Below are 57671 nucleotides of genomic sequence, written 5' to 3'. Positions count from 1 at the left end.
CGACAAAAGAAGAAGTGTTCAAGCGTATCATGCACGAACGTGCTGTGGAGATGGCCGGTGAAGGGGTGCGTTTCAGTGACCTGCGCCGGTGGGATTTACTGAAGCAACTGCTCGACGGAAAATGGGAAACTGGCTTCACAGGCGCTAAATACTATAAACGTGTCGTACGTGATCGTGACTTCCTCTGGCCGATCCCGATAGAAGAAATCGACAAGAACGACAAGTTGATACAGAACCCCGGATGGTAATTCTATCTTCCCGGACAGCCATATCAGGCCTATTCTGCCGCAAGACAGTGCTTACCCGTTACAGGAAAGCCTGTTCTGCGGCAGATAAGGCCGCAACTTTCCCGACAGCGTAGAACGTCGGTAATGAATCTCTTCCGACCGAAGAGAAGATGCGATTTATTTCTTATATTTGTGTGCAAAACAAAACCAATCGAACAAAATGAAGACAAATTATGAGCTGCGTTATGCAGCGCATCCCGAAGATGCGAAGGCGTATGATACGCAACGACTGAGAAGAGATTTTTTGATAGAAACGTTATTTGTTCCCAACGAGGTGAATATGGTATATTCGATGTATGACCGGATGGTCGTAGGCGGAGCGATGCCCGTAGGGGAAACCCTTCGACTCGAGGCGATCGACCCGTTGAAACAGCCGGTGTTTCTGATGAGACGTGAGTTGGGGATTTACAATGTCGGAGGCAAAGGATCTGTGAAAGTCGGTGATGATGTTTTTGAACTCGACTATAAAGAAGCACTCTATTTAGGTTCAGGTGATCGGGAAGTGTATTTCGAGAGCTTGGACGAGAGTCGGCCGGCTAAATTTTATTTCAACTCGGCCACGGCACACCGAAACTATCCGGACAAGAAGGTGACGAAAGCGAATGCGATCGTGATGGAACTTGGCTCGCTTGAGTCCTCGAACCATCGTAAGATTAATAAAATGATTGTCAATGAAGTGTTGCCTACCTGTCAGTTGCAGATGGGGATGACGGAGCTTGCCGTGGGAAGCGTATGGAACACGATGCCCGCGCATGTGCACAGCCGTCGTATGGAAGCGTATTTCTATTTCGAGGTACCGGAAGATCAGGCTGTCTGCCATTTCATGGGTGAACCGAACGAAACGAGACACATTTGGATGAGAGGAGATCAGGCCGTGCTTTCACCCGAGTGGTCTATCCATTCGGGCGCCGCAACAAGCAATTATACGTTTATCTGGGGAATGGCCGGAGAAAATCTTGATTACAGCGATCAGGATTTTTCAAAAATTACCGAACTTCAATAATGACAGGTCGAAGATGAAATATTCCTTTTTCCTTGCCTTCTGTGGCCTGTTTGCCGTAGTAGCCTGTACAAAGACGCAGGAAACGATACGGGTAACGGTCGAGAATCCTGCGACATTCGATCGTAACCACGAAATGGTCGAAATAGCGTGGGCTACTGTTTGCGAGAAACTCTCGTTGCACGATGGACAAACCGTCGTGGTGTATAATAACGCTTCGGAAGAAATCCCCAGCCAGCTTATCACCGGAGGAAACGAAATTCCTGTGAGCCTTATCTTCCCTGTAAGCCTTTCCGGAAACGGGAAAGCCGAATACCGCATAACTGCCGGTGAACCGGCCCATGTGGAGCCGATGACGTACGGCCGTTTTGTACCTGAACGGAAAGATGACTTTACATGGGAGAACAACCGTAGCGCTTTCCGGGTGTACGGACCGGCATTAGAAGCTACCGGCGAAATCAGTAACGGAATGGATTTCTGGGCTAAACGTACCGAGGCGCTTGTTATCGACCGGTGGTATAAGGACGATCTGTCCGGTGTTCGCTCTTATCACGAAGATCATGGCGAGGGGTTGGATTTCTATAAAGTAGGACGTACGCTTGGGCTGGGAATGACGGCTCCTTACGTCGACGACAGTTTGTGGCTCGGAAATAATTTTACGGAATACAGGATGCTTGATCAAGGGCCTTTACGCATAGCATTCGAGCTTCGTTACAAACCGTATAACGTGCAGGGCACGGAAGTGAATGAGACGCGTCGAATCTCACTCGATGCGTATAGCTATTTCAACCGGATTGAGCAGTTATTCGAGGCCGATACGGCCGAGATGACACTGGCTACCGGGATCGTGTTGCATGCACAAACGACTGAAGATGTTCTTTCTGATGCGGAAGGGGGGATCATGGCTTGTAAAACGCCTACCGACTCGCTTAACGGAACGATCTACGCCGGCGTAATCCGCCCGGAACCGTTCCGTGAAATCAAAACCGACGCCGGTCATTTGTTAGGTATCGCTCCTTATCGCACAAAAACGAATTATGTATATTATGTCGGTGCCGGATGGAGTAAGGCAGGGTTCGAACATTTTGCCGCGTGGATCGATTTCCTGCAACAGGAAGCCTTGAAAATCAAACAACCTCTCAAAATAAACGTTGAATGAAAGCCTCTAAGCTGTCTTGTTTGGGACTTATGGGGGTCATTCCGGCTTGCATGCATGCACAGGAATATCGTGCCGGCGACACCTTACGTCCCAACGTTGTCTATGTTTTCCCCGACCAGATGCGCAACAGCGCGATGGGCTTCTGGAATGATCCGGCTTTTGCTCCGCATCTGCAAGGTCAGGCAGATCCGGTCGAAACGCCGAATCTCAACCGTTTTGCCAAAGAGTCGGTCGTTTTCTCTTCGGCCATGAGCAACTGTCCCTTAAGCAGTCCGCATCGTGCGTCGCTGCTTACGGGCATGTATCCTCACCGGAGCGGCGTGCCGCTCAACGTAAACAGCAGGCGCCCTTTCAGCTCACTGCGCGACGATGCCACAACAGTAAGCGACGTCTTTAGCCGGAACGGTTACGACTGTGCTTATATCGGTAAGTACCATCTGGATACCCCTATGCCGAATGATCCGGAAAATCCGGGAAGCTACGTTGAGCACCGCGATCCCGTTTGGGATGCTTACACTCCTCCCGAAAAACGACATGGTTTCAACTTCTGGTATTCGTACGGCACATTCGATGTACATAAGAATCCGCATTACTGGGATACGGACGGTAAACGCCATGACATTAACCAATGGTCGCCTTCGCACGAAACCGATATGGCCATCAGCTACTTGAAAAATGAATCCGGGCGGCGTGACGCATCCAAGCCGTTCTTTCTGATGATCAGCATGAACCCGCCGCATCACCCGTATCACTCGTTAGACGACTGTATGGAGGATGATTACAATTTGTATAAAGATCGACCGTTGAGTCAGCTCCTGCTACGTCTCAATGTCGACACAATGATGGAGAAGGCTTCTTCAGCCGCATATTATTTTGCCCAGATCAGCGGAGTAGACCGGGAGTTCGGCCGTTTGCTCGATACGCTGGATGAATTAGGATTGTCGAAGAATACCATCGTCGTCTTTTCGTCCGATCACGGTGAAACGATGTGCAGCCATGGCTTGCAAGACGCCAAAAACTCTCCTTACTTTGAATCGATGAATGTTCCCTTGCTGGTACGTTACCCCGATCGACTCAAACCGCGCATCGTCGACTATTTGCTCTCCAGTCCGGATATTATGCCAACCCTTCTTGGACTGAGTAATTTGAGCCAACAGATTCCGAATGAGGTACAAGGTACCGACTTCTCACAAGCGATGTTGACCAATCAACCTGACAAGTCGTTGCCCGATGGTGCGTTATATATCCGCAATATGGATGGTCCTCCAGATCAGGACGGTAAGGTGAGAACGTATGTCCCGGTAGCGCGTGGTATTAAAACGCATCGTTACACGCTCTCGCTTACAATCGATAAGGAGAATAAGCAACTGAAAGAAGTCCTGTTGTTTGATGATCTCGATGATCCGTATCAGATGCATCACATCGATTGGAATACCCGGCCTGAGCTGAAACGACAATTATTGAAGCAGTTGGGACAGTTACTCAAAAAACACGATGATCCGTGGTATAAAGATGGTATTCTGAAAGATTTGATTACGTATGAATAAATACACGTCATTCCCTAAATAATGAAGATATAAAAATGAAGAAATTAGTTCTTTTTCTTATCATATTCGTCTCGTCGGCTGGCATGCTGTTTGCCTATACCGAAAAGAACTTGTTGCAACGGAAAATTTCGGAGGAGAAGCTAAAGGATTGGCTCGTCTTGCGTCAACAATGGGTCGTTTACCCTGATTATACGGATCGCAAAGGGTGGGATGATTTGTTCGGCGAATTCAAAGATTTCTATATCCAACGTGGAGAAAAAGCGTTGGATTATCGCTGGCAGGTTATTCAAGCAACGGACTATCTGGAATACGAACGAAGCGGATCACGGAAGATCATGGAAAATCCGTATAACGAAAACGCCCAGACCCTGACCGATCTTTTTCTGGCTGAACTTGCCGAAGGGAAAGGACGCTTCATTGAACCTTTGGCTAACGGTGTCTTTTATTTCTGCGAGATGACCTCATGGACTCTCTCGGCTCATGTGCGGATGCAACACGACAAACGGACGCTTCCGAGCCATAAGGAGCATGTGATTGCCCTTGCCTCGGGCGAAATCGGTGCCGAACTTTCGTGGATTCATTACTTTTTCGGTAAGGAACTGGATAAAATCAATCCCCTCATATCCGAGCGGTTGCGTGATGAGATCGAGAAACGAATCCTGAAAACGTATCTCGACAGCGATCATTTCTGGTGGATGGCCATAAATTATAAGCCGGGAGATATGGTGAACAACTGGAATCCGTGGTGTAACTTTAGCGTGCTCCAGTGTTTCATGCTGCTCGAAAAAGATACCGACAGACTGGCCGAAGCGGTCTACAAAACGATACGATCGGTCGATCATTTCATCAACTACAGCAATGCCGACGGAGCCTGCGAGGAGGGACCATCCTATTGGGGACACGCAGCAGGGAAACTGTACGATTACTTACAGCTTCTTAGCGATGCTACCGGTGGACAACTTTCCCTCTTCGACGATCCTTTGATCCGCCGCATGGGCGAATATATCTCTCGCTCGTACGTTGGCAACGGCTGGGTTGTCAATTTCGCCGATGCTACGGCCCGACTTGATCCCGATGCCGATCTGATCTATCGGTACGGAAAAGCGGTAAACAGCACCGAGATGATGGCTTTTGCCGCCTTTCTCAGAAAGAATGTGCAGGCACCGCAAGCTCCGAATAACCGCCGGGACGTATATCGGACATTCGAAACACTACGCTATCGTCATGCGCTGAGCATGGTGACGCTACCTTATTCTACCCCGTCTACTACGTGGTATCCCGAAACCCAGTTCTGTTACATGAGAACGCGTGGCGGACTCTTCTTTGCCGGTAAGGGCGGGCATAACAACGAAAGCCATAATCACAACGATGTGGGTACCTTTTCGTTGTATATCGATGAGACCCCCGTACTGATCGATGCAGGCGTAGGTACTTATACTCGGCAGACATTCAGCAATGAACGATATACCATCTGGACGATGCAAAGTCTTTACCACAATCTGCCGGAAATCAACGGAACCCAGCAGGCATTCGGGGCGAAATATAAAGCGGAGCAGATGGAGTTCACACCGGCAAGCCGGACCTTATCGCTCGAACTGAAACAGGCCTATCCTCAGGAAACCTCCTCCATACATTCATGGAACAGAGTTTACCGGCTACGGGATAAACGACTCGAAATAGATGACCGTTTTTCGCTTAGATCGCCCGAAAAAAGGAACAGACTTCATTTCCTGACATGGGGGAAAGTGGATCGGAGTATGGATGGACAGATCGATATCGAAGTACAGGGGAAAAAAGCGCGTCTGTCGTACGATAAGAATGTGTTTGCCGCTTCTGTCGAGACGGTTACGTTAACTGATCCGCGTTTGTCGAATGTGTGGGGGAAAGAGTTGTACAGGATTACGCTTGAAGCTAAAGAGACGCCTCTAAGCGGTCATTATCGTATCGTCATATCGAGGAAATAATTTTTTCATTCGTCACAATACAAGATAGATATATTCAGTATGCAAAAGAAAGTCATCACCTTCGGAGAAATCATGCTTCGTTTAGCGACTCCGAATTATTTGCGGTTTATCCAGTCTACCGCTCTCGGGGCCACATTCGGTGGAGGCGAAGCCAATGTCGCCGTGTCACTCGCTAATTACGGCATCCCCGTTGAGTTCATTACACGTCTACCTCAAAATGAGATTGCCGAATGGTGCATCTCCGAACTGCGAAAATGCAATGTGGGGGTACGGCACATCCTTCGAGGGGGTAATCGCGTAGGTATCTATTTTCTGGAAACGGGAGCGGTAGCACGGCCTTCGAAAGTCGTGTACGACCGTGCCGGATCTGCCATGGCCGAGATTACGCCGGGAATGATCGACTGGAAAGAAGTGCTGAAGGATGCACAGTGGTTTCATTGGACAGGTATTACGCCGGCCCTCTCGCAGGGCGCGGCCGACGCATGCCTCGAAGCGATACGGACGGCCAATGAGATGGGCGTTACCGTTTCGTGTGACTTGAATTACCGGAAGAATTTATGGAAATACGGGAAAAAAGCTTCAGAAGTCATGCCCGCGCTTGTGGAAGGCTGTGATGTCATTCTCGGAAACGAGGAAGATGCCGAGAAAGTTTTCGGCATCCAGCCGGACGGTTTTCAGGCCGAGTATACCGGAGGTCAACTGGAGGCCGGAGAGTTCGAGTCCGTCTGTCGGCAGTTGATGCGGAGATTTCCGCGTGCCCGGAAGGTCATTATCACTCTGCGCGGATCGATCAACGCCAACCACAATACGTGGGGAGGATGTTTATATTCGGACAAACTGTATGCATCGCGTCGATACGACATTACGCATATCGTAGATCGAGTAGGAGGGGGCGACTCTTTTATGGGCGGACTGATCTACGGCTTGATCACCTACCCGAACGACGATCAGCAGGCGCTCGATTTTGCCGTGGCGGCGTCGTGTCTGAAGCATACCGTTTACGGAGATTTTAACCTCGTGTCGGTCGCTGAGGTGGAGCAGTTGATGAAAGGTGACGGTTCGGGCAGAGTCATAAGATAATATATCCAAATAACAAAAAATAAAACGATATGGAACAGTTTACATTAGAAGGTAAGGTTGCGCTCGTAACAGGAGCATCTTACGGTATCGGTTTCGCGATAGCGTCGGCATTAGCCGGAGCGGGAGCGACCATCGTCTTTAACGATCTGAAACAGGAGTTTGTCGACAAAGGATTAAAAGCGTATCAAGAAGCCGGGATAGAGGCTAAAGGATACATCTGCGATGTGACCGACGAAAAGGCGGTCAACGCGATGGTGGCACAAATAGAGAAGGAAGTGGGAACGATCGACATCCTGGTCAACAACGCCGGTATCATCAAACGCATCCCGATGCATGAGATGAGCGCCGAAGAGTTTCGACAAGTGATCGACATCGATCTGAATGCTCCGTTTATTGTGGCCAAGGCGGTTATTCCGGCCATGATCAAAAAAGGACACGGAAAGATTATCAATATCTGCTCGATGATGAGTGAATTGGGACGTGAAACCGTATCGGCTTATGCTGCCGCCAAAGGAGGACTGAAAATGCTGACACGGAATATTGCCTCGGAATATGGACAGTATAATATTCAATGTAACGGCATCGGGCCGGGCTACATCGCCACACCGCAAACGGCGCCGCTGCGTGAACTACAGCCCGACGGTTCGCGCCATCCGTTCGATTCTTTCATCATTGCCAAGACGCCGGCCGCACGATGGGGAACACCCGACGATTTGGCCGGGCCTGCTGTCTTTTTGGCTTCCAACGCTTCGGACTTCGTGAACGGCCACATCCTCTATGTCGACGGAGGCATCCTTGCTTACATCGGCAAGCAGCCTTAAGTAACAAGCGTTTTATGGTAATAGTATGGCACGATTCGATAAGGAAGAAACGATACGGACTATGACAGACACGGGGCTCGTACCCGTGTTTTGCAGTCGTGAGGTTGAAGTAGCCAAGCAGGTTATCCGTGCGTGCTACAAGGGGGGCATACGGGTTTTCGAGTTTACGAACAGAGAAGAGGCAGCTCACGAAGTGTTTGGAGCAGTGAGTCGGTGGGTCGTTGAGGCTTGTCCCGAGATGATTCTGGGGGTCGGTTCTATTGTGGACGCTCCAACCGCTTCTTTATACTTGCAACTGGGAGCTAATTTTGTTGTAGGCCCATTAACGAACCCCGATATTGCGAAGGTCTGTAATCGCAGGCTCGTTCCTTATATCCCGGGTTGTGGCTCAGTCTCGGAAGTGGGATATGCGCAGGAGTTGGGTTGCGATATCTGTAAGGTCTTTCCCGGCGATGTGCTGGGCCCCGGTTTCGTCAAAGCGCTTAAAGCGCCGATGCCGTGGTCGCAAGTGATGGTGACGGGAGGTGTCAAACCCGAAGAAGCGAATCTGAAAGCCTGGTTCGATGCGGGAGCGACATGTGTCGGGATGGGTTCCAACTTGTTTCCGTCCGAAGCCATAACTTCCGGTGACTGGGAAAAGATTACGGATATCTGTGCGCAGGCTTTAGGTGTTATCCGTGGAGTCTGGAAAGAGTAAAAAAGAGTAGGATAGTTAAAGTAGTAAAAGGTAGTAAAGGAGTAGAATATGAACATGAGAAACGAACAAAAGACAAATTACAGGTGGGTGATCTGCGCGTTGCTTTTCTTTGCAACGACGATCAATTACTTAGACCGGCAAGTGTTGTCGCTCACATGGGATGAATTTATCAAGCCCGAATTTCATTGGAACGAAGATCATTACGGAACGATCACAGGGCTGTTCTCGCTCGTCTATGCCGTCTCGATGCTTTTTGCCGGCCGGTTTGTCGACTGGCTGGGAAGTAAGAAAGGCTTCTTGTGGGCTATTGGCGTCTGGTCGGCAGGAGCGTGTATTCATGCGTTGTGCGGCATCGTTACCGAGCAATACACCGGACTCGCCTCAGCAGCCGAATTGGCACAGGCTACAGGCGATATCGCTGTCGTTATCGCTACGGTGAGCATGTACGCTTTTATCATCGCACGTTGTGTGTTGGCGATCGGTGAGGCCGGCAACTTCCCCGCAGCCATCAAAGTGACGGCCGAATATTTTCCGAAGAAAGACCGCGCCTATGCCACGAGCATCTTTAACGCCGGTGCGTCGATCGGCGCGTTGATCGCTCCGCTGTCTATTCCTCCTCTGGCCAAAGCGTTCGGCTGGGAAATGGCTTTTATCATCATCGGAGCATTGGGGTTCGTATGGATGGGATTCTGGGTTTTTATGTATGAAAAACCGGAGAAGAACGCGCGTGTCAATCAGGCCGAACTCGACTATATTCTTTCGGATAAAGAAACGGACAGTCAGTCCGCCGATGTGTCGGAAGAGAAAAGCTCGTTTGCCCGTTGTTTTATGCACCGACAGACGTGGGCTTTCGCGTTCGGTAAGTTTATGACCGATGGCGTGTGGTGGTTCTTCCTCTTCTGGATTCCGTCTTATCTGAACACGCAATTCGGTATCAAAACGACCGACGGACTCGGTATGGCGCTTATCTTTACGCTCTATGCTATTACGATGCTCTCGGTTTATGGGGGTAAACTGCCGACTATCATTATCGACAAGACCGGGAAGAATCCGTATGCCGCGAGAATGCAGGCCATGCTTATCTTTGCCTTCATACCTCTGATTGTGCTGATGGCACAACCGTTAGGTACGATCTCCCCATGGTTCCCCGTTATCTTGATCGGACTTGGAGGGGCGGCACATCAATCGTGGTCGGCCAATATTTTTTCGACCATCGGCGATATGTTTCCCAAGTCGGCCATCGCATCCGTGACTGGTATCGGTGGTATGGCAGGAGGCATCGGCTCGCTGATCCTTCAGAAGTCGGCCGGTAAACTTTTCGTGTATGCCGGTGAGACGAATCTGCAATGCTTCGGCTTCGAAGGTAAACCGGCCGGTTATTTTATCATCTTCTGTGTTTGCGCCGTAGCCTATCTGATTGGTTGGGTGGTGATGAAAAGCCTTGTACCGAAATATCGACCGATTGAAAAACTGTAGAGAAATCGCAGAAACATCAAAATTACGATATCGATAGATTCGTAATGAGTGGAAATATTTTAAATCAAAAATTCACAACATATACTAATTTAATAATGTGTGTTGTGAGTTTTTGATAATAATAAGCGTTACGAGTTAAAAATTAGAGTGTAAGATAGAGTTATTTCTCTTTTTTTCTTATCTTTCGTGCGATAAAATATGATTTTAATATCGATTATTATGGGAACTTCTATTTATTATGTTTTTTGTGCATTGTTTTTGCTTATAGCAATCCACTTTATTGTATATAAGGGTTTTAAGAGGTTCAAATGCTTTGTTGCTGAAAAAAGTGAGATGAAATCATTTTTGGAAACATCCATGGGAATAGTTTGTTTCTTGGGGTTGTATTTTGTTATAAAATATGTGGAAAATGCGATTCTAATCATTGCTTTATCTATTTTGTGGATGGGTATGTTATTATGGATAGATATACTGTTTTTTAAAACGAATATGCTTGTATTTAAAACGAATGAAATTGTTTGTCCATTTCGTTGGAAACTTAGTTGGGAAAATATTGAAGCATGGAGCATTGATAAAGAAAAACGTACATTGTTATTATCATCACAAAAAGGCAAATGCTTACATCGTTTTGATCATATAAGAAAGGAAGACATAGAAGCTTTGTATAATGAAATAGAAAGAAATAAGCTTATTTGTGAAAGTTGATAAATGTACTTAAGCTTTTTTTGGGGGGGGTAGGTTTCTATAGTTTTATTGGCGTTGTTAAACATATATAGTTATTTCATTGTTTAGCTTTAGAAAAAGAAGTTTTAGGGATATTTCTATTATGTGTTTCGCTTTGCTATAACACTTTCCTTTTCGTTTGAACCTTGCTAAATAATGCCTTATTCTACTATTGTAATCTTCGACTGTATAAGTTTCTGTCTTTGTTCGAATATGTTTTGCATGAGGGAGAAATCTTTATAACTAGTTCAATTGTCAGAATAATACACTAATGCAGGAATGTTTTTTATCTTCTTCCAAAGCTTTACTCCCGTATCTGTGCTTCTGTCTCCACAGACAAAAGAGATAAATCGTTTTCCAAATCGATCAACAGCAATTCATACCCGGCAGTAGTTTTTTTTGAACCGATATATGTGTGCATCTCATCTAATTCAATAACTGAAACGGGCTCCTCTTTTTGTGGTAAAGCAACCCTCAATGCAATCTTTACGATGATTTATGCTTCCACATCTTGGACAATCGATAGTTTTTTTAGTAAAGATGGTAGTGTTATATAAATTTGACAATGTTTTGCCAAAATTAATCTTGAAAAGTGGCTTAACGAACCTTTCACACCGCCTCCGGATGACAACAATTAAGAGCCAAGGGGGATTAAAACTCTTATTTTTTTCGTTGGGCTTTATACCTTAACGGGGTACCCCTCGCTCATAATTTATTTAGGACAACATTGCATCACGTGATGTTTTTTGTAAAAAAACAAGAGGCTGGGTAAGTCGTTGGGTGAACAAAGAGCAAGATTATATATTGTAATAAGGAATACAACATAAATTCTCTTTTCAATTCTCTGACTCCAGTCGAAAACATGTTATATAGCATGTGTGGTTGTTATTTTATTTTTAAAAAGAAATGAATATCTTTGTCGACTCTAAAAAAAACAGCTTGAAATAAAAGTGAATCGTACGAAGTAAGAGACGATGCTGATACGTAGAAATAGATACTTTTGCACATCATGGAAGTGCTTCACGAAGTCTTCATCTCAATTAATATTTGCAAATATTAACGGGGGGGGGGTAACCTTATTTAACCTTTTGGTCGGTTTTTCAACCGACGTTTCCGCTTTATTTTCTGAACCGAATTTCTTTTTTCTGATATCGCGCAGACCGAATTTTTCTGTACTGTCTGATGCGATAGTCCCTTCTTTTTTGTTTGGTCGAGAAAGGAGAGGCCGGTTGATGCGCCAAACATCGAATTTACCTGTCATATTATTTGAACAACAACATAGTATTTATTAAAAACAATGAAAGAATGAAACGTAAACATTCAATTTGTAAATGGAAAGGAATACTGTTTGCCTTGCTGTGGACAGTATCGTTGGGTGCGTTTGCTCAGACCATTACCGTACGTGGTACGGTGATGGACGATACGGGTTTAACCGTTATCGGAGCATCCGTTGTGGTAGAGAATAACCGCACGATCGGTACGATTACCGATATCGACGGGAAGTATGTATTGGAGAATGTGCCTTCCCAAGGCAAACTTACGTTCAGCTATATGGGGATGCAAACCCAAACTGTGGCGGTGGCCGGACGGACAACGATCGACGTGACGATGAAGTCTGACGACAAGGTGCTGGACGAAGTCGTAGTCGTAGGGTATGGTGTACAGAAGAAGGCGAACTTAACGGGTTCCGTTGCCTCGCTTCAGGCCGAAGCGCTTGAAGCGCGTCCGGTGGCGAGTGTTTCTGCCGCATTGGCCGGAACGATGCCCGGAGTAACGACGATTCAGAATTCCGGTGCGCCGGGAGCCCAGACGGGAACGATCACCATCCGCGGTAAGAACTCGATTAATGCGGCCAGTCCGCTGGTGATTGTCGACGGTGTGCCGGGAAGCATGAACTCAATCGATCCGCAGGATATCGAGTCGATTTCTGTTTTGAAAGATGCGGCTTCATCGGCTATCTATGGTGTGCAGGCAGCCAATGGGGTCATCTTGATCACCACCAAGAAGGGAAAGACCGGAGAGCGAGCACGTGTGAATTACTCCGGGTTGGTGTCGTGGGCAAGTCCTACGGCCCGTCTCAATTTCCTCGGAGCGGCCGACTATGCCGTCTTGTACAACGAAGCCACACGCAACGAAAATCCGAACGCTCCGCTTCCGTTCTCGGACGATGATATCCGGAAATTCCGCGATGGTTCCGATCCGATCGGTCATCCCGATACCGACTGGTACAATGCGGTGATGAAAAAGAGTGCGATGGAAACTCAACATAACGTATCCATCAGCGGCGGATCCGAAAGTACGACGTATATGGCCTCGTTGGCTTATCTCTTTCAGGACGGATTGTCGCAGGAAAAAAGCTACGACCGGTATAACGGACGTATCAATCTCGATTCGAAGATCAACAAGTGGGTAAGCGTAGGAATGAATGCTTCGGCCTATCGCGGAACCGATCAGGACGAATTTGAAGGATTCGCGTCGTTACTGCAATACGTGAACCGTATTCCCCCCACGTTAGGGATTTATGACAAAGACGGGAAATTCAGTTATAACAACCTGAATAATCCGGTTGCTCATCAGGGACGAACAGGGCTTTACCGTCAGATAGATCAACAACTGAATGCAACGGCTTACCTTACGCTGACTCCGATCGGAGGCTTGAGTATCAAAGGACTTTTCTCGTTGCGTCACGACGCTCGCGATCAACGCAAATTCAAGAGACACTGGAGTTACGGAACATTCGATTCGGGCAAGCGTGAAGGACATCACAACTATTATAATTGGAACTGGTACACGTCGCAGTTGCTGGCCAACTATAATAAAACGTTCGGCAAGCATACGATTGGCCTTTTGGCAGGTGCCGAACAGGTGGAATATACGTATCGATACACCGAAACGAGCCGCTCCGGCGGCGGAAGCGATGATCTTCCCGAATCGCTTAACACGCTCGATGCTTCGTCACAGAAAAATCTCGATGGCGGATATGAAACGGCACGTCTTTCGTATTTCGGACGCGTTCAGTATGACTACGAGAACAAATACCTGTTCGAAGCCAATATGCGTGCCGACGCTTCGTCGCGCTTCCCGAAGGACAATCGTTGGGGGCTATTCCCTGCTTTCTCGGCCGGATGGAGACTGTCAGAAGAAGCATTTATCAAAGACCGCTTGGATTGGCTGAGCAACCTTAAGTTGCGTCTGGGATGGGGTAGAACCGGTAACGAAGAATTGAAAAATAACGATATCTATCCGGCTGTTCCCACGTATGCTTATAATGATAAGGATCACTTGACAATGTTCGGCAATACGCTTTACTCGACGGTGCATGAGTCACGCTACGTGAATCCGAACCTGAAATGGGCGACCGTAACCAACTACGAGTTGGGACTTGAAGCCGCATTCCTTAACAACATGATCGGTTTCGAACTGTCGCTTTACAAAAAACGTACGAACGACATGTTGCTTTATCTGCCTATTCAGGGAGTAGTTGGGATGAATCCTCCGGCACAGAATGCCGGAAATGTGGAGAACACCGGATTCGATTTGAGCATTTTCCACAACAATCGGATTAACAAAGATTTTAGATATACCGTTAATTTCAATGTGGCTTACGTGAAGAACGAGATTACCGATATGTTCGGTACCGAAGGTGAAGACCCGGATAACAAAAAGATCTGGCGTCTGGAAGGACATCCCATCGGCTCGTTCTACGGATTCGTGGCCGACGGCTATTTCAATACCGAAGAAGAGTTGAAGAATCATCCTAAACGTTTGGGACGTGAAAAGCTCGGAGACATTAAATACGAAGACCTGAATAGAGACGGAAAAATCACGGCCGGTGACGACCGCAGGGTGATCGGTAAAAACTTCCCGAGCTGGACCGGCGGATTAAACGTGGGCCTCTATTATAAAGATTTTGACTTCTCGATGCTTTGGCAAGGGGCATTCGACGTCGATGCGTATTATACGATGGAAGCAGCCTATTCTTTTTTCAACAGTGGAAAAGTACTCAAAAGACACCTCGACCGCTGGACACCGGAGAATCACAATGCTTCGTATCCGCGTATCACCAGAAACTCACAGACGAACTATGCTGTGTCGTCATTCTGGCTGCAAGACGCTTCGTATGTCCGTCTGAAAAATATCTCATTCGGATATACGCTTCCCAAGCAGTTGCTTAGCAAAGCAGGTATCGACAGATTGAAAGTTTTTGTGTCGGGTGAGAATTTGCTGACTTTCTCCGGACTGGACGGATTAGACCCCGAATCACCCTCCGATACGCGAGGCGCTTTTTATTCGAACGTGAAAAAAGTTTCACTGGGACTGAAAATGACATTCTAATTAAAAAAACGATAAAATAATGAAAATAAAACATATATATATGGTCGTTACGATGGCCGTGTTGGGTATGACTTCTTGTGTAGATCTGGATCGTTATCCGCTCGAAGAGCTGTCGGACAATAGTTTCTGGAAGAGTCCCGATGATGCCGAAAAAGCGGTCTCGAACCTGTATACTTCACTTCCTTACTGGGACGTGGACGGTGCGATTAATTCGGACGATGCGGTGCACGGTATCAAATGGGCGGCCGGCAATATCTCGAAAGGGGTGTATGATCCGCAGGATTTCGGATGGAAAGGAAATTACGAAGTGATTCGTAAGGCTAATGTGGTGTTGAGCAAGATAGACCTTATTCCCAACTATGAAGCGGAAAAGAAAAATCGTGTGCTCGGACAGGCTTATTTCTTCCGCGGATTCCAGTATTTCGATCTGATACGCAGTTTTGGCGATGTGCCTTATATCGACAAGCCGTTATCGTTAAGCGATCAGGAAGGTATCGTGCGTACTCCCCGCGAAGAGGTGTATGGAAAGGTGATGCAAGACTTCGACAAAGCCATTGAATATTTGCCGAAATCGTGGAAAGCGTCGGAATATGGCCGAGTAACCAAAGGTGCGGCGCTGGCCATGAAAGCTCGTGCGGCATTGTATTACGGCAAGTGGGATGTGGCTGCCGAGAGTGCGAAGAAGGTTATGGAGCTGAATGAATACTCGTTGTATGATGAGGAGAATACCGGAAAGTATCAGGAACTGTTTTGGGAGAAAGCCGACGGATGCAAGGAGTTTATTCTGGTTAAACAATTCAAGGAGGCCGAAAATTCGTGGTATCTGATCGGTTGGGAAGCATTCCCGACGAAAGGATGGGGCGGTATCAACCCGACACAGAGCTTGGTCGATGCTTTTGAAGATATCGAGGGCGCTCCGATTGCCAAGTCGAAGCTCTACGATCCGAAAAAACCGTTCGAAAATCGTGACCCGCGCTTGGAAGTAAATGTGTTGCATCATGGGGAAACCATGTACGGCGTTACGATTAACGTGGCTCCGTTGAAATCGGCAGCTCCGACCGGTATCGGTCAGCACGGAGATGCTACGGCTACCGGTTATTATCAGCAGAAATGGCTTGATCCGTCTATCGATCCTTCATCGAAAGGCTGGGATATGGGGAAAGACGCCGTGGTGATTCGTTACGCAGAAGTGTTGCTGACGTATGCTGAGGCTAAGAATGAGTTGTCGCCGTTGGACGATGAAGCCTTCAAGGCAGTGAACGCCGTACGTAAACGTGTGGGCATGCCCGAACTGCAAAAGACCGATGCCGGTAAACCGACGTATTGTGCGACACAGGACGATTTGCGCCAACGTATCCGTAATGAATGGCGTGTGGAGTTTGCGCTCGAAGGAGGCAAACGTCAATGGGACATTCGTCGCTGGGGCATTGCCAAGAAAGTGCTCAACGAACCGTTCTTGGGGCTGAAGTACAAGTTGGTCGATTCGCCCGATGCGAAAAAGGAAGACGGAGGAAAGATTTGTATTCTCTACGAAGGAGAGAATGTCAAATTGACCGGCAGCAAGTACGAAGATCATAACTATCTCTATCCGGTTCCGCAGGAAGAGCGTGATTTGAACAAGGCTTTGACGCAAAATCCGGGCTACCCGAATTAAAGCGTTCGAGCCCATATAAAAAGGCTGTCCTTCAATTTTTTTTGTAGGGCAGCCTTATTCACTTTTTTATCATGCAATGAAATATTTGAAATACGTTCTGTTCGGCCTGCTTTTCCTCGTTTATTTTACGGTATATCGGGGCGCGTTGTCACACGTGATTACGTATCATGAGCAACATCACCTGTTTCTTTTCTCCGCCTCGTATTGGCGGCAGACCCTTGCCTCCGAAGGCTGGCTGGAATATGTCACGAACTTTGTCATCCAATTCTTTTACTATCCGGTAGCAGGAAGCGCTGTATTGGCATTTATGCTTGCTTCCGTTTATTTTTTAACAGACCGCATCATCCGAAGATTCGTAGCAGGGGAGGATCCGTTGCAACTGGCCGTTGTGCCTTCGCTTTGCCTTTTCTTTTATACCATGCCTGTCGATCATTCCCTCAAAACGGTCGTGGGTGTGTTCCTACTTTTGTTCGTGATCAATCTACTGCTGCTATTTGTGAAACCAAAACGAAAAATCGTCCGTTGGCCGCAGCCGTTCGGCCGTCACGGACGCATTTGGCTGACTGTAATTCTCCTAACCGTATACGCGGCAGCTGGCTATGTGTTCTTTTTGAAATCGTATTCCGTAGGTGAGCGTATCATGCTCAAGGCCGAGCAGGCAGCCAAGGCCGGAGATTGGGAGAAGGTACTGGAATATACCGGAAATTATCTCGGTCGGGGAAGGAGCAATCAACTGATCGCTTATTTTCACAATCTGGCATTATACCATACCGGCACATTGCCTGATCGCTTGTTCGACTATCCGCAGGCATTGGGAGTCAAGAGCCTGTATTTTCCATGGGATGGGAATAGTCGTGAGAGTGAATACGGATACTTGCTTTATGAGAAATTGGGCTACCTCAACGAGGCGCATCGCTGGGAGTTCGAGGCGATGGTCGTGTGGGGAGAGACGGCTCCGCACCTGCTTAATCTGGCGCGTTATAACCTCTCGAACGGTCGTCCGCGCGTCGCGCAGCGTTTTATCAATCTGCTTAAGCAATCGCTCTTCTACCGCGACGAAGCACTCCGACTTGAACAGCAGACAGGGAATCCCGATCATGCGCTGCCCCGAAATGCGCTGAGAAATACGGAAGATGTACCGGCACGTTTTGCGAATGTACTGAATCTCGGCCCCGAACTGCAATATTTGTGCGAAAAAGATTCTACCAATCGTATGGCCTTCGAATATCTGATGAGCCATTTACTGCTGAGTAATCACGTGGAGCGGTTTGCTCGAAATCTCCCACTCATGCGCCGTTTTGCTTATCCTCGCTTACCACAGGCTTACGAGGAAGCTCTTTATATTTACGAATTGGGCGTAGGTCGGGAGAAGGTGTTTGAGATGACCGGCCTTACCGTCAGTGAAGATACGAAACGCCGTTTCGAACGTTACTATCGTCTGGCAGAAGCCCGGCAGATGGAGACTTTACAAGCCGAGTTCGGGAAAACGTACTGGTTTTACCTCAATTATATCAGTCCTTATGGTCCTAAAGTGATCCGTGATTAAAAAAACAAATTTAAAAACAATCGATATGAACACTCGATCTATTCCATACTTTCTGTTGCTAACCGCCTTCATGTTTGTCGGATGCGTTTCCTATCGTGCTCCCGAAGCACATTGTGAAGCACAACCCCGAATATATCCCGATTATGCCGGCGTTACTTTTCCCATCAATATAGCTCCGCCCAATTTCATCATCCGTGATACGGCGGAGGCTTATCAGACAGAGATTGGTTATGCGGAAACCGTGGCGATCCTCATTCGTAGCAAAGATCGGACGGTGCATATCCCCGAAAAGAAATGGAATACTTTGCTGAAAGAGGCACAGGGAAAGGACATTTTCTTTCGTATCAGTTTGCTGAAAGAAGAAAAGTGGATACGTTATGCGGATATTATCAACACGGTTTCCGAGCGTCCCATAGACCCTTATCTCGTTTATCGCCTGCTGTATCCCGGGTATGAATTGTGGAACGAAATGGGAATCTATCAGCGAGATTTGACGTCGTATGAGGAGACTCCGCTGCTGGAAAACCGCGACTTCGGCAAACAGTGTGTGAACTGCCATTCGTTTACTCTCAACTCACCGGAGACCATGATGCTGCATATCCGTGGAAAGCAGGGAGGAACACTGATCCGTCGCAACGGGCAGACGGAGAAAGTGAATCTCAAACCGGAAGAATATAAAAACGGTGCGACGTATCCGGCTTGGCATCCGCAAGGACGTTACATCGCTTTTTCGATGAATGAGATCCAGCAGTTCTTTCACGCTTCGGGCAAGAAACCGATCGAAGTCTCCGACCTCGATGCCGACCTTGTGATTTATGATACGCAAACTCGAAAGATGTTCACCGACTCGCTCGTTTATACACGAGACTATATGGAGACTTTTCCCGCATGGTCGCCCGACGGAACGACGCTTTATTTTTGTCGTGCGGAAGCTTATGCACCCGGAATGCCGCTCGACAGCATCCGGTACGACTTGTATCGTATTCGTTTCGACGAAAAAGAGGAACGTCTGCATGATCTTGAATGCGTCTATCAGGCGTCTGCAGTCGGTCGATCCGTTTCTTTCCCGCGTGTCTCGCCCGACGGACGATATTTGATGTTTACGCAGTTCGATTATGGGAACTTCTCGATCTGGCATCCTGAAAGTGACTTGTATCTGATGGATTTGCAAAGCGGAACGATTCGTGTGCTTGACGAAGTGAACAGCAACGATGTGGACAGTTATCATACGTGGGCTTCGTCGGGTGATTGGTTTGTCTTTAGCAGTAAACGTATGGACGGACTTTGGGCACGTCCTTATCTGGCCGCTTTCGACCGTCGTACCGGACGTGCCGGAAAGCCTTTTCTGCTTCCGCAGAAAGATCCGGAGTTTTACGATTCGTTTACGTACACGTATAATGTCCCGGAATTGATTAAAGCACCGGTAGAGAATAACAAAGACTTTTTGGAAGCTATCGGTCGGACAGCGCTCCGAACGACTCGTTGAGATGGCTGAAAATAGAGAGAAATAGCGCCTTTGACGCCTCCGGGAAGTTTCCGTACGATTTATTACGCTCTCTTCCGATGCCGGGAAGTCTCCGTAGAGTTTATTAGGCTCTCCACTGATGCAGGGAAGTCTCCGTAAGGTTTATTACGCTCTCTGCCGATGCCGGGAAATCTCCGTAGAGTTTATTAGGCTCTCCGCCGATGCCGGAAAATCTCCATAGAGTTTATTAGGCTCTCTGCTGATGCCGGGAAGTCTCCGTAGGATTTATTATGATCTCTTCCGATGCCGGGAAATCTCCGTAGAGTTTATTAGGCTCTCCGTTGATGCTGGAAAGTTTCCGTAAGGTTTATTATGATCTCTGCCGATGCCGGGAAATCTCCATAAGGTTTATTATGATATCCGCCGATGCCGGAAGTCTCCGCGACGCATCAGGGGTAGCTCTCATTATACCGTCCTCAATTGGGTTTTGATGCGTCAGCTCCCGAAAAATCCGGGTTAGATGAAAGTTTGATGATAAAAATAATTACCTTTGCCCCCGAATTTATATAACAGGGGTGCCTTACTTTTACAGGCTGAGATCATACCCTTACACCTGATCCGGGTAATGCCGGCGTAGGAAGATGTAGGTTTTTTGTCTCTTTTTTTACTGTATATTTCGTAGCTCCCCATTTTATTTAATAATGATAAAGAAAATGAGGAAGATTTTTTATGGAGTGGCCGGCTTATTGCTGTCCGGCGTATCGGTGATGGCTCAGGAAAGGGTCGATTCGACAAGTGTGTATGAACTCAACGAGGTGGTTGTTTCGGCCGTGCAGGCGCGGAGAGAGACGCCTGTCGCGTTTCGTAACGTATCGGCGGCAGAACTGAAGGCTAACAATATGGGGCAGTCTTTGCCCTATTTATTTATGCAAACACCATCGGTCGTTGTCACTTCCGACGGTGGAAATGGCATAGGCTACGCATCCATGCGCGTGCGTGGTACGGATGCGAACCGGATCAATTTTACGGTCGACGGTGTACCTGTCAACGATTCGGAGAGTCATGGTGTTTTTTGGGTCAATATGCCCGATTTCGCTTCGTCGGTCGAAAATATTCAGATTCAACGCGGGGCAGGGACTTCGACCAACGGTGCGGCCGCTTTCGGAGCGACTGTCTCGATGCAGACTCAACGTCCATCGCTCAAACCGTACCTCGAAGTCGTTTCGTCGGCCGGTAGTTTCGGTACATTCACGAACACGTTCCGTGGCGGGACAGGACTGCTTTGGGATCATTTCGTGTTCGATGCGCGCTATTCGAACGTGCAGACGGATGGGTATATCGAACGTGCCCGGGCGGACATGAATTCGTATTACGGCTCGGCTGCTTATTACAACGGCGGAACAATGATCAAGTTCCAGACTTTCGGAAGCAGCGAAGTAACTTATCAGGCATGGAACGGGGTTGATTCGGCCAAACTCAAAACAAACCGTCGCTATAACAGTTGCGGAGCTTATAAGGAGAACGGCGAAACAAAATTCTACGATAACCAGACGGATAACTATTGGCAGCATCATTATCATTTACTCGCTACACAACGTCTCAGCGACCGGCTGAACCTGAACGTAACGCTGCACTATACCGATGGGAAAGGATATTACGAAGACTACAAGGCCGGTGCGAAGTACGCATCATATAAATTGGACAATTATGTGGACAACAAGGGTAAGATTCACAAGAAAACTGACCTCGTGCGTCGCAAATGGTTGAGAAACGACTTCTACGGCGCCTTGTTCCGGATGAATTATACGCACGATCGGTTGCAGGCTTCTTTCGGCGCATCGGCCAATAATTACATCGGCGATCACTTCGGACGTGTGATGTGGGTTAAGACATCGGCCGGACTGCCGAAACCCAACTACGAGTATTACCGCAACCGTGGCGAAAAACTCGATTATAACGCTTACGTGAAAGCTACGTATCGTTTCTTGCCTTCGCTGAGTGCCTACGCCGACCTGCAATATCGCGGCATCAATTACCAAATCGACGGAAGCGATGATAAAGCCGGCGATAATGTGCATGTAAAGAAAACCTTCTCGTTCTTCAACCCGAAAGCCGGTCTTTCGTTCGAGCGAAACGGACATCATGCTTATGCTTCGTTCGCTGTGGCACACCGCGAGCCGAACCGCGATAACTTCACCGAAAACGGTCCTTCGGCACAGCCTACGTACGAAACGCTTTACGACTACGAAGCCGGCTATCAGTACACGGGAAGCATCTTCCGTGCCGGTCTCAACTTATACTATATGGATTATGACAATCAGTTAATTCTTACCGGCAAAATCAGTGAAATCGGAGAGCAGCTGACCTCGAACATCAAAGACAGCTACCGGATGGGTGCCGAGCTGAGTGGAGGCGTAAAGGTCGCATCGTGGCTCGATTGGAACGGACACTTGACGTTGAGCAGTAATAAAATCCGCAATTTTACGGAGTATGTCGATACGTACGATGCGAACTGGAATGACTTGCCTCAAACTTCGAAAAATCTCGGCACGACCGATATCGCTTTTTCTCCGAACCTCACGTTTGGAAGCACCTTTGCCTTCCATTGGAAGGGCTTTTCGGCAGCCTTCATGTCGTCGTACGTCGGTCGCCAGTATCTCGACAACACCTCGTCGCGTTTGCGCAGTTTGGATCCGTATTTTGTCAATGATTTGCGCATCGGGTACACGTTCCGTCCCCGTTTCATGAAAGAGATCGGACTCGACTTGAATATCCGCAACCTCTTTAACGAAATGTACGAAACGAACGGCTGGACATACAGTTATATCCTCGATGGGAAACGTATGACAGATTCCGGATACTTCGCACAGGCCGGAACGAATATGATGGCGCGTGTAACGCTGAAATTTTAAGCGAATAACCTGCTTTTCCACCATCCGGACGCCGCATGGCTAAGAACATAGAAACTTATTTAACGTAACAACATGGGATACGAACTGATGATTGAAATCGTCGCAGCCGCCATCATGCTGATATACCTGTGGCTCGAATATAAAGCCAGCATCTGGCTGTGGCCGGTAGGGGTCGTGATCCCTCTTTTCTATATCTATATCTATTTTGTCAATAAGTTCTATGCCGACATGGGAATCAACATGTACTACCTCGTGGCAAGTGCTTACGGCTGGTTCCGGTGGTGGAAAAGCGAATCTCTCCTCAAACAGGAACGCCTTGAGTCGGGTGAGACGGCAGTCTTGGGAGTGACCATACGGTATACACCCAAGACTTACTGGCCGAAGCTGTTGGCTGTTTTCTGTGCGCTATTCGCCCTGATCGCATGGGTGCTGATTCGGTTTACCGACAGCCCTGTGCCTTTCGGCGATGCGTTCACGACGGCTCTTAGCATCGTAGCCATGTGGATGCTCGCGCAGAAATATATTGAACAATGGTGGTTTTGGCTCATCGTGAATGCTGTCTCCGCCACCCTTTATTTCTGGAAAGGAATGATCCCGACAGCCGTCATATACCTCGTCTATTCTATTGTTCCTGTCTTCGGTTACCGCCAATGGCAGAAGATGATGACTTCTGCTGCGACGGAAAGCCCGACGAACCGTCATTCGCGATAGTAAATTCTCTTGACGCGCGGCGAGATGGATGTCAGAATCTCGTAAGGAATCGTGTCCAGCTTGTCGGCGATTTCGGTTACCGGAAGTTGAGGGCCGAAGATAATCGCCGTGTCGCCTTCCTGCGCGTTAGTGTCCGTAACGTCGACCATGCAAATATCCATACAGATATTTCCGACAATCGGGCAGCGCATCCCGTTGATAACGACTTCGCCCACACCGTTGCTCAGATGACGGTCGAGACCGTCGGCGTAGCCGATGGGGAGAATCGCCACCCGTAAATCGCGTTGGGCGTATGTCTTGCGGCTGTAACCGATCGAATCGCCTGCCGGTACGTCACGGATTTGCAGAATCGTAGTTTTGAGTGAACTGACCGGTTGTAACTTCTTCGCCTCACTGACCGATGCACTGATGCCGTAAAGCGAGATGCCGAGGCGTACCATATCCATCTGATGTCCGGTGAAACGTTCGATACCGGCCGAATTGAGAATATGTTTGAGTACCGGATAGCCTAATCCTGCTTCCAAAGCCTCGGCCGATTGTGTGAAAAGGCGGATTTGTCCACGCGTAAATTCATCGTGCTCGGGCGAATCGCTTCCGACCAGATGTGAAAAAACAGAGCGCACCACGAGTGAACTTTGTTGCTCCAGCCGTTGGCAAATCTCCGGCACATCCGACGGACGAAAGCCCAACCGGTGCATGCCCGTATCGATTTTAATGTGAATAGGGTAGGAGGTGATCCCCCGGCGTCCGGCTTCTTTCATCAGGGCATCCAGCAGGCGGAAGCTGTACACTTCCGGTTCCAATTGACGCTCGAACAGAATATTAAAACTGCTGAATTCCGGATCCATCACCATGATCGGAATGGAGATTCCTTCTTTGCGCAGTGCCTCGCCCTCGTCGGCCACCGCCACGGCCAGATAGTCGCAACGATGTTCCTGCAATGTCTTCGCTACTTCATACGAACCGGCTCCATATCCGAAGGCTTTGACCATGCAAACCATTTTTGTGTCGCGATGTAGCTTTGAACGGAAATGGTTGAAGTTATGCACTACGGCATCCAAATTCACTTCAAGCACCGTTTCATGCACCTTTTTCTCTAACAGCTCCGTGATGCGCTCGAAATGGAAGGCACGTGAACCTTTCAGCAGAATCAACTCGTCTCGGAAGGTTTTCATCGAAGGAGAATGAATAAATTCGTCGGTTGTCAGGTAGAACTCGCTTTCGCGCATCTCGAATGCGGAGCCGTATTCCTTCATATCACGGCCGATCCCGATAATACGGTCTACTTTCTTACGGCGGAACAGCTCTGCGACTTTCTTGTATAACGATTTGGGCAGCATGCCCGATTGCAAGATGTCCGAAAGAATCACGGTCGTTTTCAGGTCTTTTTCCGCGCGGCGGCTCTGTTGAAAATCGAGCGCGATATCCAGCGAATTAATATCGGAATTGTATGTGTCGTTAATCAGCTGACATCCGTTGATGCCTTCTTTTACTTCCAGCCGCATGGCCACCGGCTCCAATCCCGCAAAAACTTTTCTGTTCCTGAGTGACGTCGGTTTCAGATACAGCATCAAGGCGATGCAGTGAATCACGTCTTCGATCGAAGCATCGTCGGTAAACGGTATTTCATACGTTTGTTCCAGATTCAGCATCACACAGTGGATTTCGGTCGAAGTCTGCTTCTTGTCTATCTTCTCAATGTATAACGGCGCATCCGAATCTTTGCGGCTCCAGCCTACAGCTTTATGAGAGAGGCACGCCTTGTCGAGCGTGTGGGCGATAAACTCATCGTCGGCATTATAGATCACGATATCGCAATCGCTGAACAATGAGAGTTTTTCCATACATTTCTGCGTGGATGAAGCAAAATTTTCCTGATGGGCCTCTCCAATATTCGTGATCATGCCGATGGTCGGACGAATGATGCGTTGCAGCTTCTCCATCTCGTCCGGCTGTGAGATACCCGCCTCGAAGATACCCAACGTATGCTTATCGTCCATCTGCCACACGGAGAGAGGAACGCCGATCTGCGAGTTATAGCTGCGAGGTGAACGGACAATGTTGAAGTCTGCATGAAGCAATTGATAAAGTAATTCCTTGACGATGGTTTTCCCATTGCTGCCGGTGATACCGATAACGGGGATTTCAAATTGCTTGCGGTGATGCGCTGCCAGCGTTTGCATAGCCGTCAGTACATGAGGTACGATCAGGAAGTTCGCATCAGGCATCATCCGTGTTTCCGGCGGCTCATGATTGACGACAAAACTACGCACGCCCAGCCGGTATAGCTCGGGGATATATCGGTGTCCGTCATTCGTCTGCGTTTTCAGCGCAAAGAATAAGGTTGATTCAGGGAACGACAACATACGGCTGTCGATCAGCAGTCGATCGATCATACTATCGTTCAGGGTGCGGTTTGTGGCGCCAATTATTTGGGCGATTTCTTGGATCTTATACTTCATCATTATTCTTCGGTTTGTAGTCGTTCTATATCTTTTCGTTCTTGCTTGAAACAAAGGTAGGGCATTTTCTCATTGAAACGGTCTATTTTTAACAAAGTTTGTGTTAGGAATCGCCGATATGCTTCGCTTTGCGGATTAAACGGCCGATGATGGAGTGCTCTGCGAATTTCTTCTGCTTCCTTTAGCAGACGACGTGTAGGCTCATCCATGCATACTTCGACAAAACGTTCCCAAATGTATTGAATCGCGGTTGGTGACGGATGACACATGTCGTCTGCATAAAACCGATAGTCCCGTAACTCATCCATCATCAGTTCGTAGGCGGGGAAATAAGCGGTCTGTGTCGGGAAACGTTCTTGCAATGCTTCGACGGCAAGGTGTAAGGTCGATTTACTTAACTGGTTCGCATGTGCTCCGTCTCGCCAGTGTCGAATCGGACTGACCGTAAACAGCCATTGCAACGATGGATGTTCCTTCTGTAACTTCGCTATCAGAGGTTCCCATAGTGAAACGATCTCCTCGACCGAAAGACGGGTCCGTTCGAAATATTTTTCCGGAAGCTTGTGGCAGTTGGCCACCACCTGCCCTGTCTTTTTTAAACGATAGACGTATGCCGTCCCAAACGTTATGATGATACGGTCGGCCGACGATAACATGGCAGAGGCTTGTTGCAACCGTTCGTTTATCTGACGCAGGCACTCATCGGCCGATGTGGACGAAAAAGAGCTGTGATGAAAGAAACTATGGTATAAGCCTTCATACTGAAACAGATCGTCGGAGGTGAAAGGTGTTCCGTCTATCAGTCGCTCGATAGCCATGGCGACCGAAGCCGGGTTATAAAGTGTTCCGAAAGGATTGATCTCTGTGCGAAACAGACTGTCGGATAAACGTCGTCCGATCGATTCGGCAAAGCAGGAACCGAAGAACATTGTCCGGTGCTCGTATGCAAAACGGATAGCAGACCGAGGGATATCGATTTTCGTATAGAGTATCATCGTGTTTATTTTTAATGTCGCGTGTCTTGATTTGTATACATTATATATATAGCATGCAAAGAAAAAGAATTCTTCAGGTAAATGCGAAACTTTGAACTTAATTCATGCAAGTTTTGAGATATGTTATAAAACATGTTTGTGTTGTATGGTGTTGGAAGCAAGAGTGTTGAGTTGGAATAAAAATATACTTTTCTCTGTTTGTCATGGCTTTGGGATAATTTTTTTTGGTCGGTAGATTGAAAATACAGACCTTTGGACAATTTTTGTTGAAAAACGAAGCGAATAAACTATGACTATACTACGATATGTGACTGTGTTATGTGGCTTTGCTTTCTTCTCGACCGGTGTTTACGGTCAAATTACGTGGAAGAAGAAACAGCAAGAACAAAAACAGGAGTCTCCTTCGGCATTGAAGACTCCCGCGATAGAGCGAAAAGTTACGGAACTTATTGCTGATCGGGTGGATGTAACAAAGAAAAAGATCGTAACGGGAGAATTGGAACCTGTTACATTTGCAACGCAAGAGGAATTACTCGAAGCCGAAAATCTTCTTTTTCCGGCCGATGAATTATATCAATCCAATTGGGATACGTGTTGGGTCAATCCTTTTCGCACTAGAGACATTGCCATGCCGGATTCGTTCAGGATCGATTGTTCTACCTTTGTAATACCCATTGACAATGAATTGAAAGTTACTTCTAAATACGGCCCACGCCGTCGCCGAATGCACCGCGGAATCGACTTGAAAGTCTGTGTTGGCGATACGATTCGCAGTGCATTCAGCGGGAAGATACGAATAAAGAGCTATGAACGTCGGGGGTATGGAAAGTATCTGGTGATTCGACATCCGAACGGCCTTGAAACCATTTACGGTCATTTGTCAAAGTTTCTGGTTTCGGAAAATGAGATTGTTAAAGCGGGGCAACCCATTGCGCTCGGTGGAAATACAGGCCGCTCTACAGGTCCTCATCTACACTTTGAAACACGCTTCCTCGGCGAAGCCATTGACCCCAGCCACATCATCGACTTCGAAAATGGTGTCCCTCATCAAGATTTCTACGTTTTTCATAAAAACTCCCATCGTAACCGACATAATCTCTATACTTCTACATCTGAACATATCGTTTATCATCGCGTAAGGAAAGGTGAGTCTTTAGGAGTCATTGCACGGAAGCATGGTCTTTCCGTGGCGGAGTTGTGTCGGCTGAACGGATTGAAAAAAACGTCTGTGTTGCGTATCGGACAGACACTTCGTTGTGGTAAAACATCGACAAAGGTTTCGAAAAAAGCAACGCGGCTGGAACCGGCGCAACAAACGGTAGATGCTGAAACAGTTGTTGCAATGGAGGAAAAAGCTGCCTATCATCGTGTACAACAGGGAGAGAGTCTTTATTCGATTGCGTGTCAACATGGCACTACTGTCGATGCGCTTTGCAAGTTGAATAATATCCGCTCAACGAGTTCGCTGCATGAGGGACAGGAGATTTGTTACCGGGTGGCAAAGTCCGGTACAAAGCATGTTGTTAAAGAAGAAAAAGAAGAGATTGTTGTGGCAGAGCATACCCAAGATCAGGTATCGGAAGATGATAAGCCGGAAGCGAAAAACGTAGCAGAGAAAGGCAATTCGCTTGCTCAGGCCAATGTAGCTGCCGCGAAAAAGCCAAACAGCTCCTCCACACGTCGGAAAACACCGGTTTACCATCGGGTGAGGAAAGGCGATACGTTAGGCGCTATTGCACGGCGTCACGGGGTGAGTGTAGAACAATTATGCACATTGAACAACATACAAAAAACGACTGTACTGAAGATCGGACGTTCGCTGCGTTGTTCATGAAGAGAATATAAAATGGTTTGAGCACAATGTGCCAATTACTGACGATGCAATATCTTCCGTAATTGGCACGTTGACGTTATATAAAGTAGGGATATGGCAGATACCAAACAACAATTTGAAGCGGTAATCAAAGAATGCCGGGATGTTTTTCTGGCCAAGTTGTCGGATTACAGTCCCTCGTGGCGTATCATGCGTCCCGAGTCGATTACCGATCAGCTTTTCATCAAGGCCAAGCGGATTCGGAGTCTTGAGATGAAGAAAGTAAGTAAGGTGGGCGAAGGCATCCGGCCCGAATTTATCGCGATTGTGAATTACGGTGTGATCGGGTTGATACAGCTTGAGCTGGGTGCTGTCGACACGTGCGATATCGATGCGCGCCGGGCTTTAGAGCTTTATGATACGCACATGCAAGAGATTCAAACGCTGATGTATGCCAAGAACCACGATTATGACGAGGCGTGGCGGGGTATGCGGATCACTTCGTACACTGATTTTATTCTCACGAAGCTCAACCGCGTGAAAGAGATCGAAGACAACGACGGTAAGGTGATCGCTTCGGAAGGGATTGCTTCCAATTATATGGATATGGTGAATTACGCCTTGTTCGGATTGATCAAACTGACTTTCGGAGAAGATGCCTAAGCGATTTGTCATAAAAATGATCGCCGAATGCTGTCGCGTTTTATTGGGCGTGACATTTATCTTTTCCGGTACGGTCAAGGCGATAGACCCGATGGGTACTGCGATCAAGATTGGGGAGTATCTCGCCTCGTTTGGCATGGAATACGGCCGGTGGTTCGAAGTCCTCTTGTCGTTCAATATGATTGCTCTCGAGTTTATGCTCGGTGTGTGTATGTTGACGGCTGTCTACCGTAAACTGGCCACACTCGGTGTGTTGATCTTTATGAGTTTCATGACTCCCCTCACACTGTATCTCGCAGTTTTCAATCCCGTACCCGATTGCGGATGTTTCGGCGACGCATGGATCATAACGAACTGGCAGACATTCTATAAAAACCTCGTGTTGCTTGCGGCCGCCGTCTTCGCATGGATGTACTACAAGCAATTGACATCGTTCTATACGTACCGATCGTATTGGTTTGTGGGGCTTTTTTCGTACCTCTTCTGTCTCGGTTTCTGTTATTGGAATTACAACCATTTGCCGATTACCGATTTTCGTCCGTACAAAGTCGGAGCGAATATTCCGAAACTGATGGAGATTCCGCCCGATGCGCCGCAAGATGAATACGTTTTTGTTTATGAGAAGAACGGACAAACGAAAGAATTTAAACTCGAAGAGGCTCCGGCCGGTGATTCCACGTGGACGTACGTCGATGCGCGACTTGTGAAGCAGGGATTCGTGCCGAAGGTCAGCTCATTCGCACTGTTTAACGAGCACGGAGAGAACGTGGCCGACGAGCTTTTTACCCGACCGGGTATCGTCATGCTGCTTGTCGCTCACCGGACGGAAGAGGCAAGCGACGAACATATCGACGAGATCAACCATGCGTATGATTATGCCATGGAGCATAAGCTGGCTTTCTACGGCGTAACAGGCTCGTCCGACGGACACATCGCCGAGTGGGTGAAGCATACGGGCGCCGATTATCCTTTTTTGACGGCCGACGAGGTGTTGCTCAAGACCATCATCCGATCGAACCCGGGATTGGTATTGCTTCGCGAAGGTACGATTCTGGCCAAATGGCATCACAACGACATCCCCGGCGAAGAGGAACTAAATAAGGTGCTAAGCAGTTATGTAGAAGGTGATCGCCGAGAGAAACAGACGGAGAAGGAACGTTGGTTGACGGTAATTGCAGCTTTTGTATTACCTTTGCTGCTGGTTTGGATATACGATTATTTCCGAAACCGTAGATATCGAGGAATAAAGAATACATATAATTAACAGACTGAACAAATGAGGAAGAATATTGTAGCAGGGAACTGGAAGATGAATACCACCCTGCCCGAAGGATTGGCGCTGGCCAAAGGTTTGAATACTGCCCTGAAGGGGAAAACCGTACACTGCGACGTGATTGTAGGCGTACCGTTCACGCACTTGGCAAGTATCGTTTCGGCCATCGACACGATGAAGATCGGGGTGGCGGCAGAGAACTGCGCCGACAAGGAAAAGGGAGCTTTCACGGGCGAAGTGTCGGCCGCGATGGTCGCTTCGACCGGTGCAAAATACGTGATTCTCGGTCATTCGGAGCGTCGCGCGTATTATCACGAGACCCCTGAGATTCTGAAAGAGAAAGTGAAGTTGGCGCTGGCGAACAATCTGACGCCGATTTTCTGCATCGGCGAGGTGCTGGAAGAACGCGAAGCCGGTAAGCATTTCGAGGTGGTCGATGCACAGATTCGCGAGTCCCTGTTCGATTTTTCGGCCGAAGATTTCGGCAAGCTGGTGCTGGCTTACGAGCCGGTATGGGCTATCGGAACGGGCAAAACGGCGACGGCCGCGCAGGCACAGGAGATTCATGCGCACATTCGCCGCACCATCGCGCAGCAATATGGTCAGGAGGTGGCCGACAGCACGTCCATCCTGTATGGCGGAAGCTGCAACGCGGGCAATGCCAAAGAACTATTTGCCAACCCCGACGTAGATGGCGGATTGATTGGCGGAGCATCGCTCGAAGTCGAGAAATTCATGCCGATCATCGAGGCGTTTGAAGGATAACGGCACAAGCCCGGTTTGCTTTTCAACAAGGCTTATGAAACGTTATGTGTTTATACTGGGGCTTCTGGGGTGCGGCGGCAGTATGCTGACGGCGCAGGACTCCATCGTCGATGCCCTGACGCGGAATGTTCCGGGTCGGGGCACGGTGACGATTCACCAGTCGCCGGCCATCCGCCAGATGATCGGGCGGCCCTCGGCTTCGGACCGTACCGAGGAAGTAAACGGACGGCGGTACCTGTTATCGCCGGGTTACCGCATTCAGATTTTCTCCGGCAACGATCAGCGCAGCTCGAAGGGGGAAGCCTTCGGCAAGGAACAGCAGATCAGGAATCAGTTTTCGGACGTGCCGACGTATGTGTCGTACACCGCGCCGTTCTGGAGGCTGCGCGTAGGTGATTACCTGTCGTACGAGGAGGCATACGGTATGATGCAAAAACTGATCGGAGCATTTCCTTCGTTCAGAAAAGAGATGTTTATTACCAAGGAAGAGGTACGTATTCTTGTTCCGTGAAAATGAAAGATACTGAGACGTTGCTGGAAGTACGTCAGCAACTGAGCGAGCATTATCGCCGAATCATTGAACTGTTGGGCGAAGATACAGCCCGTGAGGGACTGAAGAAAACGCCCATGCGAGTGGCTAAGGCCATGCAGTTTCTGCTGAAAGGATATGATGAAGACCCTGAGGCGGTGCTGGCTTCGGCCATGTTTGAGGAAGAAGACTACAAGCAGATGGTCATCGTCAAGGACATCGATTTTTTTTCGCTCTGCGAGCATCACATGTTGCCTTTCTTCGGTAAGGTACATGTGGCCTACATTCCGAATCATTACATCACGGGGCTGAGCAAGATCCCGCGCGTAGTCGATATTTTCGCTCACCGTTTGCAGATTCAGGAGCGCATGACGCTTCAGATCAAGGAATGTATTCAGAAAACGTTGAACCCGCTCGGCGTGATGGTCGTTATCGAGGCGCAGCACATGTGCATGCAGATGCGCGGCGTGGAAAAGCAGAACTCGCTGACCACGACGTCCGACTTCACCGGCTCGTTTCAGCAGGCCCGAACGCGCGAAGAATTTATGAACCTGATCAAAAAATAATGTTTCGTCGGCTGTATGAAGTCGATATGCTCTATACCTGAAATAACCTGTTTTTTTATGCTGCTGAAGATTTATCCCGATCATCCGAACCGGAAAGAGATCGATAAGGTGATAGATGTGTTGCGCGACGGCGGATTGGTGATTTATCCTACCGATACGCTCTACGCGATGGGCTGCGACGCGTTCGACGTGCGCGCGGTAGAAAAGATTTGCCGTATCAAGGGCGTCAATCCGCAGAAGAGTAACCTCTCGATTATCTGCTCCGATTTATCGTCCGCCAGTCAGTACGCGCGCATCAGCAACGATGCTTTCAAACTGATGAAGCGTTGCTTGCCCGGCCCTTTTACGTTCATCCTGCCCACAAGCGGCGAGTTGCCCAAGATTTACAAAAGCCGCAAAGAGGTGGGCATTCGCATCCCCGACAATCCGATTGTGCGCGAGCTGGCCGACGCGCTCGGTAATCCGTTGCTTTCGATGTCGGTCTATGATCGCGAGAGCGACGACGAGCCGGAATACCTTACCGATCCTGAACTGATAGAGGAAAAATATGCCGGTCAGGTAGACTTGGTGATCGACGGGGGCTACGGTCGCACCGAAGGATCGACCGTGGTAGACTGTACGCGGGAGCCGTTCTCCATGATCCGTCAGGGCGTGGGAATCATCGAACTTTGAATGATTTAGAGGCGAAACTCCCTTCTAAAAAAATGAAAGAAATCAATAAAAAAAGGTATTTTTGTGCCGGTCTGTAAGTGAATTTTGCACACTTCTTCTATTTTTGTGCCGGCGGATTCCGAAAAGCCATTCAGAAAACAGAGTAGGAGAAGTATAAAAACAAAACATTATTTGACAGATGAAAAAGATTTTATTCAGTACATTATTTATTTTGGCCTGCTCGTTAGGAGCGGCAACGGCACAGCTTCAAAAAGGTAGCGTGCTGGTAGGCGGTTCGATCGGAAACATCAGTTTCGGACTGGGCGACGCAAGTGTTTTCAGTATGGGAATCACGCCTCGCGCAGGATATTTTATTCAGGACAATCTGGCAATCGGTGCCAAGGTGGACGCCGGCTTTGTCACTCAAAAAGGAGGCAATACGACGTATAATTACGGTGTGAACGGTTTCGGACGTTATTATTTCGGGCCGAAAGAATTCGATACGCTGCTGAAGCAGGGACGCTGGTTTGCCGAAGCCGGTGCAGGATTCTCCGGTATTAAGGGTGCCGATCCCGGGTTCAATCTCAACTTCGGACCGGGTTACGCGTATTTCCTCAACGAGCATGTGGCGGTAGAAGCCTTGGCGCTTTATAACGGACAGTTCGGCTCCGGCAGCGTACACGGACTTTCACTCAACGTGGGATTCCAGATTTACCTTCCGCTCTCGAAGATCAAAAAAATGAAATAAGCAACATGTTTTAAAAACGTTGTATCCGCCGGCTCCGGCAAACGAAAGGGCCGGCGAGTCAACAAAAAACAAGAGGGTGTGTCCAAAACGAGATGTTTGGGCACACCCTTTTTTCGTGTGTAAATACCCTGCCCTCGGGGAGCGGGGCGGTTACGTGGTTACGTCAGGAGTCCGACGTTTTTTTAGCTTTCGAAAGCACTTCCTGTTTGTAATGTTCGATTTCGGCATTCACGTAATCGATGAACGCGGCATAGTCCGTATCTCCTTCGATAAGCGCCAGCGCGTTGACCCTCTTCACCAGATCGCGGTAGACCTTGTCGCTTGCTTGGCGTGCTTCGCGCAGGGCTCCCAACGTCCGGCCGGCGCGCTCGTCCGTCCGTTCGTTCGTGAGTGAGCGTACTTTTTCGTTGGCGGCTCTCAGCTGTTCGACGAAAGGTTTGAGCGAAAGCAAATCGATCTGATCGGCGTATTTCGCTCCCAGATCGTCGATGAAATTGATCATCAACCCGGTCTGACGGTCGAGTTGCATACGTGGATCGATTTTGTAATCTTTCATGTGTTGGAGCAGTACTTTGGCGGCTTGCGCGTGCTCGGGCACGGGGAAGTCGGCAAATCCTTTCACGCTTTTGCGGTAACCCGCGTAGAGGCGATCGCGTAACGAGTCGGCTTCGATGATTTCGTCGGTCAGCATGCTTTTCTGTGTCAATTGCAGGCATTCGTCCTCATGAGCTGCGGCCTTTTGCAAGGCCTGTACCAGCGGAGTACATTTGTTAAACACGGTTACATCGGCCATAGAGCGAGTGGCCATATTCGTGATGTACAAAAAATGGGCGCCGTTATTCATGCGTCCTAAGTCGATGCTGTTAATTTCTTTATTCATGGCAATATCTATTTATATATGTTGTCAATCAGGTTGCTTTCTGTGTTTTCGTTCGTATGTTTCATACAAAACCGTATGGCTCTTATGTGGGGACTGCAAGCGTCATACAAAACTGTATGGCTCTTGCGTGGCTGCTGCAAGCGTCATGCAAAACTGTATGGCTCTTGCGTGGCTGCTGCAAGCATCATACAAAACTGTATGGCCCTTGCGTGGCTGCTGCAAGCGTCATACAAAACTGTATGGCTCTTGCGTGGCTGCTGCAAGCATCATACAAAACTGTATGGCCCTTGCGTGGCTGCCGCAAGCATCATGCAAAACTGTATGGCCCTTGCGTGGCTGCCGCAAGCATCATGCAAAACTTTTTTTTCTTCGCGCGGGGCACGCCAGCCCTCGGCTAAACGACTCGAATCGATATGGTTCGAAATTTGTTCACAAAATTAATAAAAAGTTTTTTGAATCTACCTCATTTCCGCCGAAAAAAAAATCAGGTCTCTTCAAACCTTTTGCGATAGGCCCAAAGACCGAGCGCGGGGTTGGAGATGTAGTAGATTTCTTCGCCGTCGACGGTGTTCCAGCCGTCGCGCAGGGTGTGCGGGCGATATTTCCGCGTCATGGCGTCGAGGTCGGCATACCCGAAGCCCACGCTTTCGATTTCGTGACGCGTCAGATGCCCCGGGCAGTAGGTGATGCGGAATCGTCCTTCCGATGTGCCATGAATCAGATGGGCGGCCACGCCGAGCGCCTGTCGCAGTTCTTCGTTTTCTTCGACATACCGCAGTACTTGCGGCGTAGGGACGTAGCCGTATCGGCGGATCAGCGTATCGTTCTGCGCGTCTTCGCCGAACTGTCGAACGCCGGGGGCGAGGATGATCAGTTCGCCGCCGTCGGCCATGGCCATGCGCGTGCGATAGATGCTTTTGTTGCCGACCCACGTGCTGCGAAACTCTTCGGGATCGAGGTAGACGACAGCTTTGCGTATCTCGCGGTCGAGCATGATGAAGTTGGTCCGTAACGAGAGGGCGGCGGCTTTTTCAAAGCATTCGGCATCGTCGCCCGCGAAGAGGCCGCGCATTTGCAGACCGTCGTTCCCGGCCGAAATAACGGTTTGCAGATAGACGACCGGCAGGTGGCGGATGAAATGTTCGGAGGCGTAGTTGAGCACGCGGCGCACGGGCGTGTCGGCGCGTCCCATGATCCGCTCCATGCCGTATGCCGCGCCGATAAAGTGGCTCTTGTGGATGCCTTCGGCGCCTCCTGTGCCGACGAGCAGGTTCTTGTTATAGTTCGCCATCCCGATCACTTCGTGCGGCACCACCTGCCCGATGGAGAGGATCAGGTCGTACCCCCCTTCGAGGAGCATGCGGTTCACCTGCATGGGCATGGGATAGCGCGCTACGCCGCCCGATACCTCGCCGACGTACTCGGCCGGCACGGTACCGACGTGCACCACGTCGTTGCGCCAGTCATGCACGCGAAAGAGCGAGCGGGGAATGCCGGGGAACATTTTCGCGATCTCCCCGTCGGTCATCGGAAAATGCGTGCCGATGGCGGGAAGAATATCCGTCAGGCGTTCGCCGTAATACGCGTAAATGTAGCGTGTCAGTTCGCCCGCCCGCGAGTGGAAGCGGGTAAAGTCGGGCGGGATGGCCAATACTTTGCGTCGCTCGCCCAGCCGGTCGAGGATCGAAAACACGGCCTGCTTCAGTTCGTCATGGCCGAATGCTTTATCCGGCGCTCCCTGTTCGTAGTAGATCATTGTTCGTGTCGTTTTGAAAAAAGTGTCGCGGCCGCGGGCCTGCTTATCGCATCACCCGCGCGTTTCCTTCCCAGATGCTCCATACCTGCGCTTCGTCGGCCGGTTGAGCATAGTCGGTGAGCGAGGTTACGGCCAGCGCGCCGGTAGCCCATCCGAAGCGTATCCACTCTTGCGGCTCCCATCCCCGGAGGATGCCGTAGAGCAGACCTCCTACAAAGCCGTCGCCTCCGCCGATGCGGTCGAGCACCCGGATCGGACGCGGCTCGACGCAGTGCCACTCATCGCCCGCGAGCATGATGGCGCCCCACAGATGATGGTTCGCGTCCGACACTTCGCGCAAGGTCGTGGCGAAAACCGATGCGCCGGAGAACGTGCGTTTCACGTTCCGGATCATTTCTTTGAAACGCTCCGTTTGGGCGCCGACGTTTTTCCCGCCGGCCTCCGGCCCGTCGATGCCGAGGCAGAGTTGGAAGTCTTCTTCGTTGCCTACGAGGATGTCGGCCACGGAGGCGATCCGGGCGAAGACGTCGCGCAACGCGCCCTCGCGTCCTTCCCAGAACGAGGCGCGGTAGTTCAGGTCGAACGAGACCCGCGTACCGTGCCGTTTGGCCGCGTACGCCAGCTCGAGGCAAAACTCGCCCGTTTCGTCCGAGAGTGCCGCGATCAGCCCCGAAAGGTGGAGCATCTCCACGCCTTCGCGCCCGAAAAGACGGTCGAGGTCGAAATCGCGCACGTTCAGCGTGCGACCTACTTCGCCGCTGCGGTCGTTCCACACGCGCGGCCCTCGCGCGCCGAAACCGCTGTCGGCCATATTGATCTGATGACGCAAGCCCCACGGCCCGCCCTGTGGCACTTCGCGCCCCTCGCAGGCGATGCCGCGGCTGCGCAGATCGGCTTGGATAAATTGCGCCACGGGACTGCCCTTGACGAACGTCGTCAGCGCTTTGACCGGCAGTCCGAGCGATGCCGCCACCGTCGCCACATTCGTTTCGGCGCTCGTGGCCTGCATCAATAGGGAACGGCTCGTATGAAACGGCTGTCCCTGCGCGGCGGGCGTCAACCGCACCCCCATGCTCGTCGGTACGACGAGCGACCATTGTTTCTTCGTCATGATGGTATGTCGTTTATATGTTCATGCGTGCGATTAAATCGAAAAGGCGTTGAATCCGCCGTCGACGGGTATCACCGTGCCCGTCACGAAAGCCGACGCGTCGGCTGCCAGCCACTGCACCGTGCCCAGCAGCTCTTCGGGGCGGCCTAATCTCCCGAACGGCGTATGTTCGACGATCCGGTTGCAGCGGTCGGTCGGTGTGCCGTCGGCGTTCGTCATCAGCGTGCGGTTCTGTTCGGTCAGGAAGAATCCCGGCGCGATGGCGTTCACCCGCAGCCCTTCGCCGAATTTCGCGGCCAGCTCGGCGGCCAGATACTGTGTGAAGTTATTGACGGCCGCCTTGGCACACCCGTAACCGATGACGCGAGTCAAGGGTCGCAGGGACGATTCGGACGAGATGTTGATGATGCTTCCTTTCTTTTGCCCGACCATCGTCTCGGCAAATACCATCGTCGGGAGTACCGTTCCGAACAGGTTCAGGTCGATGACTTGCCTGAAAGCGTCGAGGTCGAGATCGAAGAACGTCCGATCCGGCGCGATCGTGGCGCCCGGCATGTTGCCTCCCGCCAGATTGATCAGCACGTCGATGCTTCCGAATGTTTGCACGATGGCTTGCCGGCTCTCTTCGAGCTGTTCGCGCCGCATGACGTCGGCCGCGTGAAACATGGCCATGCCTCCGAGCTTGCGCAACTCTTCTTTCAACCGTTCGCCCTTCTCGGCGTTCCGTCCGAGGATGGCGACCTTCGCTCCTTCGCGCGCCAAATGTTTGGCGATGCAACGTCCCAGCACGCCGTAGCCTCCTGTCAGGACGATGACTTTGTCTTTTATACTGAATAAATGATTCATCGTGTATTTTGATTTTATGAAGTGGTCGATACCGTCAGCCGCCGAAACGCGTAGCAGCTCATCAGTCCGCACAGCGGCAGCGCTACGAAGATGCCGATCAGCAACAAGGCGAATCCGGCCAGTATGATGCCGATCTGGAGGAGCATGAGCAGAAGAAGTTTCGGTGTCGAACCGCGTGTGATCTCCCAACTTCGCCTGAGCGAGTCGAGGATACCCGCGTCTTCTTCTACGATCGCCATGTAATAAAACTGGAGGCGGATGGCTAAATAAATGCCCGGCACGAGGAGCAGCAACAGTCCCACGCAAACGATGAGGCCGTAAATGAATCGGGCCGCGAAATACACAAAGATTTTGCGGCTCATCTGTCCGTAGGCCGAGAACTGCGGCTCTTCACCGTCGATCGTCTGAAAAAGGTTTTTCACATATCCCAATTCGAAGATCAGCGAGATGAGCAGACCGATTAGTGTAATGACTACCGCGGTGATACTGAAAGTTCCCTTGACAGGTATCGGGATAAAGGCTTGAAGCAACATGCTGATGATTGCGTAGCCGATCAACAGTCCGCTCAGCACCCAAATTTGTGCCCACAGACTTTTCCACGATTTGCGGAAGAGGTCGGAGATAATGATTGGTTTGTCCATGGTGTCTTGTTTTTTTAAAACGATACACAAATGTACGATATATTTTGAAAACGGAAACGGCAGGGCACAAAAAAACCGGACATAAGCCCGGTTTTTCTATGACGTATGACCGTAGGTTTACGGCTGAATCCAGCGGATATACGCGAAATCCATCCGGTGAGGCAACTGCTCGTTTACCGGGTAAACGCGGAATCCGACACGCAGATGACCGTAGACTTTCGTCTTCTTTTTCAGCTCGAAATGGAGCTTCGTTCCATCTTCCTTTTTCAGTTGGAACGGAGTGGCCGAAACGAATTCGGTCGTATGATCTTCGGGGTTTTCGCGCGTGTAGACGATTTCGACGCCGAGCATGCTCTTGAGGCTCTTGCGGTCGATGACAATCCGGACGACGTATTCGTCGCCCACCGTCGGATGCGCGGCATCTTCGCCATACTCGAACGATTCGATTTCAAAGTCGTTCCAATGCTCGGCAACGTCTTTCTTCCACGCGGCGATGTTTCGAGCTTCGGCGTAGTCGTTCCGCGTGAGCGAAGTCGAACGCGTGGCCAGCTTGCTGTAGAACCGTTCGATGTAATCGTCGAGCATCCGTTTCATCGTATAGTCCGGCGCGATTTGCGAGATGGAGTTTTTGATGTATTGAATCCACTCGGGCGAATAGCCTTTGCTGTTCTTGGCAAAGTAGAGCGGGATAATCTCGTCTTCGAGCAGATGGTAAATCGTGGCGGCATCGAGCTGATCCTGATACTGCTGATTGTCGTACGTGCGTTGTGCGGTCAGCGCCCAGCCGGCGCCTTCCTTATAACCTTCGTACCACCATCCGTCGAGCACGGAGAAATTGAGTACCCCGTTCATCTCGGCCTTTTCGCCCGATGTTCCCGACGCTTCGAGCGGTCGGGTAGGGGTGTTCAGCCAGATGTCGACGCCCGAAATGAGGCGGCGCGCCAGACGCATGTCGTAGTTTTCGAGGAAGAGGATCTTGCCCAAAAACTCCGGACGACGCGAAATCTCCACGATGTGCTTGATCAGTCCCTGTCCGCCGCCGTCGGCCGGGTGCGCCTTTCCGGTGAAGACGAACTGGATCGGACACTTCTCGTTGTTGACGATCTTGGCGAGCCTGTCCAAATCGGTGAACAGGAGGTGCGCGCGTTTATACGTGGCAAAACGGCGTCCGAAACCGATCAACAACGCGTTCGTATTGATTTTCTCCATCAGCGTAACGACCTTGGACGGATCGCCCTGATTCTTCAGCCAGTTGTCGCGATACTGGTCTTTGATGTATTCGATCAATTTATGCTTGAGCGCCTTGCGGATTTCCCAAATGTCACTGTCCGGAACATGCTGGATGGCTTCCCAGATCGCTTTGTTCGACTGGTCTTTGAAGAAGCTTTTGTCGAAATTCTTAGCGCAGTATTTCTTCCATTCGGTAGCCATCCAGGTGGGCAGGTGTACGCCGTTGGTCACGTAGCCTACGTGCAACTCTTCGGGGAAATATCCTTTCCATACCGGAGCGAACATCTGACGCGATACGATGCCGTGGAGGTAACTCACGCCGTTGGCTTCCTGACAGGTGTTGAGCGCGAATGTACTCATGCAGAATTTTTCCTGACTGCCCGGGTTCGTGCGTCCCATGTCGATGAAATCCTGCCAGCTGATACCGAGCTTTTCCGCGAATCCGCCCATGTATTTGCCGAAAAGCGACTCCTCGAAATAGTCGTGGCCGGCCGGCACGGGCGTATGCACCGTGTAGAGCGACGAGGCGCGAACGACTTCGAGCGCCTGATTGAAGTCTAACTTTTCGTTCTGAATATAGTCGACGAGCCGTTGTACGTTGATGAGCGCGGCATGGCCTTCGTTGCAATGGTAGACCTGTTTCTTCAGTCCCAACTTGTTCAAGAGCAGAATACCGCCGATGCCGAGCATATATTCCTGCTTCATGCGGTTTTCCCAGTCGCCGCCGTAAAGCTGGTGGGTGATCGAGCGATCCCATTCGCTGTTTTCGGGGATGTCCGTATCCATCAGGTAAAGGGGCACGCGTCCGACGCTTACTTTCCAGACGTGCGCGTAGACGATCCGTTCGGGATACGGCACTTCGAGCACCATCGGGCGGCCATCGTCGGTCATCACCTGCGTGAGCGGCAATGTCGCGAAGTTCTGGGCTTCGTAGTTGGCAATCTGCTGGCCGTCCATCGCCAGACTTTGGGTGAAATAACCGTACCGGTACAGAAACCCGACGGCTGCCAGATCGATGTTACTGTCACTGGCTTCTTTCAGGTAGTCGCCCGCCAGTACGCCCAATCCGCCCGAATAGATTTTCAGTACGTTCGTCAGTCCGTATTCCATGCTGAAATAGGCCACCGACGGCTTACTTGTATCGGGCTTGACTTGCACATAGCTCTTGAATTGTTTATATACGTCGTTGATTTTGGCCATCAATTCCTGATCGGCCAGAATCGCTTCGATCCGTTCCTGCGGTAACTTCTGAAGCAACAAAACGGGGTTCCCTTCGGTCGATTTCCACAGCTCGGGCGAAATTTCTCCGAAGAGCTTCGCGCCTTCGTAATGCCAAACCCACCACAGGTTGGTCGCGATTTCGTGAAGCGGTTCTAATTGTTTCGGAAGTTTAGAATGAGAGTATATGTCTCTCCAAATCGGATCATTTGAAATCCTTGACTGAATCTTCATACTTTCGTTTTTTATAAATATAAGAATACGCAGCAAAGATAGTGTAAATTTTGCGTAATGTAAGCCTATTACACTGCTTTTTGCATGCTTCTGTCGTTTATGGACGCCTATGCGTGAAGGCGTTTTTTCGCTTTGTCGAATGCCTTATCGAACGCTTCGTAATAATAGCGGATGAATTCCTTCCATTCGGCCTGAGCTGCCAGCTTGAAACATTTTTCGCGAATACGTTCCCGTTCGGCTGCCTCTTTTCCGATGAGTGAAAGCAATGCGGCGGAGATATCCTCGACCACCTGAAAGTAGTTGTCGTCCGTCCGGTGAATAACGGCCACCCCTTCCGCGATCTCATCGCCCGAAATCTTTGTCTTGGCCCATAACCCGAAGCCGGCCAGATCGGTCGTTACGGTCGGGATGCCGAACGCCACACTCTCCAGCGGCGTGTATCCCCACGGCTCGTAATACGACGGATAGACGGTTGCATCCATACCGATCAGCAGGTCGTAGTACGACAGGTTGAAAATGCCGTCTTTCCCGTCTAAATAACAGGGTACGAAGATCAGCTTCAACTTGTCGTCGGTTGCATTTACGCAGCCCGAATGAATCATGAACCGGGTCGCACGGTCTTCGTGCATGTTGTGCAGCCAGTGCGTCAGGAAGGCGGTCTGCATGGGTTCGGGCGTGCGGAAATCATTATCCAGAGCTGCTTTCAGGTCGGCCCGTGGCGCGAAGACCCACGCCGGAACGAGCAGGAAAGCGACGACTTGCCGATCCAGTTTACCGGACGTACGCAGGCGGTTCATAGCCTCGATATAGACGTCGATGCCTTTGTTACGATACTCGTACCGTCCGCTCGTCGAGATGAGGAACGCGTCTTTGTCGATCGGGTGACCGCATAAGGTTTCGGCTACCTTCAGTAACTTTTTGCGGGCTTCGGCACGTCGTGCCGGATACGATGCTGCGTCCGGTACAAAATCCGGTTCGAATCCGTTGGGCGTTACCACATCGGGCGCTTTGGCAAGCAGTTGCCGGCATTCGATGGCCGTAATATCGCTGACGGTCGTGAAGCAGTCGGCGAAATGAGCGGCTTGCTTTTCGACCGAATGTTTGGCTTCCATGTTCAACTCTCCGGCCATCTGGTCGCCGTTGTATCCATTCATGTAGCCGTAGAGAGGCTTATCGTTTCCGGCGATGGATCGCCCGATGGAGGTCGCATGTGTCGTGAACACCGTAGCAATCCGCGGTACGTATTTCTGCAGGTACAACCCGCCGAAGCCCAGCATCCATTCGTTGAAATGAGCGATGACCTTCTTTTGTTCCAACCCGTGAAAACGGTAGAAACTTTCGATCGTTTTTGCGGTGGCGTAGGCAAAGATGCACGACTCGTCATAATCGCCGTAAGCCTTTGACGAATCGACCCCGAACGATTCCCACATCTCGTAATAGACTTCGTTTTTCTTCTCGAAGAAAGGCTGATAGTCGACTAAAATCACGGGTGGGGTGCCCGGTATCTGCCATCGTCCCGTGCGGACGGACAGCCCTTCGGAAGCTGCCGCTTTCACCCAATCGGCATAAAGCGCAGGGTCTTCTCGGAAGCCGGCATCCGGCTTTCCGCAGTCCGGGCCGATGAAAATAATCGTATCGGTAAAACGTTGTTGCAGCGTGCGTGCCTTAGTGGACAGAACGGTATAAATACCGCCTACTTTATGGCAGACTTCCCAGCTGCATTCAAAAATATAATCCGGTTGTGTCATTGTTCTTTTTGTCATAGTTGTCTAACCTTATAGGGTGTAGTCGTTTAGCCGGCAAAGGTACATGTTTTTTTCTTTTTTCCGTGTTTTTTTGTCCGAATCCCGGAGAATTGTCATACCTTTGATTGTTCAAAAAAATGTTTAATTCTAAAAGAAGAAACTGATATGGCAAAAAGAAGAAAATTAAAAAAGCATATTTCCAATCTGTTCAGGATGTTGTTTTCCGATTTGTTAATCTGTCATTATCTGCTTCCGGAAACGGACAAGGAAAAGGTCGTATCATTGGCTACGCGCATTGGCGAGCGGAACGATGAGTTTATTTGCCGCGCGCATCATGCCCCCGGTACCAACCGGGCGGAGGTGAAGAAATATTATCAAAAGTTATATACCGATCTGAAGACCGAATGGAATGCCTTGGCCGAAGAAATCGGCCGATTGACGGAAGCGCTCGATAAAAAAGCATGAAAAAGGCGATCTGTAGATGGCTTCTTCGGTGCATGGGATGGAACATAGGCCCGTCGGGCGACGATGTTCCCAAGTGTGTGATTTGTGTAGCCCCTCATACGAGTAACACCGATTTTCTGATCGGCAAGTTGTTTTACAACGCGGTCGGGAAACAGGCTAAATTCCTGATGAAGAAAGAATGGTTTTTCTTTCCGTTAGGATTAATCTTTCGGAGCATGGGTGGCGTACCGATCGACCGGAGCCGCAACCAGTCCATGACCGAGCAGATGGCGACCGAATTTGCGTCGCACGATTATTTCCGTGTGGCCATCACGCCGGAGGGAACGCGTAAGAGAGTCGATGAGTGGAAGCGCGGTTTTTATTACATCGCGTTGAAGGCACAGGTGCCGATTCAGCTCGGCTATATCGATTACGGCAAGAAAGAAGTCGGCATCATGTCAACTTTTTGGCCGACGGGCGATGCCGATGCGGACATCCGATACATCCGTTCGTGTTATAATGGGATCAGAGGCCATCATGGAGAGAAATTCGGAGAAGTCGCGGAAGAACGATAAAACGATAAGAAAACAGTTAGGTCTATGAATAGTAACAGCTCGTTGCGTATCAGTATGATTCAAGCTCCGATTGTGTGGGAAGACAGAACGGAGAACCTCAATTATTATGGGAAATTGCTGCATGGTTTAACCGGCAAGACCGATCTGGCAGTCTTGCCGGAGTTATTTACGACGGGATTATCGATGCGTGTGCACGACTTGTCGGAGCCGATCGACGGCAAGACAATCGCTTCGGTGAAGCAGTGGGCGAAGGAATACGGCTTTGCCGTGACAGGGAGCTTTATCGCTTCGGACGAGGGACGTTTTTATAACCGCGCATTTTTTATTACTCCCGATGGTCAGGAGTCTTATTACGACAAGCGTCATCTGTTTCGTATGGCGGGCGAAGATCGCAGCTTCTCGGCCGGCGATAAGCGGCTGATTGTCGATTATCTCGGCTGGAAAATCTGCCCGATGGTTTGTTATGATTTGCGTTTCCCTGTCTGGAGCCGTAATGTGGATAACCAATACGACGTGTTGATTTACGTGGCCAACTGGGTGAGCGTGCGCCGGGATGTGTGGAAGACCCTGTTGCATGCGCGGGCCATCGAGAATATGGCGTATGTCTGCGGGGTGAACCGTGTCGGTGTGGACGGCCGCGAGTTCGCTTATCACGGCAGTTCGAGAACGTATACTCCGAAAGGAGAAAAGCTGGCGGATGCCGGCGAAGAGGAAGAAACCATCGTCACGTGTACGCTGGAGCGGGGACCGTTGGATACGCTTCGGGAGAAGTTTCCGGTGTGGCGTGATGCGGATCAGTTCGATATCCGATGATCTGCACACATCGCAAAGAATGGCCGGATTTGTCGGTGATCGTTGCTTGCAGCGAATTTGCTCTGGCCGGGCAGGCTGCCGAATACCATCTGTCGATACGAATCACGGCATCGGAGACGGATGCCAAGACGCAATTTGCGCAGCTTGAAGACGCTTTGAGTCGTTGGCAGCGCGAATACCCCCATACGGTGCTCGTCTGGAGGCGTTACTTCCTTAGCGATGTCATGAATCAACACGATTTCTTGCGTGGATATGATAACGAAGACGCGGCATTGTCAGTCGTACAGCAGGCGCCCGGTCTGACGAAGGTAGCCCTCTGGGCTTATTTTGTGACATCCGAAAACTCCTGTGTGGCTAAAAACACGTCTGTACAGGCTGCGGAGCTGATTCGTCCGTCTTATCGCCACTTTTATCATACGCAGCTTCACGCATCGGTTTCCGACGAGGAGAAGCAGACCGCCGATATTTTTGACCGCTACACCGCCTTATTGGCGACGCAAGCATGTACGTTAGGCCGTCATTGCATCCGTACGTGGCTTTTTGTGCGCGACATCGACTTGCGTTATGCCGGCATGGTGAAAGCGCGTCGGGCATGTTTCGAGCGCGAAGGGTTGACATCGCAGACCCATTTCATTGCCAGCACGGGCATCGAGGGGCGGTATACCGATCCGCAGGCGCTGGTGATGATGGATGCGTATGCGGTACACGGCTTGGAAACGGAGCAGATCCGTTATCTCTATGCGCTTGATCATCTGAATCGAACGAGTGAATACGGCGTGACGTTCGAGCGGGGTACGATGGTGCAATACGGCGATCGGCGGCATATCTTTATCTCCGGTACGGCAAGCATCAACAAGGATGGCGAGATCGTGTATTCCGGCGACCTTGCCGGTCAACTCGACCGTCTGTTCGAGAATATCAAGGCGTTGTTGGCCGAGGCGGAGGCCGGCATGCACGATGTCATGCACATAATTGTCTACGTACGCGACCCGGGCGATTACGCTGCGGTCGGTGCATGGTTAGACGCTTATTTTCCCCAAATTTCCCGTATCATCGTTTGCGCCGCGGTCTGTCGTCCGGGATGGCTCGTCGAGGTCGAGTGCATCGCTGTCACGGCCGTTGGCGACGACCGTTTTCCGGCATTCTGAGAGAGAAGCTCTTCTTGTTTCGGTCGTTGAAAAGGAATATCGATGCCTTCCGCATCTGCCGGACGATCTCATCCCATACAGATACGGAAGGCATATATCAAGGTTATTTATTCCACACCCGCGGTGCCGGAGTTTTGGGCAGCGGTTTGCGGTTTTTCAGTTCTTTCATGACTTCTTCGATGGCACGGTTGAGCTGTTCGTCTTCGCCGTTCCATTCCTTCACCGGATCGTTGTCGATGAGAATATCCGGCTCTACGCCTTCGTTCTCTACCATCCAGTTACCGTTCATGTCGTAACTTGTGAAGAACGGCACGCGCACGTCGGTACCGTCGATGAACGGCAATGACGCCGTGATGCCGACAATTCCGCCCCATGTGCGGGTACCGATCAGTTTACCGAGTTTAAGGGCGCGGAATCCCCACGGGAACAGGTCGCCGTCGGAAGCCGAATATTTATTGATCAGACAGACTTTCGGGCCGACTTGCACCGCGTTGGGCACGGTACCGTTATGGGTCGAGCCGCGGCGCATGGTCATGCGGTACGGTTCGCGAGCCAGCCGTTCGAGGATCATCGGGGAGACGTTACCGCCACCGTTTGCGCGGTCGTCGATGATGAGTCCTTCCTTGTCGAGTTGCGGATAGAAATATTTGGCAAACTCGTTCAGCCCCTCTACTCCCATGTCGGGGATGTAGATATACCCGATTTTGCCGCCGGAAGCCTTGTCTACCTTCGCGATGTTATTTTTCACCCATTGGTAATGATAGAGCGAATGTTCTTCTTCGAGCGGGCGGATTACCACCTTGCGGGCGCCGTTGAGCTGTGCTTTGCTGTTGAGCGATAATTCCGTCGGAACGTCGGCTTTGCCTACGAGGAGGGCAAACAAGTCGTTTACCGTGTTGGTCGGTACTCCGTCGATGGCGACGATGAAATCGCCGACTTGGGCTTTGATGCCCGGCTCGGTGAGCGGAGAACGTAACGAGGGACTCCACGACTCGCCCGGGAGAATCTTTTCGAGGCGGAAGAAGCCGCTCTTGTCGCGCGAGATCTCCGCGCCCAACAGTCCGGTCTTGATGCGTTTGGGGCGATCCATCTCGCCGGTGTTCACATAGGCATGACCGCAATTGAGTTCACCGATCATCTCGCCGATCAGGTAAGTGAGGTCTTGACGATTCTTCACGTAAGGCAGTAATACGGCATATTTCTGCTTCATCGCTTTCCAATCTACGCCGTGCATGTTTTCGAGGTAGAAGCCGTCGCGGAAGGCACGCCATGCCTCATCGTAGATCTGCGACCACTCCTTGGCATAGTCGATCGTAATCTTCATATCCGAGAAGTTCACGGGGTCTTTCAGATCGATTCTTCCGGAAGGAATATCTTTCACAAAGACCTGCCTGTTTTTGAAGAATCCGGCTTTTTTGCCTCCCGGCTCTACCCACATGCGAGCGCCTTCGGCCACGGTCTCTTCTTTCTGTTTGTTCAGATCATAGACATAGGTGGAGTTGTTACGGCTGTAATACACTTTTTGTCCGTCGGAATAGAAACTGCCGTGATAGCCTTGCGGCAAGGGGAGTTTTACGATTCGCTCGCTCAGTCCGTCTTCATCGACTTTGACCGTGACGCCTTCGGGTTTCTTCTTCTCGTCCGTCTCTTTTTTCTTGCCTTCTTCTACCTTGATTTCTACTTTCTTCGGTTCGGCTTTGCTGCCGTCGTCTTTCGTCAGGAAGGGGGAAGGCGTGTCTTGGGTCAGCAACGCGAGGTAAACTCCGTTCGAATAGCCGTAGACATGGTTCCATTCTTTCGACCCGTAGGTCGGATTGAAGTCGCGCATCGAACTAAATACAAGGTATTTTCCGTCTGTGCTGAATGTCGGCGAGCCCGAATCGTACCACCGATCGGTTACCTGAATTTCTTTCTTGTCGGCGATGCGGTAGAGGTAAATGATGTCGTATTCATTGTCGGCCATGCGTGTATAGGCCAGCCATTTGCTGTCGGGCGAGAAGGTGACGTCATACGGTTCTTTCTTCGGGTCGCGCAGCACTTCGGTTACCTGTTTCGTCTCCACATTCAGCAGGTTGATTCGGTTTTTGCGGTCGGTGTACACGATCGATTTGCTGTCGGGGCTCCACTCGAAGTCACGGATATACGTATCGTTGTTTTTCGTCAGCTGAACGGCTTGGCCTCCTTCGGCCGGTTGCATGTAAAGTTCGGTTTCGCCCGTTGCGTCGGAGATATAGGCGATGTGTTTGCCGTCGGGCGACCAGGTCGCGCTGCGTTCGTGTGCTCCGGGTGTGCGGACGATGTTTTTCGTTACGCCTTTTTCGACGGGGAGGTTAAAGACCTCACCGCGTGCGGTAACGACAACCCGTTTTCCATCGGGCGAGAGGCTGGCGCTGCGCATGTATCGTCCGCCATCCTTGATTTCGTTGCGGGCGTACACATGGTCGGACGATAGCGTGACGCTGACTTTTTCGGCTTTCTTCGTGGCAGGGTCGAACCGATAGATGTAGCCTGCATTTTCGAAGACGATCAGTTTTCCGTTCGTACTTGGGAACTTGATGTCGTATTCGGTGAAGTCGGTCACTTTCGAGGTTGTTTTTGTTTTTGTGTCGTAGACGAAGAGGTTCATCGTGCGGTCGCGATCGGAGATGAAATAGATTTCGTTGCCGACCCACATCGGGAAGATATCTTGTGCGCGGTTGTTCGTGATGTTTTCGACCGTTTTCTTTCCGGCGTCATAGATCCACACGTCGTCCGCCATGCCGCCCTGATAGTATTTCCATGTGCGGAATTCGCGCATCACACGGTTGTAGGCCAGCCTTTTTCCGTCGGGCGAAAAGCTGCAAAAGCCGCCTTCGGGCAAAGGGATGACTTCGGAGAGTCCTCCTTCTTTGGCTACGGTGTACAGCTTGCCGTTGAATCCGGAGCTGATCCGGTTGCGGTAAACGATCTTCTCGCCGTCGGCTGTCCATGCCGTTACGATGTTGTTCGGTCCCATACGATCGCCCACATCATCGCGTTGGTTGGTAGCGGTGTAAGTTACGCGCAGCGGCTCGCCGCCGTCGGCCGGAATGGTGTACACTTCCGTATTACCGTCATACTGTCCGGTGAAGGCAATCGTTTTTCCGTCGGGCGAAAAGCGCGGAAACATTTCATAGCCCACGTGCGAGGTCAGCCGTTTGGCTTCTCCGCCTCGTGCGGATACTTTGTACAAATCGCCGGCATACGAGAACACGATGTCGTTACCGTTCGTGGCCGGGAAACGAAGCAGTCGCGCTTCTTCGGCCTGTCCCTGTTGCGCTGCGACGAACATCGCGCACATCAGGCTCCATAGTTGTTTTCTCTTCATACGTTTTTACATTTAATTTTAGAAGTGTACAAAGGTAAACATTATTACCTCAAATTACGCAATACGATGTCAAGAACGAAGAGCGAAAAGTGAAGCCCTTGCGGGCGTTGAGGTGTTTGATTGTTGATTTGTTGAGTTGTTTGCCGTGTAGGGGCGAACCTGTGTGTTCGCCCTTCGATGGCGTGGATATGAACATCCCCCCTTTCCCCCCTTCGAAGGGGGGAAGAGCGAAGCGAAGGGGGGTGTCATCCCTTCGAAGGGGGGATTTACGATGTTCCGAACGCAAATGAACACAAATGGCGCAAATCATGAAAGAAAAAAGAAACGATAACAACAAAAACAATTGTCAACCTTTTTCAGGACATGACACATGAGAGGTAGTGCGCACACACCCTGCGAGGTGGCCCGCATACACCCTGCGAGGAGGCTCGCACACATCCTGCGAGGAGGCTCGCATGCACCCTGCGAGGAGGCTCGCATGCACCCTGCGAGGCAGGTCGCACGCCCCATGCGAAGAAATGCACATCGGCATACGATGTCCGAATCCGAACGCAAATGACGCGGATGGCGCGAATCAACGCAAAGTGTAGCAAAGTAGTCAAGTAGTTAAGGTAGTCAGAGTAGTAAAGAATAACCATTGACAATTATTACATCAGGCTCTCGACGATCAGACGGGCGGCGTGCTGTGAGGCACCGGGTTGCCCGAGGGCGGCGATTACGCGATCGTAGCCCTTCTGCATACCGGCACGATAGGGCGGATCTTCGACGATGCGTTTCAGTTCGTGATGAATACGTTCGGCCGAGAACTTCGCTCCGAAAAGCTCGGACACGACTTCGCGTCCGGCAATCAGATTGACGAGCGAGATGTAAGGCACGTGGAAGAAACGGTCGAACACGAAATTGACAAGCCGTCCGCCCGAGACATGATAGCACACCACTTGCGGTACGCGGAAGAGGGCGGCTTCGAGTGTCGCCGTACCCGACGTGACCAGCGCGGCGCTTGCGTGCGAGAGCAGGTGGTACGTCTGTCCGTAGATGATCTTCGGTGTCGTTCTCTCACCAAGGCAAGAGCGGTAATCGTCGGCCGTCAGTCCGGGAGCACCTGCCACAACGGCTTGAAAATCGGGGAATCGTGCGGCGACGTCGAGCATCACCGGAAGATTCCGGCGAATTTCGTGGCGGCGACTGCCGGCGAGCAATGCCAGTACGGGTTGATCCGTCAGACCATGATCGTGCCGGAACGTATCGGGTTGTTCGCGCTGTGCCTCCCGGAACGCGGCGACGGCATCGACCGAAGGATTACCCACATAATCGACCGGATAGTCGAGCGACCTGAAAAAGTCGACCTCGAAAGGCAGGATGCAGAACATACGGTCTACGTAGCGACGGAACGATCGGATACGGTATTTCTTCCACGCCCAGATCTTCGGCGAGATATAATAATAGACAGGGATTGGCAACGTCGTTTTGACAAACCGGGCGATTTTCAGGTTGAACCCCGGATAGTCGACAAGCACGACCACATCGGGGCGATACGCGCGGATGTCGTCGCGGCAAAGGCGCATGTTCCGCAGAATCGTGCGGGCATGCAGCAGCACGGGAATCACGCCCATGTAGGCCATCTCGCGGTAGTGCTTCACGAGCGTACCGCCGACGGCTCGCATGAGGTCACCTCCGAAAAAACGGAACTCCGCGTGCGGATCTTCCGTTTTGATCGCGGCCATCAGATTCGAGGCATGCAGATCGCCCGAGGCTTCACCGGCAATAAGATAGTATTTCATCGGAGATTAATCATCGATTGGCCAGCCTTTCAGCGTTTCCATGAACGCGTAATCGGTCACGTCGAGTTTGCAGGGCACGAGCGAAGCGTATCCTTCGTCGAGCATCCGCGTATCGTTGTCCGGAAAAGTCGGTTCGTAGTTCAGAAACTCACCGGTGAGCCAGAATTGGGGTTCTCCGTTCTCGTCGCGTGTCTGCCGGTACTCCTTGATCCACCGTCCGTCGGCCTGTCGGCAAATCGCCATGCCTTTGACCTTCGGAATATTCGGCACATTCAGGTTCAGGTATGTGCCGTGCGGCAATCCCCGGCGCAGCACCTCTTTCGCAAGCTGCTGTGCCAGACGTACCGACTCGGAGAAATCGGCGCCCGGCTTGCATTGATACAGCGAAACGCCCATGGAGGGAATGTCGAACGCGCACCCTTCGACAACGGCACCCATCGTTCCCGAGTAATGCACGCTGATGGCCTGATTGCCGCCGTGGTTAATGCCTGAGACGACAAGGTCGGGCTTGCGATCGGCTACTTCGTTCAGATACAGTTTGACGCAATCGGCCGGTGTGCCCGTGCAACGGTAAACCGTCAGCCCTTCGGCACGTTCGATGCAGGTATAGGATATAGGGACGCTCGTCGTGATGGCTGTCGACATGCCCGATCGGGGTCCGTCCGGCGCCATGACGACCACGTCGCCCAGCATGCGCAGACCGTCGGTCAGGGCGCGAATGCCTCGCGCTTCGATGCCATCGTCGTTCGTGACTAAAATCAACGCTTGTTTCTTCATGCTTTTCTTTTTTGTTGCCCGCAAAAATACGGAATTGTTAAATCATCCCCAAATTTGCATTTCACGCCGCATAGGCCTATCTTTATGCCCTCAACCGGAAGGTCTATGCTCGATATACCGTTACATACCGTCGTCGGCCTGACGCTGCTTGCGCTGTACGCCATCTCCATTTTGGGGTTGGTGCTTGTCGTGCTGTTGGAAAACCGGAACCCGCTGAAAACGATTTCATGGGTCATTGTCCTACTGACGTTGCCGGGCATCGGGCTGATTTTTTACTTTTTCTTCGGACAGGATAACCGCCGGCAACGCATCATCTCGCGGCGCACTTACAAACGCATCATGAAACCTCTCCACTCCGATTTGCCGGAGCAGGATAAGTGTGTCGTTTCACCGGCTTATCAGCCTTTGGTGAATTTGCTGAATCGCGACGATCACAACCCGCTGCTCTACGGGAGTTCCATTACGACTTATACGAACGGAACGGATAAATTCGAGGCGTTTATGACGGCGTTGCGGGAGGCTCGTCATCATATCCATATACAATATTATATCTTTGCCGACGATGAAATCGGGCGGCAGGTGAAAGACCTGCTTATCACGAAAGCGTGTGAAGGCGTGCAGGTGCGTGTGCTGTATGACGACGTGGGAAGCTGGAATGTGAAGGAGAAGTTCTTTCGGGAGATGAAGGCGGCGGGCATCGAGGTGTATGCGTTCCTGCGAGTCGCTTTTCCTGTGCTTACGAGCAAGGTCAACTATCGCAACCACCGCAAGATCGTCGTGATTGACGGGAAGATCGGTTTTATCGGCGGGATGAATATTGCCGATCGCTACATCAAGGGGGTGCCGTGGGGCGTATGGCGCGACACGCATTTCCGGATCGAGGGGAAAGGCGTTCACGGCCTGCAATCGGTCTTTCTGATCGATTGGTACGTAGTCAGCAAGCAGCTGATCAAAGGCAAAGACTACTACCCCGACGAAGCCATCTTCGGCGATAACATCCTGCAAGTCATTGCCAGCGGGCCTACCGGGCCATGGCGTACCTTGCTTCAGGCGGTTATCTTCTGCATCACGAATGCCAAAAAGTACCTCTATATCCAGACTCCTTACTTCCTGCCTACCGAGAGCATGAATCAGGCGCTCCAGACGGCCGCGCTGGGAGGTATCGACGTGCGGCTGATGCTACCCGAACGTTCCGATACGCGGAGCGCGCATCTGGCCGCTCATTCGTTTCTGGACGATATGCTTCGGGCGGGTGTGAAGGTTTACTTTTATAAGGCCGGTTTCCTCCATTCCAAGTTGCTTTTGGTCGATGATGAGCTGGCCTGTATCGGCTCGGCGAACTTCGACTTCCGTAGCTTCGAACATAATTTCGAGGTCAATGCCTTCGTTTATCATCAGCCGTTTGCGCGGAAGATGAAACAATTGTTTATGGATGATCTGAAAAACTGCGAGACCGTTTATCCCGCTCAATGGCTGAATCGCCCGCTGACCAAACGACTGATCGAATCGTTTATGCGTCTGTTCTCGCCTCTTCTCTGAAGAAGGAGAAATGTACCGAGCCGTAGACACGCTCCTGGCTGAAGCAGGGATGTGCGGAAAAGTCGAACGTTTTGGGATGCTCCAGCACAAAGATACCGCCTTCGGAAAGGAGCTTTCCGTTCATTACAAGCTCCGGCAGCTTCGATAACTCCGGCAAGGCATACGGGGGATCGGCAAAGATGAAGTCGAAGGTTCGTTTCGGTGCGGAAGGCAGATAGCGGAACACATCACCGCGAATCAGTTCGAAAGCGTTGGTCTTGAGTTCGCCGGCAACCTTGGCGATAAATGCCGCATGCGCCCGGTTCGCTTCGACGGCCGTCACACGCGGGCAGCCTCGCGACAATAACTCGAACGAGATGCTTCCCGTGCCGGCAAACAGATCGAGGGCAGTCATCTCTTCCCAGTCGATCAGGTTTTCGAGCACATTAAACAGGTTTTCTTTGGCAAAATCCGTCGTCGGGCGAGCACTGAACGACGAGGGCACCTGAAACCGGCGGCGTCCGTAGATTCCTCTTATGATTCGCATCCCATCAACACCATTACATCGGCCGGTATTTGTGCGTTGGAAGGTACGGCCGGCAGATTCATCGGTTCGACTTGCATCAGGTAGCTCCGTAGCGTGTCGCGTATGTCGGAGAAGACCGCCGGCACAGCCCAAAGGAAGAGCTGATCATGGATCGGATCCAAATCCAACTGCTTCCAGATATAAAGCAGATAGTACAGAATATCTGTCCGGTCGTCGATACGAAATCTGTTGACGAGCCGTAACGCCCCTTTATCGAAACACGCTACGTCCATCGTGTCTTCCTGCAGCACGGCATATAACTGTTTCGGATAAGCGGTGCGACTTTGTTTCTGCCAGTAGAGCAGGAGGGGAGCGATACTATGCACGAACGTCGCTTGCGGTTGCAACTGCAGAAAGAGCGAATGTATTTCGGGGTCGATTCCGAAGAGCAGTACGGCTTCGAGCTCCTTCAGGGGTTGAAAGAGTGCCTTCTCGTCGGGCGAGGAGAACGTAAACGCCATCAATTGCTGTGTCCGGTCTTCTGTAAAAGCGGCTTCGGGCACAAGTGTGTAGGTTCCCCCTGTGCTTACGACCGATATGTCTTTATACGAATAAGAAAAAAACGGGTGTTCGGAGGACACCTCTCGTAACGTACGCGCGTACAATCTGGATCGGTCTAATTCGAGAGATTGGTAGAGGAAGCTTTTCGGTTGAGAAGGGATATGCCCAACAAAAGAAAGTCCACCCGGCGACAGCCGGATAGACATTCTATATTTTTCCGAGTTATGAGCCGTTAACGTGTCAGAAACACGAAAGTTCATACCGCGACTTACTCCCAGTTACCGGCGTTGTTGTTGATCTCCGTAACCGATCCGACCTTCAGACCTTCATACCGTTTCATCTTGCGCATCTTGTCTTTCAGATTAGCAAGCTGCTGGTTGTTCAAGTCGCTCAGATAGCTCTCGTAGGGCACACGACATTCGAACACTTTTACCGTATATCCCGACGAAGAAGAGAGTGTTGCCGTATCCATTTCGAACCGGGCATTGGCTCCTGCAACCGGAATAAATGCGAGCGAGTCTACATTATAATTAGCCCCGAACAAAGTATCTTTGGCCAGCACCCACATCGTGTCACGTCTGAAGTTCTCCAGCCCGTTTTTAATTACCTCATCGTTCTTTCCGGTCTTGCGCGCTCTCTCGATGATCGCCACCGCTTTCTTTTCCGTCAAGCCCGACTCCAATTGGTCGTCAGACAAAACACCTTCTTTCACGACAAACGGCAATTTTTCTTCTTTCAAGAATTTTCCCAACTCATCAAAATTCGCGGCATGACGCCCGTGCCTGTTTTTGTACTCGATCTGCGCCTTGCGGATATCGATCAGCCGATGCTGGATAGCCGTTTCGCGGGCTTTGTGTTCAAGATCAAACTCAATCGGGCCCATCACGCTTCGATAGCACATGTAAACCAGCAGCAAAGCCGCCGCAACTAATAATACTTTCAGTGTAATTTTCATGTCGTATATTCGTTTTTTTATGATTTCGTTGCTGCAAATATAAAGAAGATTATTTAAAGCTGTAACTTTATCGCGAAAATAATTTTACATCCATGATTCATCGGTTTATTTTTCAACAGATTCTTAACGCTTTTCCTTACGAACCGACAGCTGAGCAACGTGAGGCGATCGATACGCTCTCGCGTTTCCTGTCTTCTCCTGCGCCTAACGATGTCCTTTTGCTGAAGGGGTATGCCGGAACGGGGAAGACGTCGCTGCTCGGTGCCACGGTCAAAGCGCTGACGGCGTTGAAGCAGTCGGTCGTTTTATTGGCGCCTACCGGACGGGCGGCGAAAGTATTTTCGGAATACGCGGGACGCAATGCGTTGACCATCCACCGGAAAATCTACCGTCAGAAAACGTTTTCGAACGAGTTTGCCGGGTTCTCGTTAGCCCCCAACCTGCATAGAGACACCTTGTTTATTATCGACGAAGCGTCCATGATCTCGAACGATGACGCGGGCATGGCTTCGTTTGGTAGCGGGAGGCTCCTTGATGATCTGATTCGCTATGTCTACGGCGGCAGGGGATGCAAGCTGATTCTGCTTGGCGATGGCGCGCAGCTTCCGCCTGTCTCGCAAAGCGAAAGTCCTGCCATGAATGCGGACTACCTCAGAGGCTACTCTCTAGATGTACGGGAGTGTTCGCTTACACAGGTCGTGCGGCAGGATAAAGACTCTGGCATCCTTTTTAATGCGACGCTGATCCGCGACAGCCTGCGCCGGCAACAGATCGACCGGTATCCCATCCTCCGAATCGCGGGGTGCCAAGATATCCGTAAGGTGAGCGGCGAAGAGCTGATCGAAGAACTGGCATCGGCCTACAGTCGCGACGGGGCGGACGAGACGATCGTGATCTGTCGCTCCAACAAACGGGCTACTCTATATAATAATGGTATAAGAAACCGGATATTGTATAGGGAAGAGGAGATTTCGACGGGCGACCGGCTGATGGTGGTACGCAATAACTACTTTTGGACGTCTTCGTATAAAGAGATGGATTTCATTGCCAATGGCGAGATGGTCGAGGTCTTGCGTGTGCGCCGTACAATCGAGATGTACGGTTTCCGTTTTTGTGATGTGTCGTTACGGTTTCAGGACTACGATTTGGAGATCGAACTGCGTATCTTGCTCGACACGTTGCAAAGTGACACGCCGGCCTTGCCGAAAGAACAAAGCGATCGGCTCTTTTATAGCGTACTCGATGATTATGCCGACGAGTCCACGAAAGCCGCGAAGATGAAGAAGCTGAAAGTCGATCCTTATTACAATGCCGTGCAGGTGAAATATGCGTATGCCGTCACCTGTCATAAGGCGCAGGGCGGACAGTGGCGCAATGTTTTTCTGGATATCGGCTACATGACGAAAGAAATGTTGGGCGAAGATTTCTACCGGTGGCTCTATACCGCCTTCACCCGCGCCACCCATCGGCTCTATCTGGTCAACCTCCCCAAAGAATTTGAAGAAGAAGGGGGAATAGTTGTTAATGGTTAGCCGTTCGGGTATTGAAATGTTGAGTCGTTGAGGTGTTTATAGCCCTTCGGGCGTTGAGTTGTTGGCTGAAGACTGACAATTGAATGCTTTCAGGGGCCTGAAAGGGCACCTTAATTCGTTGCTCCTTAAAATATATTCATTAAACTGTTTGTCAATAAAATAAATGGAATAATTATTGGATATTCTTGCAGG

47 protein-coding genes, 1 pseudogene and 1 riboswitch (1 of these 49 running past the window's edge) are annotated in these 57671 nt (G+C 50.4%); of the genes and pseudogenes, 32 read left to right on the top strand and 16 right to left on the bottom strand.

The annotated features are described in order from the left end of the window. The 10 genes from EII41_RS05000 to EII41_RS04955 all read left to right on the top strand — a co-directional run. On the top strand, nucleotides 1-248 hold the final stretch of the coding sequence (locus tag EII41_RS05000; protein ID WP_124789683.1) for a RagB/SusD family nutrient uptake outer membrane protein. The gene continues 1459 nt to the left of window position 1, outside the view; the window shows 248 of its 1707 coding nt (coding positions 1460-1707); its start codon lies off the left edge, out of view; it ends in the stop codon at nucleotides 246-248. Nucleotides 249-447: 199 nt separating this feature from the next. Beyond that, a complete protein-coding gene (gene kduI / locus EII41_RS04995) occupies nucleotides 448-1290 on the top strand; it encodes a 5-dehydro-4-deoxy-D-glucuronate isomerase (protein ID WP_124751076.1) in 843 nt (280 codons plus the stop codon). A gap of 13 nt (nucleotides 1291-1303) precedes the next feature. Beyond that, nucleotides 1304-2446, top strand: coding sequence for a DUF4861 domain-containing protein (locus tag EII41_RS04990; RefSeq protein ID WP_124789682.1), 1143 nt, complete (start codon nucleotides 1304-1306; stop codon nucleotides 2444-2446). Further along, complete coding sequence (locus tag EII41_RS04985; RefSeq protein WP_124789681.1) at nucleotides 2443-3993, top strand: sulfatase; 1551 nt, start codon at nucleotides 2443-2445, stop codon at nucleotides 3991-3993. The genes EII41_RS04990 and EII41_RS04985 overlap by 4 nt, the downstream gene beginning before the upstream one ends. A gap of 35 nt (nucleotides 3994-4028) precedes the next feature. Then, the gene (locus tag EII41_RS04980) at nucleotides 4029-5957 is read left to right on the top strand and encodes a heparinase II/III family protein (protein ID WP_124789680.1); all 1929 of its coding nucleotides are present in this window, start codon (nucleotides 4029-4031) and stop codon (nucleotides 5955-5957) included. A gap of 39 nt (nucleotides 5958-5996) precedes the next feature. Beyond that, the gene (locus tag EII41_RS04975) at nucleotides 5997-7037 is read left to right on the top strand and encodes a sugar kinase (RefSeq protein ID WP_124789679.1); all 1041 of its coding nucleotides are present in this window, start codon (nucleotides 5997-5999) and stop codon (nucleotides 7035-7037) included. Nucleotides 7038-7066: 29 nt separating this feature from the next. Further along, entirely contained in the window at nucleotides 7067-7858 is a 792-nt protein-coding gene (locus EII41_RS04970; RefSeq protein WP_124789678.1) for a gluconate 5-dehydrogenase, read from the top strand. 25 nt (nucleotides 7859-7883) lie between these two features. Next, nucleotides 7884-8555 (top strand): bifunctional 4-hydroxy-2-oxoglutarate aldolase/2-dehydro-3-deoxy-phosphogluconate aldolase, encoded by a 672-nt coding sequence (locus tag EII41_RS04965; RefSeq protein ID WP_124789677.1) that lies wholly within the window; start codon nucleotides 7884-7886, stop codon nucleotides 8553-8555. Nucleotides 8556-8603: 48 nt separating this feature from the next. Continuing rightward, nucleotides 8604-10031 (top strand): MFS transporter, encoded by a 1428-nt coding sequence (locus EII41_RS04960; RefSeq protein ID WP_124789676.1) that lies wholly within the window; start codon nucleotides 8604-8606, stop codon nucleotides 10029-10031. A 333-nt stretch (nucleotides 10032-10364) separates the two neighbouring features. Next, nucleotides 10365-10736: a hypothetical protein gene (locus EII41_RS04955; RefSeq protein ID WP_124789675.1), complete on the top strand. Its 372-nt coding sequence runs from the start codon at nucleotides 10365-10367 to the stop codon at nucleotides 10734-10736. 1054 nt (nucleotides 10737-11790) lie between these two features. On the opposite strand, the gene EII41_RS04950 is transcribed toward EII41_RS04955, so the two are convergent. Further along, on the bottom strand, nucleotides 11791-12015 hold the full coding sequence (locus EII41_RS04950; RefSeq protein WP_124789674.1) for a hypothetical protein: 225 nt from the start codon (nucleotides 12013-12015) through the stop codon (nucleotides 11791-11793). A gap of 44 nt (nucleotides 12016-12059) precedes the next feature. Between EII41_RS04950 and EII41_RS04945 the strand changes: the two genes are divergently transcribed. From EII41_RS04945 to pnuC, 6 genes are all read left to right on the top strand, one after another. Next, nucleotides 12060-15089 carry a SusC/RagA family TonB-linked outer membrane protein gene (locus tag EII41_RS04945; RefSeq protein ID WP_124789673.1) on the top strand — a complete coding sequence of 1010 codons (3030 nt, stop codon included), beginning with the start codon at nucleotides 12060-12062 and terminating at the stop codon, nucleotides 15087-15089. A 19-nt stretch (nucleotides 15090-15108) separates the two neighbouring features. After that, a complete protein-coding gene (locus EII41_RS04940; RefSeq protein ID WP_124751087.1) occupies nucleotides 15109-16743 on the top strand; it encodes a RagB/SusD family nutrient uptake outer membrane protein in 1635 nt (544 codons plus the stop codon). Nucleotides 16744-16819: 76 nt separating this feature from the next. Beyond that, nucleotides 16820-18289: a DUF6057 family protein gene (locus EII41_RS04935; RefSeq protein ID WP_124789672.1), complete on the top strand. Its 1470-nt coding sequence runs from the start codon at nucleotides 16820-16822 to the stop codon at nucleotides 18287-18289. A 25-nt stretch (nucleotides 18290-18314) separates the two neighbouring features. Further along, complete coding sequence (locus EII41_RS04930) at nucleotides 18315-19775, top strand: TolB family protein (protein ID WP_124751089.1); 1461 nt, start codon at nucleotides 18315-18317, stop codon at nucleotides 19773-19775. Between the two features lie 540 nt (nucleotides 19776-20315). Beyond that, nucleotides 20316-20411, top strand: a riboswitch (TPP riboswitch). A gap of 56 nt (nucleotides 20412-20467) precedes the next feature. Next, nucleotides 20468-22666 (top strand): TonB-dependent receptor, encoded by a 2199-nt coding sequence (locus EII41_RS04925; protein WP_124789671.1) that lies wholly within the window; start codon nucleotides 20468-20470, stop codon nucleotides 22664-22666. A gap of 72 nt (nucleotides 22667-22738) precedes the next feature. Beyond that, complete coding sequence (gene pnuC, locus EII41_RS04920) at nucleotides 22739-23377, top strand: nicotinamide riboside transporter PnuC (protein WP_124789670.1); 639 nt, start codon at nucleotides 22739-22741, stop codon at nucleotides 23375-23377. Here pnuC and EII41_RS04915 read toward each other — a convergent pair. Together EII41_RS04915 and EII41_RS04910 are read right to left on the bottom strand one after the other, a co-directional pair. Then, nucleotides 23365-25839: a bifunctional UDP-N-acetylmuramoyl-tripeptide:D-alanyl-D-alanine ligase/alanine racemase gene (locus EII41_RS04915; RefSeq protein WP_124789686.1), complete on the bottom strand. Its 2475-nt coding sequence runs from the start codon at nucleotides 25837-25839 to the stop codon at nucleotides 23365-23367. The two genes, pnuC and EII41_RS04915, sit on opposite strands and share 13 nt — an antisense overlap. Nucleotides 25840-25841: 2 nt before the next feature. Next, on the bottom strand, nucleotides 25842-26834 hold the full coding sequence (locus tag EII41_RS04910) for a GSCFA domain-containing protein (protein ID WP_124789669.1): 993 nt from the start codon (nucleotides 26832-26834) through the stop codon (nucleotides 25842-25844). Between the two features lie 289 nt (nucleotides 26835-27123). Between EII41_RS04910 and EII41_RS04905 the strand changes: the two genes are divergently transcribed. The 8 genes from EII41_RS04905 (at nucleotide 27124) to EII41_RS04870 (ending at nucleotide 33842) form a co-directional block, all read left to right on the top strand. Beyond that, nucleotides 27124-28668 carry a LysM peptidoglycan-binding domain-containing protein gene (locus EII41_RS04905; RefSeq protein ID WP_124789668.1) on the top strand — a complete coding sequence of 515 codons (1545 nt, stop codon included), beginning with the start codon at nucleotides 27124-27126 and terminating at the stop codon, nucleotides 28666-28668. Nucleotides 28669-28761: 93 nt separating this feature from the next. After that, complete coding sequence (locus EII41_RS04900; RefSeq protein WP_124789667.1) at nucleotides 28762-29310, top strand: DUF1599 domain-containing protein; 549 nt, start codon at nucleotides 28762-28764, stop codon at nucleotides 29308-29310. Further along, nucleotides 29303-30574: a BT_3928 family protein gene (locus EII41_RS04895; RefSeq protein WP_124789666.1), complete on the top strand. Its 1272-nt coding sequence runs from the start codon at nucleotides 29303-29305 to the stop codon at nucleotides 30572-30574. The genes EII41_RS04900 and EII41_RS04895 overlap by 8 nt, the downstream gene beginning before the upstream one ends. Nucleotides 30575-30586: 12 nt before the next feature. Then, the gene (gene tpiA / locus EII41_RS04890) at nucleotides 30587-31348 is read left to right on the top strand and encodes a triose-phosphate isomerase (protein ID WP_124789665.1); all 762 of its coding nucleotides are present in this window, start codon (nucleotides 30587-30589) and stop codon (nucleotides 31346-31348) included. A 34-nt stretch (nucleotides 31349-31382) separates the two neighbouring features. Next, nucleotides 31383-31859, top strand: a complete 477-nt coding sequence (locus EII41_RS04885; protein WP_124789664.1) for an SPOR domain-containing protein — start codon at nucleotides 31383-31385, stop codon at nucleotides 31857-31859. 2 nt (nucleotides 31860-31861) lie between these two features. After that, the gene (gene folE, locus EII41_RS04880) at nucleotides 31862-32443 is read left to right on the top strand and encodes a GTP cyclohydrolase I FolE (protein WP_124751098.1); all 582 of its coding nucleotides are present in this window, start codon (nucleotides 31862-31864) and stop codon (nucleotides 32441-32443) included. Nucleotides 32444-32500: 57 nt separating this feature from the next. Next, the gene (locus EII41_RS04875) at nucleotides 32501-33115 is read left to right on the top strand and encodes an L-threonylcarbamoyladenylate synthase (protein WP_124789663.1); all 615 of its coding nucleotides are present in this window, start codon (nucleotides 32501-32503) and stop codon (nucleotides 33113-33115) included. A 178-nt stretch (nucleotides 33116-33293) separates the two neighbouring features. Beyond that, nucleotides 33294-33842 (top strand): outer membrane beta-barrel protein, encoded by a 549-nt coding sequence (locus EII41_RS04870; protein WP_124751100.1) that lies wholly within the window; start codon nucleotides 33294-33296, stop codon nucleotides 33840-33842. 163 nt (nucleotides 33843-34005) lie between these two features. On the opposite strand, the gene EII41_RS04865 is transcribed toward EII41_RS04870, so the two are convergent. After that, on the bottom strand, nucleotides 34006-34722 hold the full coding sequence (locus EII41_RS04865; protein ID WP_124789662.1) for a DUF6261 family protein: 717 nt from the start codon (nucleotides 34720-34722) through the stop codon (nucleotides 34006-34008). Between EII41_RS04865 and EII41_RS14735 the strand changes: the two are divergent. After that, nucleotides 34658-34795: pseudogene (locus EII41_RS14735) on the top strand (hypothetical protein); the annotation flags it as partial. The gene EII41_RS04865 and the pseudogene EII41_RS14735 overlap by 65 nt on opposite strands. Nucleotides 34796-34838: 43 nt before the next feature. Next, complete coding sequence (locus EII41_RS04855; protein WP_124789661.1) at nucleotides 34839-35120, top strand: hypothetical protein; 282 nt, start codon at nucleotides 34839-34841, stop codon at nucleotides 35118-35120. 86 nt (nucleotides 35121-35206) lie between these two features. Here EII41_RS04855 and EII41_RS04850 read toward each other — a convergent pair whose 3' ends face one another. The 6 genes from EII41_RS04850 to EII41_RS04825 all read right to left on the bottom strand — a co-directional run bounded on the left by EII41_RS04850 (nucleotide 35207) and on the right by EII41_RS04825 (nucleotide 43521). After that, complete coding sequence (locus tag EII41_RS04850; protein ID WP_124789660.1) at nucleotides 35207-36478, bottom strand: lactate racemase domain-containing protein; 1272 nt, start codon at nucleotides 36476-36478, stop codon at nucleotides 35207-35209. Nucleotides 36479-36521: 43 nt separating this feature from the next. Next, nucleotides 36522-37589, bottom strand: coding sequence for a sugar kinase (locus EII41_RS04845; protein WP_124789659.1), 1068 nt, complete (start codon nucleotides 37587-37589; stop codon nucleotides 36522-36524). Nucleotides 37590-37622: 33 nt separating this feature from the next. After that, complete coding sequence (locus tag EII41_RS04840) at nucleotides 37623-38435, bottom strand: SDR family oxidoreductase (protein WP_124789658.1); 813 nt, start codon at nucleotides 38433-38435, stop codon at nucleotides 37623-37625. Nucleotides 38436-38449: 14 nt separating this feature from the next. Continuing rightward, nucleotides 38450-39076: a YciC family protein gene (locus EII41_RS04835; protein ID WP_124789657.1), complete on the bottom strand. Its 627-nt coding sequence runs from the start codon at nucleotides 39074-39076 to the stop codon at nucleotides 38450-38452. Nucleotides 39077-39193: 117 nt separating this feature from the next. Next, entirely contained in the window at nucleotides 39194-41758 is a 2565-nt protein-coding gene (glgP, locus tag EII41_RS04830; RefSeq protein ID WP_124789656.1) for an alpha-glucan family phosphorylase, read from the bottom strand. Between the two features lie 107 nt (nucleotides 41759-41865). Then, nucleotides 41866-43521: a glycosyltransferase gene (locus EII41_RS04825; RefSeq protein ID WP_124789655.1), complete on the bottom strand. Its 1656-nt coding sequence runs from the start codon at nucleotides 43519-43521 to the stop codon at nucleotides 41866-41868. Nucleotides 43522-43668: 147 nt separating this feature from the next. On the opposite strand from EII41_RS04825, the gene EII41_RS04820 reads away from it, so the two are divergent. Genes EII41_RS04820 through EII41_RS04805 form a run of 4 tightly spaced genes read left to right on the top strand, consistent with a single transcriptional unit; the run spans nucleotide 43669 to nucleotide 46483 of the window. Continuing rightward, a complete protein-coding gene (locus EII41_RS04820) occupies nucleotides 43669-43968 on the top strand; it encodes a hypothetical protein (RefSeq protein WP_124789654.1) in 300 nt (99 codons plus the stop codon). Beyond that, entirely contained in the window at nucleotides 43965-44522 is a 558-nt protein-coding gene (locus tag EII41_RS04815) for a lysophospholipid acyltransferase family protein (RefSeq protein ID WP_124789653.1), read from the top strand. The genes EII41_RS04820 and EII41_RS04815 overlap by 4 nt, the downstream gene beginning before the upstream one ends. Before the next feature lie 24 nt (nucleotides 44523-44546). Continuing rightward, nucleotides 44547-45335, top strand: coding sequence for an amidohydrolase (locus tag EII41_RS04810; protein ID WP_124789652.1), 789 nt, complete (start codon nucleotides 44547-44549; stop codon nucleotides 45333-45335). Next, entirely contained in the window at nucleotides 45332-46483 is a 1152-nt protein-coding gene (locus EII41_RS04805) for a Rid family hydrolase (RefSeq protein ID WP_124789651.1), read from the top strand. The genes EII41_RS04810 and EII41_RS04805 overlap by 4 nt, the downstream gene beginning before the upstream one ends. Nucleotides 46484-46586: 103 nt before the next feature. On the opposite strand, the gene EII41_RS04800 is transcribed toward EII41_RS04805, so the two are convergent. From EII41_RS04800 to surE, 3 genes are all read right to left on the bottom strand, one after another. Beyond that, nucleotides 46587-49829, bottom strand: coding sequence for a S41 family peptidase (locus tag EII41_RS04800; protein WP_124789650.1), 3243 nt, complete (start codon nucleotides 49827-49829; stop codon nucleotides 46587-46589). A 647-nt stretch (nucleotides 49830-50476) separates the two neighbouring features. Continuing rightward, nucleotides 50477-51610 (bottom strand): lipid-A-disaccharide synthase, encoded by a 1134-nt coding sequence (gene lpxB / locus EII41_RS04795; protein WP_124789649.1) that lies wholly within the window; start codon nucleotides 51608-51610, stop codon nucleotides 50477-50479. Nucleotides 51611-51616: 6 nt separating this feature from the next. After that, a complete protein-coding gene (surE, locus tag EII41_RS04790; RefSeq protein WP_124789648.1) occupies nucleotides 51617-52387 on the bottom strand; it encodes a 5'/3'-nucleotidase SurE in 771 nt (256 codons plus the stop codon). 105 nt (nucleotides 52388-52492) lie between these two features. On the opposite strand from surE, the gene cls reads away from it, so the two are divergent. Beyond that, nucleotides 52493-53926, top strand: coding sequence for a cardiolipin synthase (cls, locus tag EII41_RS04785; RefSeq protein ID WP_124789647.1), 1434 nt, complete (start codon nucleotides 52493-52495; stop codon nucleotides 53924-53926). Here the strand turns inward: cls and EII41_RS04780 are convergent. From EII41_RS04780 to EII41_RS04770, 3 genes are read right to left on the bottom strand one after another with little or no spacing between them, the layout of a single operon-like run. Then, nucleotides 53898-54452 (bottom strand): RsmD family RNA methyltransferase, encoded by a 555-nt coding sequence (locus EII41_RS04780; protein WP_124789646.1) that lies wholly within the window; start codon nucleotides 54450-54452, stop codon nucleotides 53898-53900. The genes cls and EII41_RS04780 overlap by 29 nt on opposite strands. Continuing rightward, nucleotides 54440-55252: a DUF3822 family protein gene (locus tag EII41_RS04775; RefSeq protein WP_124789645.1), complete on the bottom strand. Its 813-nt coding sequence runs from the start codon at nucleotides 55250-55252 to the stop codon at nucleotides 54440-54442. Before EII41_RS04775 ends, EII41_RS04780 begins: the two co-directional genes overlap by 13 nt. Before the next feature lie 8 nt (nucleotides 55253-55260). Then, nucleotides 55261-55947: a hypothetical protein gene (locus EII41_RS04770; RefSeq protein ID WP_124752654.1), complete on the bottom strand. Its 687-nt coding sequence runs from the start codon at nucleotides 55945-55947 to the stop codon at nucleotides 55261-55263. A 92-nt stretch (nucleotides 55948-56039) separates the two neighbouring features. On the opposite strand from EII41_RS04770, the gene EII41_RS04765 reads away from it, so the two are divergent. Continuing rightward, nucleotides 56040-57479: an ATP-dependent RecD-like DNA helicase gene (locus tag EII41_RS04765; protein ID WP_124789644.1), complete on the top strand. Its 1440-nt coding sequence runs from the start codon at nucleotides 56040-56042 to the stop codon at nucleotides 57477-57479. Nucleotides 57480-57671: the final 192 nt, after the last annotated feature.

Origin of the sequence: Tannerella forsythia (assembly GCF_003860135.1) — a bacterium.
Lineage (GTDB): Bacteria > Bacteroidota > Bacteroidia > Bacteroidales > Tannerellaceae > Tannerella > Tannerella forsythia_A.
This window is presented reverse-complemented; position numbering and strand designations above follow the sequence as displayed.

Excerpts from the sequence above, each read along its gene's own strand:
- kduI (WP_124751076.1), top strand. The coding sequence starts at position 448 with ATGAAGACAAATTATGAGCTGCGTTATGCAGCGCATCCCGAAGATGCG.
- EII41_RS04990 (WP_124789682.1), top strand. The coding sequence starts at position 1,304 with ATGAAATATTCCTTTTTCCTTGCCTTCTGTGGCCTGTTTGCCGTAGTA.
- EII41_RS04985 (WP_124789681.1), top strand. The coding sequence starts at position 2,443 with ATGAAAGCCTCTAAGCTGTCTTGTTTGGGACTTATGGGGGTCATTCCG.
- EII41_RS04980 (WP_124789680.1), top strand. The coding sequence starts at position 4,029 with ATGAAGAAATTAGTTCTTTTTCTTATCATATTCGTCTCGTCGGCTGGC.
- EII41_RS04975 (WP_124789679.1), top strand. The coding sequence starts at position 5,997 with ATGCAAAAGAAAGTCATCACCTTCGGAGAAATCATGCTTCGTTTAGCG.
- EII41_RS04970 (WP_124789678.1), top strand. The coding sequence starts at position 7,067 with ATGGAACAGTTTACATTAGAAGGTAAGGTTGCGCTCGTAACAGGAGCA.
- EII41_RS04965 (WP_124789677.1), top strand. The coding sequence starts at position 7,884 with ATGGCACGATTCGATAAGGAAGAAACGATACGGACTATGACAGACACG.
- EII41_RS04960 (WP_124789676.1), top strand. The coding sequence starts at position 8,604 with ATGAACATGAGAAACGAACAAAAGACAAATTACAGGTGGGTGATCTGC.
- EII41_RS04955 (WP_124789675.1), top strand. The coding sequence starts at position 10,365 with ATGAAATCATTTTTGGAAACATCCATGGGAATAGTTTGTTTCTTGGGG.
- EII41_RS04950 (WP_124789674.1), bottom strand. The coding sequence starts at position 12,015 with ATGACAGGTAAATTCGATGTTTGGCGCATCAACCGGCCTCTCCTTTCT.
- EII41_RS04945 (WP_124789673.1), top strand. The coding sequence starts at position 12,060 with ATGAAACGTAAACATTCAATTTGTAAATGGAAAGGAATACTGTTTGCC.
- EII41_RS04940 (WP_124751087.1), top strand. The coding sequence starts at position 15,109 with ATGAAAATAAAACATATATATATGGTCGTTACGATGGCCGTGTTGGGT.
- EII41_RS04935 (WP_124789672.1), top strand. The coding sequence starts at position 16,820 with ATGAAATATTTGAAATACGTTCTGTTCGGCCTGCTTTTCCTCGTTTAT.
- EII41_RS04930 (WP_124751089.1), top strand. The coding sequence starts at position 18,315 with ATGAACACTCGATCTATTCCATACTTTCTGTTGCTAACCGCCTTCATG.
- EII41_RS04925 (WP_124789671.1), top strand. The coding sequence starts at position 20,468 with ATGAGGAAGATTTTTTATGGAGTGGCCGGCTTATTGCTGTCCGGCGTA.
- pnuC (WP_124789670.1), top strand. The coding sequence starts at position 22,739 with ATGGGATACGAACTGATGATTGAAATCGTCGCAGCCGCCATCATGCTG.
- EII41_RS04915 (WP_124789686.1), bottom strand. The coding sequence starts at position 25,839 with ATGAAGTATAAGATCCAAGAAATCGCCCAAATAATTGGCGCCACAAAC.
- EII41_RS04910 (WP_124789669.1), bottom strand. The coding sequence starts at position 26,834 with ATGATACTCTATACGAAAATCGATATCCCTCGGTCTGCTATCCGTTTT.
- EII41_RS04905 (WP_124789668.1), top strand. The coding sequence starts at position 27,124 with ATGACTATACTACGATATGTGACTGTGTTATGTGGCTTTGCTTTCTTC.
- EII41_RS04900 (WP_124789667.1), top strand. The coding sequence starts at position 28,762 with ATGGCAGATACCAAACAACAATTTGAAGCGGTAATCAAAGAATGCCGG.
- EII41_RS04895 (WP_124789666.1), top strand. The coding sequence starts at position 29,303 with ATGCCTAAGCGATTTGTCATAAAAATGATCGCCGAATGCTGTCGCGTT.
- tpiA (WP_124789665.1), top strand. The coding sequence starts at position 30,587 with ATGAGGAAGAATATTGTAGCAGGGAACTGGAAGATGAATACCACCCTG.
- EII41_RS04885 (WP_124789664.1), top strand. The coding sequence starts at position 31,383 with ATGAAACGTTATGTGTTTATACTGGGGCTTCTGGGGTGCGGCGGCAGT.
- folE (WP_124751098.1), top strand. The coding sequence starts at position 31,862 with ATGAAAGATACTGAGACGTTGCTGGAAGTACGTCAGCAACTGAGCGAG.
- EII41_RS04875 (WP_124789663.1), top strand. The coding sequence starts at position 32,501 with ATGCTGCTGAAGATTTATCCCGATCATCCGAACCGGAAAGAGATCGAT.
- EII41_RS04870 (WP_124751100.1), top strand. The coding sequence starts at position 33,294 with ATGAAAAAGATTTTATTCAGTACATTATTTATTTTGGCCTGCTCGTTA.
- EII41_RS04865 (WP_124789662.1), bottom strand. The coding sequence starts at position 34,722 with ATGAATAAAGAAATTAACAGCATCGACTTAGGACGCATGAATAACGGC.
- EII41_RS04855 (WP_124789661.1), top strand. The coding sequence starts at position 34,839 with ATGGCTCTTGCGTGGCTGCTGCAAGCGTCATGCAAAACTGTATGGCTC.
- EII41_RS04850 (WP_124789660.1), bottom strand. The coding sequence starts at position 36,478 with ATGATCTACTACGAACAGGGAGCGCCGGATAAAGCATTCGGCCATGAC.
- EII41_RS04845 (WP_124789659.1), bottom strand. The coding sequence starts at position 37,589 with ATGACGAAGAAACAATGGTCGCTCGTCGTACCGACGAGCATGGGGGTG.
- EII41_RS04840 (WP_124789658.1), bottom strand. The coding sequence starts at position 38,435 with ATGAATCATTTATTCAGTATAAAAGACAAAGTCATCGTCCTGACAGGA.
- EII41_RS04835 (WP_124789657.1), bottom strand. The coding sequence starts at position 39,076 with ATGGACAAACCAATCATTATCTCCGACCTCTTCCGCAAATCGTGGAAA.
- glgP (WP_124789656.1), bottom strand. The coding sequence starts at position 41,758 with ATGAAGATTCAGTCAAGGATTTCAAATGATCCGATTTGGAGAGACATA.
- EII41_RS04825 (WP_124789655.1), bottom strand. The coding sequence starts at position 43,521 with ATGACAAAAAGAACAATGACACAACCGGATTATATTTTTGAATGCAGC.
- EII41_RS04820 (WP_124789654.1), top strand. The coding sequence starts at position 43,669 with ATGGCAAAAAGAAGAAAATTAAAAAAGCATATTTCCAATCTGTTCAGG.
- EII41_RS04815 (WP_124789653.1), top strand. The coding sequence starts at position 43,965 with ATGAAAAAGGCGATCTGTAGATGGCTTCTTCGGTGCATGGGATGGAAC.
- EII41_RS04810 (WP_124789652.1), top strand. The coding sequence starts at position 44,547 with ATGAATAGTAACAGCTCGTTGCGTATCAGTATGATTCAAGCTCCGATT.
- EII41_RS04805 (WP_124789651.1), top strand. The coding sequence starts at position 45,332 with ATGATCTGCACACATCGCAAAGAATGGCCGGATTTGTCGGTGATCGTT.
- EII41_RS04800 (WP_124789650.1), bottom strand. The coding sequence starts at position 49,829 with ATGAAGAGAAAACAACTATGGAGCCTGATGTGCGCGATGTTCGTCGCA.
- lpxB (WP_124789649.1), bottom strand. The coding sequence starts at position 51,610 with ATGAAATACTATCTTATTGCCGGTGAAGCCTCGGGCGATCTGCATGCC.
- surE (WP_124789648.1), bottom strand. The coding sequence starts at position 52,387 with ATGAAGAAACAAGCGTTGATTTTAGTCACGAACGACGATGGCATCGAA.
- cls (WP_124789647.1), top strand. The coding sequence starts at position 52,493 with ATGCTCGATATACCGTTACATACCGTCGTCGGCCTGACGCTGCTTGCG.
- EII41_RS04780 (WP_124789646.1), bottom strand. The coding sequence starts at position 54,452 with ATGCGAATCATAAGAGGAATCTACGGACGCCGCCGGTTTCAGGTGCCC.
- EII41_RS04775 (WP_124789645.1), bottom strand. The coding sequence starts at position 55,252 with ATGAACTTTCGTGTTTCTGACACGTTAACGGCTCATAACTCGGAAAAA.
- EII41_RS04770 (WP_124752654.1), bottom strand. The coding sequence starts at position 55,947 with ATGAAAATTACACTGAAAGTATTATTAGTTGCGGCGGCTTTGCTGCTG.
- EII41_RS04765 (WP_124789644.1), top strand. The coding sequence starts at position 56,040 with ATGATTCATCGGTTTATTTTTCAACAGATTCTTAACGCTTTTCCTTAC.